Raw genomic sequence first — 57,671 nt, forward strand, 5'->3', positions numbered from 1 at the left:
CAGATGTGCAAATTCTAAAATAATTATAAAAAAGAGGTGCCTCAAAAAAATCGTCTATTAACGACCTTTTGAGTCAACCTCTTTATCATGGAAGCGGAAGACTTTCTGAAAAGTTATAGTGGAAATACTTTATCTTCTGTACCTTTTTTTTGTTATGATAGTTACGAACGATCACGTTCAGTTTATAACAAGAAAAAAAAGAACTCCATTTTATAAAGGGTATTATACATAAACATAGAATAAAGTAATTGAATTCGTTCATTTTAAGGAGGACATAAGATGGAATGGCAATCGATTTATAAAAAATGGAATACATATGATAAGCTAGACGCTGAATTAAGGCAACAATTAACGGAACTTGAACAAGACCAAACAGTTCTTGAAGATTCGTTTTACAAAAACTTAGAGTTTGGTACAGGTGGAATGCGCGGTGAAATCGGCGTAGGAACAAATAAAATGAATGTATATACAGTTCGAAAAGCTTCTGAAGGGCTTGCGAGATACATTGAATCTAAAGGCGAGGAGGCAAAGCGAAAAGGTGTAGCAATTGCTTATGATTCTAGACATAAATCGCCTGAATTCGCGATGGAAGCTGCGAAAACGTTAGCTAGTCATGGGATTCAAACGTATGTATTTGAGTCGCTACGTGCAACACCTGAGCTGTCCTTTGCCGTACGTTCTTTAGGGGCATTTTCAGGTATTGTTATTACGGCAAGTCACAATCCCCCTGAATATAACGGCTACAAAGTGTACGGTGAAGACGGTGCTCAATTAATTCCAGACCAAGCGGATCAAGTTATTGCCAAGGTAAATGAAGTGGAAAACGAATTAGAAATCGTTGTGCTATCAGAAGATGAATTAAGAGCATCTGGACTTATTAAAACGATTGGGGAAGAGATTGACCAAAATTATTTAGACCACTTACTTTCTATTTCAGAGAAGCCACAAATTGCGACAGAAGTGGATCTATCCATTGTGTTTACTCCATTACACGGTACAGCTAATAGTATGGTCACTAGAGGATTGCAAGCACTAGGATACAAAGACGTTCATGTGGTGAAAGAGCAAGAAATGCCAGACCCAAATTTTTCAACGGTGTCTTCACCAAATCCGGAAGAACGTTCAGCCTTTAAATACGCTATATCTTATGGAACACGTTTGAATGCAGATATTTTAGCAGCTACGGATCCAGATGCAGATCGCGTGGGAATTGCCGTAAAGGATACGAACGGGGAGTATGTTCTTTTAACAGGAAACCAAACAGGTGCCGTTCTTTTAGAGTATATTTTAAGCATGAGAGCAGAAAAAGGTCATATTCCTGAAAATGGTCGAGTTTTTAAAACTATTGTCACTTCTGAGTTAGGTCGTAAAGTGGCTGAACATTACGGGGCTTCTGTTGAAAATGTTTTAACAGSCTTTAAATTTATCGGTGAGAAGATTAAGCATTATGAAGAGAGTGGAGAGCATAGCTTTTTATTTGGCTATGAAGAAAGCTACGGGTATTTAATTGGTGACTTTGCACGTGATAAGGATGCTATTCAAGCTGTATTAATGGCTGTTGAAGCGGCTGCTTATTACAAAAAGCAAGGAAAAACCCTGTATGAAGTATTATTAGACTTGTATGATAGGTTTGGATATTATCGCGAAGGTTTACAATCACTAACTCTTAAAGGGAAGACCGGAGCAGATCAAATTCAATCTATTCTTACTACATTTAGAGCAGAGCCTTTTGAACAGCTTAACAATGTTAAAGTGACAGCCGTTGAAGATTATAAATCTTCTGTACGTACAAATTTAGTGGAGAATACGAAAGAAACCATCGAACTACCTAAGTCTAATGTGTTGAAGTACTATTTAGAAGATGGGACATGGTTCTGTGTGCGTCCATCTGGAACTGAACCAAAAGTGAAATTTTATTTTAGTACGATTGGAACATCATTGGATGATAGTGAACAGAAGCTAAAAGCATATGAAGAAGCGGTTATGGCGAGAGTAAACGAGCTTGTTACAGCATAAAATAAAAGAGGATGACCATTGTCATCCTCTTTATGTTTATCTTTTAATGATAATAGGCTTCGTCTAGAGTATCTGGAAATTGACCATTTGCATGCTCAATGTACCTCATTAAATTATACATGTTCGATTCCACTTCCAGATAATCTTTAGAAAAGTTATAGGCATGAAGAAAATGTTCAATTTTCTTTGAAAGAAATTGATCTTTCGTTCTAACCATTAATAACAAAAGATTATCCCATTCTGAACGATGTGTATAGTATAGAGCTCGATCATAATCCATTTTGTTCAATCACTTTCCCTCCTTCTTGAAGGGTTGCTATTAGTGTATGCGATTCAAACTGGATTTGTCTCAGTAAAAACTGCCTATTGGATAAAGTCGGTATTTCTTAATATTGGATGGATAATATCTTGTCCTACATGTTCAGCTTTATGAATTAATTAAAAAAAATAGAGTAGGTAACACTACAAATGTGGAGGGATTGTTATGGCATTAGAACAGATAGTTATTCAAGACAAAAATCTGAAATATGAAATGAAGCTAAATCGGATGGTATCCTCTGGATTATGTAAGGTCTTGGAATACACACCGACTAGGGATAATCCTTTTAAAAATGCATATTGCCTCTATTTTCGAAACGACCTTATCCTAACCAAATTAGGGAGAATTCAAGAAGGCTCCATGTTAGAGTCACTCTTTCATAACGGCTATACAGTGAACTATCCTCATCCCTTTATTTCAGTCCGTTCCATCATTACCTTTAACCAACATGTCACAMCCAATCAGTACAGKGGTACGAAAATTGCRGAATACTTACTCTCCTCAAGAACTAGTGTATTTACTTTCATTCCTTGATTCATTTGCTCCTAGAGAAAAATTAATGAAACTGATGCGCAGCTATTATTATGATTATCGAAGAAACGGGAAGTTCAAAAAAGCATTTCAGATACTAATGGGAATCCAGTGGTACGATTCTAATGATAAATGGTCACATGAACTTGCAAATGGGATGGATTATTTAAAATATACCCTACAGTATGAAAAGGCAGGTGTACATTTGATTGAGTTGGATCCATTCTTAGGAGAATTGCTCCTGTTTAAACAGCTTGAAAATCCAGCAGCGATAGAAGAACTTATGCGCTTATACAATAAAAGAAATCTTCAAAAGGAATTAGTTTGGATCTTTTTACAAGGTGAAACAATTCTTGATCAAAAGGAATGCTTACATTTACTTTCTACTTATTTTACTCTTGAAGAAAAGTGGGAAATTCTGAAGGAAATAGTAAACAAAGAGCCATCTTCTTTATTCATTGATGCTTTCATAACGTCCTCTAAAACATTGAAAAAATATGAGGAGTGTTTTACATTGTTAGTTCGTTTTGGAAAGTCAAAAGAACTGGATATGGAGACACTTTTACAAGAAGATCTGGATGTGACAAAATTAGACCGCAAAGCCTTATTTGAAAATGCTATTCAATTCCTGTCCACAGAACATCTAGAAACCTTTCTTCAAACCCTATTACCTTCTGTATTACAAGTGGAATCTTTGAGTACTGTATTTGAATGGTTAGAGCCACTAAATGAACATAACGATACTCCACCCGCATATACCACTATTAAAAAAATGGTTACCCTACAAAATGACTTAGAACAGCAGTTTTCATTAGGAACTATGTATCAAGAGATGAAAATGCACAAAGAAGCCATAGAATGCTTTGAATGGGAGATGGAAATGCATCCTCAAGACCCATTGCCAGTCAAATGGTTGACAAAGCTCTATTCTGAAATGGGTAAGAAGGAAGAAGCCAAAACTACTTAAATTTACTCCATTCCATGCAGAAAACATCGAATTTATAATACAACTTGCTAAAATGCTCTTGTCATTAAACAAAGAGAAGCGCAGCTTACCATTCGAGATGCGTTTCTCTACAGTTAGTTTAGCACTTTTTTACATTCTTCCAAGCACTTCATACTAGCGTCTGCACAGGCTTGACAATGATCATGATCGTGTTTTTTACATTCCTCCGCACAGGCATAACATATCTCCATACAGGCGCGGCGTTTGTTGGGAAAGTGAGTTATATGCGGTCGATTGATTCTACTGGAAAAATTGACCGATTAGTGATGAAACACAGGCTCACTTGTAGAAAGCATGGCATCTTTACAACATGGATTGACCAAGCGTATAAACAAAGCGCGTTTGCGTAAATCTCCTGTCCAAAACGCACAAAGAGGAGAACGCCCCGTTATTTTTGTTTAAATAATAGAGTTAAATAGTGCAGTAAGGAGGGAGTATCAATATGAAAAACTATATTTATACGGAGCAAGATTTAGCGAGGTTATGCGAAGTTGCCGTAATACTTTCACAATACGAAACGTACTGTTTATGTAAAATTATAGACACTCAGGACATCCATGCAATATGTTGGTTGTGGCACCACCATTCGCACTTGTATAAGTAGGGGCAACAAAATTAAACACAGTAGTTAAGATTGCAACAGCAAATAATGCTTTTACTTTTGTCATTTGGTTCACCTCCTAAACTATAAGTATGGTATTATTATACATAAATATATAAATAAGGTAAACGTTAAACTGTTATTAATTTACAGAAAAATTAGTAAAAAGGAGGGTTTCTACTGTACTCGCTGTTTATACGTGTCATTCCAGTAATCATTACGATTCTAGTGCTTTTTATAATCCCAGCTCTATCTTATTTAAAGACCGGCCGTCCTTTTATAGAATGGTCTTTCTTGATAGGTGTTATATCTACTTTGACGTTTTTCTTTATACACGGTCCAGGATACATGTCTTATAAAAATAAGACTAAAGAAGAAATGAAAAACAATTTTTATAAATCTGTGTCTTTCTGGATTTCGCTTTTATATACCGTGGTCTCATTCTATCTTGTGGTTCATTATTATTCTGAGTAATTTTTACTCCATTACAAATAAGGCTCTATTTAACAAGCCGGGGTGGACTCATTGCAGGGTGCATGTCGTCAAAGGCAACTCAGGTGCTTTCCAGAAAATGCGGACCTCTTTCCGAGCGCAGAAGGTTAGAAAGATTTGATCGAGGAAATAGCAATGAGCTGCTATCTCCTTTTTTCCACTTAGCAGATTGGCTTTGCACGCCGTATATGGAGTTTGAAATCTACTATTTATTAAAATAAGTATTTATGTATCTAGAAAGGAATGAATAAATAATGAACTATTCTACACCGGATATAACTACTTTATTGCAAAGCAGGGCTTTCACTTCTGCTATTAGTTATTTTATGTTCATAGTTTTTTAAAAATTTTTCTTAGATTTTAGAGACCGCTCATAATAATCAAAAACGTAACGTTTAAAAAAATAAAAATAGAATAGATCTGTCAATGCGTGTGTCTATTAGTTGGTTTTATAACTTACTTATCACATTTGTTCATAAATTATAGATGAACTTTCCTAATTCGATATTCGAGAAGATGGATAATGAACATTTAGCGAACCTCCCTACTCAAAGGGGTTTGCTTTTTTATTGATCAATCGGTCGCGACGATGTCCGTAAGAACATATATCAAGATTCCTGTATTTAAGACCATATTGACTTCAAGGCCTGTTAATTTGTTAATTCCTTCTGCAATCATAGGGATTCCTAATGCCAAAGTCGTTCCAGCACCTCCTATAAGCCCAAATATAAATAATATATCAATGAGCGTTCCTACTGGTACATCTGCCAATTTTCCAATGACTGGTCTTGTAGCTTCACTTATCTTAAGGACAGGTTTCTTACGAACAGTAGAAATAAGCGATGGGGAGTGCAGGTAGGGTATAAATAGCCCATGCAATAAGTCCCCAATGGAATATTCCATATGTACTTGCCCAAACAATGGATTCTTTCGATTGCGGAAGAAGTCCAAAAGGAGGTCCTTGATAATAATAGGCCCACTCGATTGTACCCCAGTATAGAATACTTGAGCCTATACCTGCGCAAAAAAGCATCCCAGCCCACGAAAAGCTGTTAAATTCAGGTTTCTCATGCACATCGCCTAATTTAATTTTTCCACTATCGCTAAATGCAACATAGATTAAAAAAATGAACACAGCTAGTCCCATGATTAAATAGAGCACGCCTAATTTAGTGGTAATAAATTCGTTTAATTGGTTAACAAAAACTTGTCCTTTATCAGGGAAAAGGATGAGGGGAATGGTTACCCCAAGAAGTAGTATCAGTGCTCCAAAAAAAGTGGTCCAATCGATTACGGAATTTTTCATCGAAGTCTCCAATCTAGTAGTATTTATTGTATTGCTACTAATGAATGTGTTTATTTCATTTTTTGTTATAGTAGGAAAAGGTATACGGAATTCTTTTAAAATAAAAACTCATACAACACGAGACATAATTTTTGTATAATGTACTCTAGAATGGAGGTAAATGTAATGCTCAAATCTTATATAAAGTGGTTGATTCCCTTAGTGATTATCCTATTGGTTAGAGTCGAAGTAACATATGCTCATACTCAATTAGTCGAATCTTCTCCTTCCGCAAATGAGGTGGTACAAAATGAATTAACGGAAATTGAATTGATGTTTGGAACCGTGATTGAAGAGGCAAGTTCATTCAAAATTTTAAATAGTACGGGAGAAGAACAACGAGTATCTACTATTAACATTGAAGAGGATAAAATGACGGGAGAGATTGAGGGGCTATCAAATGGTTCTTATATTATCTATTGGGAAATTGTTGGAGCAGATGGGCATATCATAACTGGGGAAATTCCTTTTACACTAGATGTTATGGAGAGAATCAAAAAGAATGAACCAGAGTCTGCTAGTGATTTAGAGGAAGAGAATCCTCCATATGAGGAAAATGATACGCTAGAAGAAAATAATCAACAAGATGGAAGTATGGGAGATACAAATCAACAAGGTTCCAGTCTATTTTTAGGAGTAGGTGCCATTGTCTTACTATTCATCACTTTCTTATTTGTTAGGAAAAAATAAAGATGGCATTTCTTATGGAAGCTATATTATATATAGCCTGTAGCATGTCAATGGGTATCCTAGTGCTAAGCGTGGTAAATGTGAATTCTATACCATTGCTAAAGATTCCTAGTTATCTTTTTCCTTGTCCTTGGTGATGATTATGATTACTGCATATTATCCCGTCATTGATTTAGCATCTAGATTATCGACTGACACATCTTTTCTATTGAACCTATTAAACATAACCATGCACTATCAAATTGGGAAGAGTTGGTTGGTAACAGCCTTACTTGTTATTTTCATGATGATATTCACTAAGGTTAAAAAGGATTCAAAACGATCTTCTATCATAAAAATTATCGCTTTAATAGCCGTATTAATAAGTATAGGAGCAGCTTCTCATTCCAGTACGATAACAAAATGGTCTGGAATGTTTGGTCACTCTGTGCACCTAATCTCTGTTACCATTTGGGCTGGAACCCTGATCATCGTCAGCTGGTTTTCTGTAAATAAGCATAATTGGATATTGTTTTTAACTTGGTATACCCCTTTAGCGCGTACATGCTTTTTTATCGTAATGGCTGCGGGACTTTATTTAATGAGCCTTACCGTTTCTTATCAAGATTACCCCGACTCCTGGATATTACCCTATGGACAAAGCCTACTTATAAAACATGTTATGCTAGTCCCATTACTCTATTTTATATTCATAAACAGTAGGTGGGTGAAAAAAAGATTAATCTATAATCCTACATTTGATCCTAGGAGACTTGCGAGGGTTGAAACTATTTTTATACTGTTCATCTTTATAGTAACAGGAACACTTGGACAAAATTCCCCTCCACATAACATAAAAGAAACATGGAATGGGGAAGGCTATTCCGTGTTATTTCAATTGTTTTTTCAGGTAGAAGAATTTTATTCTATCGGTTTAACTTTTACTACACAGGGCATACTTTTCCTTTTATTAACCGGGTGCTTTACAACCCTTATTTTCGCTGAGTTAAAAAGAGAGGGAAGAGCAGGTATAGCATTGGTGTGCGGGATTTTTACTTTCATTTGTCTTTATTTAGGAATAATGGAAAGCGTTACTCTACATTAAAAATAGGGTGCTCCAAGCTTTGGAGCACCCTATTATCGTCTTTATTTGTTTAAATGTTCCTCTGGATGTCCTAACTGATATCCTTGTGCGTAATGAATCCCTAACGCCCTAGCTTTATCCACATCCTCTTGTGCTTCTAGACCTTCCAATATGATCTCTTTGTCTTCTAACCAGATAAGTAAACTAATTAAAAATGTTTGCTTTTTTGTGATACTTGCTAAATCTTTGCTGAAATAATGATCAAGCTTTACCATATCAGGTGAAAGTTCAATTAATGATACAACGGACGAAGTACTTTTACCTAGTTCATCAATGGCTATCTTTATTCCAAATGATTGAAATAAACTAATCTGTTCTTTCAGTTGTTCTAGTGTGGTTAAGTCAACTAATACGTTCATCTCTAATACGAGACGAGACGGTTCAAAGTCTAACTCAGTAATCAATTGAGTTAGAAACGATATAAACTGAGCATCACCTAATGTGGAAGGGAAGATGTTAACAGATAGAAACACATGATCTTCCCAGTACGTATGCTTAAATTGAGCCAAGCTGTTTTTAATAGAAGCGGTATCAAGTTCATATAGGAATTCCTGTTCATGAGCCAACTGAAACAATTCTTTAATGTCTTTATACATCGTAGTGCGCATTAAAGATTCATATCCTACAATTTCCATTTCTTTTAGGTTATATATAGGTTGAAATATATTAGTAAATGGGTGGATGTTGCTATGTACAAATTTTTCCATATTAGATCTTCCTTTAACATATATTCGTCTTTCATCTATTTACGTAATATTGTCGTGGAACATTAAGAAAAGTTAAAGGTAATGGGGACTTATGGAGTAGTAATTGCAGCTGTCTGGCAGATCTATGAGTAAGCCCCTATAGCTTTGCATACCAATATATCAATTGGATTGCCCTTATATATTCCATTAACTCACACCATCCTACTATATATATGTAGATTTTTCTATATTTTTGTTGAAATTTGTTGAAACTGAATCATAAGACCCATTACAAAAGCATTAAACAATAGGTCAAAGGTTAAAATCATCTAGTCCTCATGAATAGAAAGGTCTCCTCATATAATGAAGTAAGTAAAAGGGGGGAGTGTCTACATGATGGATCAGGAGCATAAAGAACTCCAAACTGCAATTGGAGAGATTACAGAGATTGCTAAAGGTTTTGGCCTTGATTTTTACACCATGAGATATGAGGTGTGTCCAGCAGAAATTATTTACACATTTGGGGCATATGGAATGCCAACGAGATTTTCTCATTGGAGCTTTGGTAAGCAGTTTTTCAAGATGAAGCTTCAATATGATTTAGGATTAAGTAAAATCTATGAACTAGTGATTAATTCAGACCCATGTTATGCTTTCTTGCTTGATTCCAACTCATTGATTCAGAATAAATTAATTGTTGCCCATGTTCTAGCTCATTGTGATTTCTTCAAAAATAACGTCAGATTTCAGAATACAAAACGTGATATGGTAGAGAGTATGGCTGCGACAGCCGATCGAATTAGACAATATGAAATAAAATACGGAAGAGAAGAGGTCGAAGACTTTTTGAGTGCTGTTCTCGCAGTAGAAGAGCATATTGATCCATCTCTTCTACGTCCTAAGTTAAACTGGACGCTAGATGATGCAGAGTGGGAAGAGGAGGAAGTGGTTAAGGCATCAGAATATGATGATTTGTGGTCATTAGATGAAGAAAAAAAGAATCCCAAACCTAAAGAAAAAAAAGACGACGTCAATTTCCACCTCAACCGGAAAAAGATTTGTTGTTATTCATTGAACAATACAGTCGAGAATTAACAGACTGGCAGCGAGATATTTTAACAATGATGAGAGAAGAAATGCTATATTTCTGGCCACAGCTTGAAACGAAGATCATGAATGAAGGTTGGGCATCCTATTGGCATCAACGTATACTAAGAGAAATGGATTTAACTAGCTCTGAATCGATTGAGTTTGCTAAGTTAAATGCAGGAGTCGTACAGCCATCTAGAACTCAAATTAACCCATACTACTTAGGATTGAAGATTTTTGAAGACATTGAAGAACGGTATAATAATCCAACAGAAGAAATGAAGGAAAGAGGGGTTAAATCTGGATCTGGTAGAGAAAAGATATTTGAGGTTAGAGAAATTGAATCAGATATTTCTTTCTTACGGAACTATTTAACGAAGGATCTTGTTCAAAGGGAAGATATGTACTTATTTCAAAAACAGGGAAGAGATTACAAGATTGTTGATAAATCATGGACTGAGGTACGTGATCAATTAGTCTCTATGAGAGTAAACGGCGGCTTCCCGTATATCACAGTAAATGATGGGGACTATCTAAAAAATGGCGAGCTATATTTAAAGCATTGGTATGAGGATGTTGAACTTGATATCAAATATTTAGAAAAAGTTCTTCCATATGTTCACCATTTATGGGGGAGAACATGTCACATTGAAACGATTGTTGAAGGAAGGAATATGTTATTCACCTATGACGGTAGAAAGGTGCAAAGAAAATATCTATAATGAATTTACACTATATGTATAGAAGGAGGCTGACTCAAAAGGTCGTAAAAAACGATTATTGAGCGACGACTTTACATGGATCTCGAAAAAGAGGGTGTTCCGCCGAAAGGTATAATTTAGGAACATCCTCTTTTTCCTGTTTTAGATCTGGTCTAATAATAAGATTCCTGTTTATTATTATGTCTAATCCAGTAAACAAGCCTTCATGAACAGTCCGTAAGGCAGAGGTTTCTTAGTGGTATAAAAGTGATTCATGCAAACTGAGAGGTAACCTCTATCTCATTAAAGGAGTATCAACACATTAATAATTTTCATGCTGATGGAGTGATCCCCAGCGATGCATTTCCTGCAATAGAGGGAGTAGAGTTAACCCAATTTTAGAAATAGAATATTCTACTCTAGGTGGAATTTCATCGAAAAACATGCTTTTCAATTGAAATAGGAGCAATGAAAAAAGCTAGTTAAAAAAATACAGAAGGTCTGATTTTTTAACAGCTTCATTCTATTTAAGAATGGTATCAAGTATATTTAAATTTTTCTCCATTAGCGTAAAGAAGTCTTCATTATTTTGAATATCTTCTTCTGTTAAAACAGATAAATTGTGCAAATAGGCAGCTTCCGCACCAATTTCATTTTGAATAATCTCACCAATTTTTGCTGATACGTTCTGTTCGAATACTACATACTGGATGTCGTGTTCTTGAGCCAATTTGATGATATCGGCCAATTGTTTTTGAGAAGGTTCTTCGGTTGAAGAGATACCTGATATGGCAATTTGCTCAATACCATATCGACTTTCCCAATACCCAAATGCAGCATGAGAAACTAATAGCTCTTTAGACTCCTTTGATTCTAGTAAAGTAGTAAACTCTTGATCCAAATCTACTAGACGAGTTTTAAGTGTTTCAAAGTTTTCCTCAAACTCTCCTGACATTTCCGGTTTCATAGTTACCAACTGATTTTTTATCGTTTCAGCAAGCTGTAAAGAATAGTTAGGGTCAATCCAAATGTGTGAATCTACATCCCCATGATGATGTCCTTCATGTTCATCTTCATGTTGTGTGTCTTCTTCATGATCACTATGCTCATCTTCAGTAGCATGATCTTCATGATCACTATGCTCATCTTCAGCGGCATGCTCTTCATCTATGATGCCAGTCAATTCATCAATATCTAGATCCTTTGTTGCTTCTAGGAGAACAATTTCCTCAGATTGAAGTGATTCGCTCATTTTATCAGCATACGGCTCCATGCCGTACCCGTTATAAATAAACAGATCGCTCTCAGCGACTTCTATCATTTGTTTGGTGGTTGGCTCGAAAGTATGTGAATCCGTTCCTGGTGCCATAATAGTTTCAACCTCAACATGCTTTCCTCCAATTTGAGATGCAAAGAAGGCAAGGGGGTATAAGGTTGTATAAATTTGAATCGTATCATTGTCATGGTTGATTTCAGGTGGTGCGGATGTGGTTGATTGGCACCCAGCTGCCATGACCAATAAAGATAGAATAGATGGTACTAGTGCTTTCTTTATCATATAATTCCCTCCTTGTAGGGATTGATAAATCCTACATAATATCGCTAATCGATTATATCGTAATCGTTACGGATTGTAAACAAGAATATTTCCGATTTAATATTTTTCCAGTTGATATAGTATGAGAGTAGTATCGTTAAAAAGTTCTGATTACTTTGTTATTTGCTAACTGGGTAAAAATGTGTAGAGTCAAAAGACTATTCATTGTATGATAATTAAATCTTGTTTAGAAGATAGGAAAATTGGGAATAAATTTCTATCCAACTCTCCCCTAAAAAGATAGAGAGTGATAGAAGGGTATAGTAAAGGAATCTTTAGGAGGCAACATGACATCACGTAATCCATATTTTGATAACGGAAAAGCGATTCTCATTTTTTTCGTTTATTCTTGGGCATACTTTATCTGGAATGCTTGGAGAAAATCAATTAATAGATAGTATTTATCTCTTTATCTATTTGTTTCACATGCCTGCATTTATTTTTATCTCTGGCTTCTTTGCTAGAAAAATACAAACATGGGAACAGTTTTTCAAAAATAATAAAAAAAATATTAGTACCATATATCATTTTTCAACTCTTGTATACCTATTATTATAGGGGTGTTTATGGAGATGCCATAGAATTTACCCTTCTTTCTCCTAGATGGGCATTATGGTTTTTATTGAGCTTATTTTGTTGGCAGCTGCTGCTTGTACCATTTTCAAGGTTGAAAAAGGGGGTAGTCTTTGCCGTTCTTCTTTCACTCGTTATAGGGTATATTGATGGGATTGGAGAAACGTTGACTTTATCTCGAACCTTCTTCTTTTTCCCATTTTATCTTATCGGATATAAGTTAGATTGGGACACTCTAGACAGAGTGTTCAATCGTTTAGATAAAAAGATTACGATAGTAAGTGGAGCTTTCGTATTTTTACTAATCTATCTAGTAGGAGATATTGGGGTAAGAGAATGGCTTTACGGGAGAGTCCCCTATGAAGATGTTCTAAACCAAAGTGCACTATTGGGAAGTGTTTATAGGATGATCGTCTATATTGCCATGGGAATTGTGACATTTTTGTTCTTACGTCTAATTCCAAGAAAAACATTATCTATTACACCTGTTGGCTCGATCACTTTGTTTATGTATCTATTTCACATGTTTATCTTAAAGTTTGTGAAAGAATCGACGGTGTATGAATGGATTCATGAACATCACCAATATTATCTGTTGGTCGTTATTTCTTTGATTGTCTATTTTATATTAACAAGAAAATTAGTTATCCGTTTAGGAGAGATTTTGACCTTTTCACCACTTCATACTAACAAAGTGAAATCCGCGAGATAAATCGCGGATTTTCTTTATATTATTAATGGAATTAGTTGACATATTCTGTGTCTGTGTAAGGAGTTGCTACCCATCCTTCCATTTCTACAAATAAGCGGACGGCGATAACCTGTTTGTCCTCTTGTAAAGTAAAGAAGTGAGGGTTACCTTCAGGAACGCTAATTACATCTCCAGGTTCTAGATTCACATCAAAATAACCTGTTGCTTCGTCTCCTTTAATAATGAAGATTCCATGTCCAGAAAGGATGGCGCGTACTTCATCTTCTGAGTGAGTGTGAATCTCTTCAAATTTCCTTACTAACTCTAGAATATTAGGTGTTGATTCTGACAATGCGACAATATCCCAAATTTTATAGCCTCTCCTAGCAGATAGTTCATTTATTTCACTCTTAAAAAGGGCTAATAATTCCTCTTTTTCTTCTGGAGTTAGATTGAACTTATTCTGGAATGAAGTAGGAATTTTTTCAACATTCCAATGCTCATATAGTACGCCTTGCGTTTGTAAAAATTGTTTCACCTCTACTTGGTTGACAATTTTTTCTTTTGTTTGGCGAAGGGTAATCGTTGCCATACGTTTTTCCTCCTATACTAGTAATCTTCTTTTAACATGGAGTTGAAATAAAAATTCCCATGCCTCTAACTGTTTTTTTGCTTCAAACGCAGTAGTTGCCCATACCGTAATCCCGTGATTATGAATGAGTACAGCTCCTTGATCACCTAGTACATGCTTTGACAGTTCAGCCGCGAGTTGAGGGATGTGGGCGAAATTGTGAATGATGGGAATGGTTACTTCAGCATCTTCTTCCCAAAAACCTAATGCTTTAATGAGCTCATTATGCTTAAATGTGATGAATCCTTCTTTATGAAATATGTCAGAAAGGACGTTATTCTCCACGGTATGAACATGTAAGCAACAACCTGCATTTGTTTTTTTATATATTTCTTGATGTAATAGTGTTTCAGCAGATGGTTTTAAACCATTATCTTCAAGAGGAATTCCCTCTCGGTCTACTAGTAAAAAATCATCATCCGTTCGCTGACGTTTATCCCTACCACTTGCAGAGACCAAAAACGTTAATGGGGAATCTGACACTTTAATAGAAAGATTTCCACTTGTTCCATAGAACCAATCTCGGTCTGCTAATTCATCTTTAATATCTGCTAGTATCCTCCATTCTGTACTGTAGCTCATATTGGGATCCATTCCTTTTCTAAAATGTGTATGACTTCATGGAAAGAGTGAAAATCTTTATACGGTAACCCTAGGCTTTGACATTCATCTGACAATACTTTTCCACATGAAAGCGTCAAATCTGCTAGTTTTGCTGCTTCAATATCAGTGACGGAGTCTCCTATCATTATGACCTTTTCATATGATTGTCCAATTTTTCGAATGATGGAAGGTTTACAGCAGCCACACTCATTTTGACAAGCTGAGTCACACGTATAGGGCCAAATGATGCGGATTTTTTCATGTGAAAAATCGGCTTCATTACAATAAATGTCATCTATCGAAACGAAACCAGCTAAAATGGGATAAATAAAGAAATCGATCCCTCCACTAACAATCGTTAATGGAATCTCTTCTGTTTGACAATACCCAATCAATTCTTCAAATCCTGGCCGAATTGTGGCTGTAGATACTAAATGCTGACGAAATTCCTTTTGTCTAGAAGAGGGGAGAAAGGAGAATAATCTGCCTACACCGTCTTGAATGGGTACATCCTTCGTAAGAATTTGTTGAATAATAGTCTTTGCTTCCTTCGGAGCATAGGTGTTCATTAATTCAATAATGTTATCATTCATCGTAATAGTTCCATCAAAATCACAGTAAATATGGAGTGGTCGTCTTCTAGTCATTATTGCCATGTTTGTAGTGCTACCTTTAGCTCATTTTGGTGTTTTGAAGGATGGAACAGAGATCTTCCAAATGAAACGTTATCAATGGCTTGTCTAAAAGCTATTACTCCTTTTGTTGGTCCTTCAGGGTGACCAAATACGCCTCCCCCCGCCATTGATGATGGAGTCCTTACCAAAATCGTTCATAATTTTTTCTGTTAAGCCAGGATGGATACCGGCTGATGGAACAGAAAAGCACTTCTTAAAATATGGATCTTCCCCAATCAACTCTTGATGGAGCTTTAATGCGTCACTTCTGTCCATTGCAACGCTACCATATGGAGAAGCAAATAAAACAAAATCGGCGCCAGCTATTCGTAACAGCTTTCCGAGTAAAAGAGAAGGTGAAATACCGTATTCATTTGAACTTGTCATGGCTCCACTTACTGCAGGGTGGACCATAATGGGTACACGGACAAAAGGGTCTTCCCGTAGTGTTTGAACTAGATCTATCCCATATGAGAATGCGTTGAGTAATATGATATCTGCCCCTAAATCCGAGGCAAGTCTTGCTCTTTCTATCACTTCATTCGTCTTGCCAGAAATGTTCACACTATATAATGTTCGATGTCCCGTCTGTTCGTAGGCTTCTTGAAGTGTTCGTTTCATCACTGTTATTCGTTGCTCAAATGGAGTGAATGAATTTTCAAAAAGAATCTCATCATCTTTGACAATGTCAACGCCACCAAGTGCCAGATTTCTTAATTGATTGGATAGAAAGGTCAAATCTCTACCAATAACCCCTTTAAAGATCGCCATTAATAATGGGCGGTCATGAACATTCAGTTTTTGTCGTATATTTTCTAATCCAAATTGAGGGCCTGAAAAATGTTTTTTTAAATCGTTAGGAAATTCTAGATCTAGTAATCTAATTTTTCCATCTAACGAAAGTTTTCCAAATACCGTTGTTAGAATCGCAGGAATATCGGGACTGAAATTCAGTAAAGGGTAGGCAATCTTTATGATGCCTTTGTTCTCTGCTTTCTTATCAGATTTTTCAACAGAAATGACTTCTCCTCTATGTTTAGACAGTTAGTTTTTTTTCTAAATGTGGTAAATCGGTCCAAGATCCAACGGTGAGTCCTAATGCGATACTTTCTGCTTTTTTTTCGAGATTTTGATATGGGCCATGAACTAAATACGTGGCTATAAGGTAGGACATATCGATAACTCCCTCCTTTGCTGTAGGTAAGTATAGTAGTAGTCAAAAAAATAACGTCTCTTTTCCTGACAGAAAAGAGACGCTAAAGGATATAGACGAAACTCTTATCTCTCAGCATACTTGCTGCAAGAATTAGCACCGTGCCTAATACATTAGGTCGGTTGCCGGGCTTCAAAGGGCTAGTCCCTCCACCTGCTCTTGATAAGAACTGTATAAAATTGTTTGATACTGGATTGATTTGGATTATGACACCATTTACACTTTGTGTCAACTATTTATTTAGAAAAATTAGAAAATATTTAACGCTTTAATACGATGAACAGCTTCTAGTAGCCTATCTTCAGTCGCTAGAAGTCCAACCCGAACATAGCCTTCTCCATAACTTCCAAATCCTATTCCTGGTGCTACGACTACATGAGCCTCCTTCAGCAAAAATTCAGAAAAGCTTTCAGACGTATATCCTTTAGGAATTCTAAGCCAAGCAAAGAATGAGCCAGAAGGAGAGGTAACATCCCAACCAATATCACGAAGTCCATTCACCAAAACATTTCTTCTGGATTCGTACGTTCTGACAAGCTCGGAAACACAAACTTGTGAGCCTAGTAATGCAGTAGTTGCAGCCTCTTGAATAGCACCAAATAGACTAACATGAAGGTGATCTTGTAAAAGTTCAATACTGGATATAATATCACTGTTACCTACAGCAAAAGCAACTCTCCAGCCTGCCATATTATACGTTTTAGATAAAGTATATATTTCGATGCCGCATTCTTTAGCTCCCTCGGTTTGCAAGAAACTTCGGTGTTTTTGATTATCAAAGGAGATGGCTCCATATGCGAAGTCATGAATTACGCATAGTTCATGCCTTTTAGCAAAATCTGCGGTCTCTATGTAGAAATCCTCAGAAGCAACAGCGCCAGTTGGATTGTTGGGGTAGTTCAAGAACATAACTTTTGCATGTTTAAGAGTCTCTTCGTCTATTTCGTTGTAATTTGGTAAGAAATTGTTGTGTTCAAGTAAAGGCATTTCTTTCATCCTTGCACCAGCAAGAGCCAACCCTGATAAGTAATCGGGGTATCCAGGGTCTGGAACTAACGCGATTTCACCAGGATTTAATATACATTGACTTACCTCAACTAGACCAGCTTTTCCACCAAAAAGAATTGCGACTTCATTGTTAGGATCTACAAGCACGTCATACTCTCTCTTATAGAATTCAGCAATCGCCTGTTTGAGATAGGTATGTCCTCTAAAGGGGGAATACTTATGGTTTTCTGGTCGAGCTACAGCTTCTTGCATAGATTTCACGATATGGGGCGGAGTAGGTAAGTCTGGATTGCCTTGTCCCAAATTAATCACATCATAACCCAGTGCAGTAATTTGTTGTACATTAGAAACAAGTCGAGCAAAAAATTGTGTAGGAAGATCTTGAATGGTTTTAGATGGTTTAAATGAATTCATACTATCTCCTCATTCGTAACAATTTTCTTGAAATTCTAGTGATTTATGTTATATCGTTAATCCAAACTTGTAAAGAAAAATTTTGAAAGGAAATGACACTATGACAAAAGTAGCTTGTATACAAATGGATATCAGCTTTGGTGATCCGGTTAAAAATAGAGAAACCGTCACAAAAGCTTTTCAAAAACTATTCAGAGAAGAAAAAGTCGACGTAGTTGTATTACCTGAGCTTTGGACCACTGGGTATGATTTAAGCAGAATACATGAAATAGGAGACAAAGACGGGAGAGAAGTAGATTCCTTTTTATCGACTTTAGCTAAAACGTATAGTACGAACATTGTAGGAGGATCTTTTGCAAACATAACAGATGACGGAGTATTAAACACATTACGAGTGTATGATTCTAAAGGCACTATAATCCATGAATATAGTAAAGTACACCTATTTCAGTTAATGAATGAACATCAGTACTTAACTCCTGGAAGTGAAGGAGGGAATTTCTCGTTATCGAATTTCAAAAGTGCAGTAAGTATTTGCTATGATATACGATTTCCTGAATGGATACGAAAGTCGGTTCTAAACGGTGCTGAAGTTGTATATGTTGTAGCAGAATGGCCCGATGAAAGATTACACCACTGGAAAACTATTTTAACTGCAAGGGCAATTGAGAATCAGTGCTATATTGTTGCTTGTAATAGGGTAGGCAGTGATCCAGCGACATTATTTGGAGGTCACAGCATGGTTATCGATCCATGGGGGAAAATTGTAGCAGAGGCTTCTCAACAAGAAGAAGTGTTACTTGCTAAAATATATCCAGAAAAAGTAAAAGAAATCCGAAGCCGTATCCCAATCTTTCAAGATAGACGAGAAAATTTATATTAAAAATGGTTGACAAATGTTAGACTGCGCTGATATTGTTATCATCATATTGAAATTAACTGAATAGTTTGGTCTCTTATCAAGAGCAGGCGGAGGGATTTGGCCCGATGATGCCCAGCAACCGACCGTAATACCATTGTAAAATGGGGCGATGTTCATCGCCAAATGTAAGGCACGGTGCTACTTCCAACAGAATGTAATTGTTCTGGCAGATAAGAGGGGAGAAACAATAGTGTGTATTCGAACCTCTTTCTGTTGAAAGAGGTTTTTTCTTTTAATAGGAGAGTCCAACAAGAGAGGGGAAAAGAATGAATACACAATTTGTACCGATTTATCAAATGTTGACTGAGGAGACAGCTATAAAATACGTCAAAGACAAGGGGTATCTTGTTCAAAGTGAAAACGTACTTTGTGAAGAAATTGGAGATGGAAATTTAAATCTAGTGTTTAGAATTGTGAACGAAAAAGATCAATCCGTTATCGTAAAACAAGCACTTCCCTACGCTAAGGTTGTTGGTGAGAGCTGGCCATTAACCATTAAACGAGCTGAAATTGAGGGTAAAGCCCTTCAGTATTTCAGTGAACACACACCACAATTTGTTCCTAAACTTTATGGAACAGATACGCCGCTAGCGATAAATGTTATGGAGGATCTATCAGACTATAAGATTTTAAGAACTGGGTTAATGGAAGAAGGCAATTATCCAGATTTACCGGAGCATATTGGAGAATTCTTGGCTCATACACTTTTTTACAGCTCTGATTTTGGATTACATCAAGGTAAGAAAAAAGAAAGAGTGGCGGAGTTTGTTAATCCAGAACTTTGTAAAATAACAGAAGACCTAGTGTTTACGGATCCTTTTTATCCAAGTGAATCGAATAATTTTGAGCTTGAATTACAAAAAGATGTAGAGACCATTTGGCACGATCCTATTTTAAAGCTAGAAGTTGCGAAATTAAAAAGAAAATTTTTAACTGAAGCAGATTGTTTAGTACACGGGGATCTTCACACTGGGAGTATATTCGTAACAGGGAATAGTACAAAGGTGATTGATCCTGAATTTGCATTTTACGGACCGATCGGTTTTGACATCGGGCAATTTTTCGCCAATATTCTATTAAATGCTCTAAGTGTGGAGGAAGAATTACAGTCAAAGAGGCTTCAAATCATATCCAAAACATGGGACGTATTCTCTCAAACCTTTTCATCACTTTGGACATATAGTGAAGTGGAACCCTTTGTAGAAGTGGATGCTTTTTTAGAGGACGTATTAAAGCATACTTGGCGGGATAGTCTTGGATTTGCCGGTTGTGAAATCATCCGTAGAACTATTGGCTTAGCTCATGTTGCAGATCTAGATTCTATTCAGGATCAAAAAACAAGAATAAAAGTAAAGAAACAAGCATTAGCTCTAGGTAGAAGGCTGATTACTCAACGAACCATTATTCCATCTCCTAACCAGTTAAGTTTGTATTAGGAGAGGATATCATGACGATAAAGACCGAATTTTTGAGATCAGTAGAGTGGGTAGGCCGTTCTATCAAACTATTGGACCAAACGAAATTACCACTAACAGTTGAGTATATATATTTATTGACCATTGAAGATGTTTGGGAAAGTATTCATTCATTAAAAGTAAGAGGTGCACCAGCTATAGGTATCACAGCTGCCTTTGGTTTAGCACTTTGGGCAAAGTCATACGATGGGTTGAATATGGAGGAGTTTCTGAAACGTCTGAAGAAACAAAGGTACTACTTATCAAGTTCTAGACCTACTGCGGTCAATCTCTTTTGGGCATTGGATCGAATGGTAGCAAGTGTAGAAGGTGTGAAAACGGTTATAGAGGCAAAAGGAACTCTATTAAGTGAGGCCTTTTCCATTCAAAAAGAAGATGAAGAGATTTGTAAGAGAATTGGAGAATATGGTATTGAACTCTTTAAAGATGGTGATACCATCCTTACTCATTGTAATGCAGGAGGTATAGCCACTGCAAAATATGGTACTGCATTAGCTCCATTTTATATTGGGAAGGAAAAGGGTGTATCACTATCTGTTTATGCTACGGAAACAAGACCCCTATTACAAGGGGGACGTTTGACTGTTTGGGAGCTACAAAATGCAGGAGTGGATGTTACGCTAATAACAGACAATATGGTGGCACACACAATTCAAACAAAAAACGTTCAAGCCATTATCGTAGGAGCCGATAGAGTAGCCGCCAATGGGGATACGGCAAATAAAATAGGTACGCTAGGGTTAGCGATTCTAGCGAAGGAATATGGTATACCATTTTATGTGGCGGCCCCTTTATCCACTGTCGATCTTGACATACGGACTGGAGAAGACATTCCTATTGAACAGAGGCATGCCAGTGAAGTTACTCATATATATGGACAACAAATTGCACCTGAAGGAATCAAAGTGTTTAACCCAGCATTTGATGTAACTCCAAGTAAATATATTACTGCGATTATTACCGAGTCAGGGGTACTTACAAATAAGTTTGAAGAAGAGTTAAGACGAGTAAAAAAATTCGCTAATTGAGTATACTATTCTAACTGAATGGTTGATTTTTTGGAAATGGTCAAATGGCAGGGTATGAATTTGACCTCGTTTTGTTAGAATTTGCTATGGTTTTAGTATAAATTAAAAAAGCTGTTCCTTCAGTCAATTTGAGAGGAGCAGCTTTTTCTATCAATTCTCTAGTAATTTTTCAATCTTCTCAGGTGGGATTGGTTTTGAAAGTAAGAAGCCTTGCCCACTCTGACAATTTAGCCCTTTTAATAAATGTAATTGCTCTTTGGTTTCAATACCTTCTGCCGTTACATTTAATTGAAGATGCTGTGCAATGCTCAATATAGCTTTAACGATTTCTTTGCTTTTAGAGTTTTCCACAATACCATCAATAAATGAGCGATCAATCTTAATATGCTTAATACCAAGAAGCTGAAGGTAACTTAAAGAGCTATGACCAGTACCAAAATCGTCAATTGAAACATTCACTCCCATGTCTTGAATGTTCCTCACTACATTTAAAGCTCGCTCAATATTTTTCATGGCTAATGTCTCGGTTACTTCAAGAATCAAAAGATGAGGTGGATAGCTAAATTCTTGCAAAGTTTGGGATAAAAATGAAAGAAAAGCAGGATGCTCAATTTGTTTCATGGACACATTCACAGATAATTTAAGAGTAGGATTATATATTCTATGCCATTCTATCATCTGCTTTATGCTTTGTTTTAACACCCATTCCCCTAACTCTAGAATGATACCAGTCTCTTCTGCGATAGGAATAAATTTGCTTGGAGAGATATATCCTTTCTCCGGGTGGTTCCATCTCAAAAGAGCTTCAAAATTAATAATCTTTTCATCCGATAAGTCATAAAGTGGCTGATAAAAAAACTAGTAAAATGATTGTGTTTCATTGCACTTCGTAAATCTCTCTGAATTTCTAACTTCTCATCACTTTCCGCTAATAAATGTTCTGTAAAAAAGGAGTATTGATTTTTCCCTTTGTCTTTAGAATGGTACATGGCTAAATCAGCTTGAATAATTAGTTTATCACTATTGGTGGTATTAGATGGGAAGTGTGAAACTCCAATACTAGTAGTCACTGAGAAATGATGATCATGAATAGTTGTTGGAATCGTAAGCGTCTCGATTAATATATCCAATTTTGCTCGTACTTCTTCACGATTGTTGGAGTAATAGAGAATGATAAATTCATCTCCACCCATTCTTGAAACAAAACCATCCAATGTGAATAATTCTTGTAAGCTTTTACTTACTTGTTTTAATAGCTCATCACCAAAGCTATGACCATAATAATCATTAACATGTTTAAAGGAATCTAAATCTAAGAATAGTAAATAAAATGGTTCTTTTTTCTCGATGTGTTGGGTTAGTATAGATTCTAAATACAATCTGTTAGGTAGTAGAGTTAACTGGTCATGCTGTGCTAAGAACTCGAGTTGTGTTGAATGTTCCTTTAACTCTTCGTGCTTTTCATTATATTGCTTTTCACTGTAGAGGATGGTTATAAGAATTAAACAGGATAGAGCAATTAAGTTAATAATGGTTATACCGTCAACCAAACTAAATACTTTAAGACCTTCATATAAAATGGCAACACCACTTGTAATCGAAATGGAAGCTATGATGCTAAATAGGAGCTTAAAAAACATAGGAATTTGTTTGTTGTTTAACCGTTCATCAATTCGAATTTGTTTAAATATCCTAAAAATACAAAAAAGAATGTCAGGTTAAAGAAAAATCAGACCTTTAGAAAGTTGAACAGAATCCCAATTTGTTATTTTTAAACTGCTAACTAAAAATCCTATAGGCAACATCGCTGTAATAAGTGAAAAAAAGAGGCTAATAATAAACATATCTATAGAAGGAACATCTTTTTTAATTAATCGAATAAGGGCATAGTTTACTGCGCCATAGCAAATCAATGAACATATTAACATGACAAAGAGTAAAAAGCCTAGAACTGGCATTTTCATATTTTGATTGAATGTAAATAATACGAGAAAAGAAGTAACCCATAATGATACTACGGTTGTGATGGTATGAAACGTGTAGACGGTATACGTATTTTTAGTAAAGCGAGGTAATTCAATATACAAGTAGATGATGAGCATATTTAACAATAGAGCCCATATCAGATAGGAAACTTCCATAGATTCACCTTCAAATAGAATTCTGTACTAGCACTATATTACTATAAAAAATGAGGCAATTCTATAGCGAAACGAGATGTATCACAATGGAAAGAAGACTGAAACTCTTTTACTACACACTAGTAATGAGAGTTTCAGCCTTTTGGTTAAACGGTGAGTACCTTGTTATCTTCTACTAATTTTCCTTTAGATAACCTAACAATCTGGTCAGAAATATTAGCGATTTGCATATCGTGAGTTACCATGATTATACACGCATCTTCCTCATGAGCTAAGCTTTGAAACAGTTGAACGACTTCTTGAGCGGTATGTTCATCTAGGTTTCCAGTCGGTTCATCTGCTAAGATTAACTTTGATTGACATGATAGGGCACGTGCGATAGAAACCCGTTGCTGCTGACCTCCACTTAACGTTAGCACCCGTTGATTTGCTTGATCTAGTGTGAGACCCACTCTATCTAACATTTCAATTGCGTAAGCTTTTTTATTAATGATTTTTGATTTTGTGATCTCCATTGCAGTGACAACATTTTGTAAAGCGGTCATATATGGTAACAAGTTGTATTGCTGGAAAACAATCGCTACATGTTGATTTCGATAGTTGGTTAAACCAATTCTTTTTAAGGTCTCACCCTCAAAAAAGATTTCGCCTTCTGTTGGTTGGTCAAGCCCACATGCTAAAGATAAAAAAGTAGTTTTTCCTGAACCAGATGGTCCCACAACGGTATAAAACGTTCCTTCTTCGAAATCGATAGAAATATTATTAAGTACAGTTTGAGATTTTGCACCGTTCCGGTAAGTATACGATACATTTTTTAATGATAGTATGGCTGTCATATCATACTCCTCCTTAATCTTGTTTAGATAATATAGTTTTTGGTGATAGTCGAAGAACGGTTAAGGAAGGTAATAATGTAGAAATCATGACAATAAGAAATCCAATCCCTCCTAATATTCCTAACTCTTTAGGAGTAACTGATACATCTAACGTATTTATAACATCAACATCTTGTATGGCCGGTAACGTGGCACCACCTTGGAACCCTCCAGCCATTCTATTAAATGATGCAGGTTCTACTATAGCTTCTGATTCTAGGATTTCTTGTGATAGTAATTGTTCTCCAATTACTCCAGAGATATAGGTACCTGACACAGTAGCTATACCAAAAGCTAAGACAGCAATGATCAACACCTCTGTGAAAAATTGACCAACAAGCTTCCATTTCTTTTCCCCTAAAGATAGAAGAACACCCATCTCATATTTTCGATCACGTATATTCATCATAACGATTAAGCCTAGAATAATGGAACCTGCAATAGTAACAAGGTATACAATGTTACTAGAGAACGCAGCAACATTTTCAATAGGACCCATCATTTGTTCGTATAACTGATCATTAGCGGATAGGTTAAACAACTCCCAATCGACGGTGTCGACTGAAGCGGTTAAATTTGTGAAGTCTTCTGTAAAAAGTGGATCTGAAATATAATAGATAGCAGAATCAATGGCATTTGTGTATTGCTCTCCTTTTAAAGTTGAGGCAACTGAATAATGTGTATAAATAGCATTAACAGGATCTAACGCAGGAATGGAAAGTCCTTGCATATTTTCATTGACTTCATTAGTTTGATAGAGACCTATTATAGTTAATTCTTGTATAATCGTTTCGTCAACAGAGGTTACCTCAATTGTATCTCCGACAGTTAGATCATTTTCCTCTGCTAAAGATTGTTCAATTAATGCCCCATTTCCATCCTCTGATAGATGGCTACCTTCTATCAACTCCGCTGTTCCGTCAGTGAATACGTCTACAGAATCCGTGAATTCTACACCCTCAATGGAGACATCAGCAGACATTCCTGATGGTCTAGCGTCAGCACTTGTCGTTTCAGATTCTTCGATTTCCTCTGCAACGGGCTCAAAATTTAAGGCTAAAGCAGAAGTTGTTGAAAAGAAGTTGTAGCCTTTCAGTAAATCCGAGGTGGCTAATTCTTCTGCACCTTCAAGTGGTAGGGGAACAGGTTCAAATCTCACTCGACTTCCTTGACTGTTTTGCTCTAAATTGGCCATAACAGCTTCTCGATCAACAGAAAGAGTAACATCTCCTCCAAGCTTTTGCCTTGCAAGAATACTTGCATTTTCTGCTGCGGATTGAATGGTGATACCTGAAAGAATCAGTACACTAATGACAGTAAAGATTACAAGCAATAGCGCGCTCTTTCCTAATTTTGCCTTTACACTTAATAGTGATCGTTTTAAAAAGTTCATCATGCTCCTCCTATTATTTATCTCATTTTTTTAACCGAACAATTTCGGGATGACCTTAGTTTAGTTGGGGAGTATGACAAACTTATAACGAAACTGGGTGTTTTTTAGGAACTTAGTGAAATCTATTACGTAATGATAGGAAATCATATATAATCGAACAAAAAGAAAAAAGGTGGTTCAAATGAAGATACTTGTCGTAGAAGATAACGAAAGTGTATGCTCAATGATTGAAATGTTCTTTTTAAAAGAAGGCTGGGAAGGGGCATTTGCCACAGATGGAAAAGAAGGATGGGCATTATTTGAATCGAATCCAACAGGCTATGACTTTATCCTATTAGATTGGATGTTGCCAGGAATGGACGGGATTACATTGTGTAGAAAAATTCGAGGGGTAACGAAGAATGTACCTGTTATTATGCTAACGGCAAAAGACTCAGATTCTGATCAAGTACTAGGATTAGAAATGGGAGCAGACGATTATGTTACGAAACCATTTAGTCCACTTACACTAATGGCACGAATTAAAGCGGTACGAAGAAGATATGAAGAAATCCAACCAAAGGGAGCTTCTCTTCATTATAAAGAATCCACTTACTTTAAAATAAGTAAAGAAACAAGAGAAATCTTTTATCAGGATACTGCGATTGACGGATTAACGCCGAAAGAATTTGACTTGTTGTATTATTTTATTCACCATCCAAAGCAAGTATTTACTAGAGAGCAGTTGTTAGATCGTATATGGGGCTATGAATATTACGGTGATGAACGAACCGTTGATGTTCATATTAAAAGGCTCCGAAAGAAAATCCGTACCGCTACCCATCCATTTATTCACACGGTTTGGGGTGTCGGATATAAGTTTGATGAGACGGTAGTAGAAGAATGAAATTGAAGTATTTTCACAAGCAGCTGTTCAGTCATTTTAGTGTACTATTCATTGCTTTCTTTTCAATTAGTATTTTGTTTTCGCAATTAGCAGAGGAGTTTGTTTATCAAGAAAAGGTAGATGACTTAATAGGGTATGGTGAAAAGCTACTACAAGATGTGAGAGATAATAATCAACGACGTGACCTGCTCTTTTTTGCTTATAATTCTTTTTTACAAACAGAAGATGTGAGATTCTATTTCTTTGATACGGGTAGTGAGTTTCTTTACTCAACAGGACCTTACGAAAAACCAGGTCGACTACTTAGTGATGAAGAGTGGGAGAAACTAAAACAGGGGGAGACCATCTCTATACAGCGCGATTTAACAAAATTTGATCAAGGGATGACCATCGTTGCCATTCCAGAGATGTATGATGAACAATTTCAGTATGGGATTCTTTTAGCTGCTCCCTCATCAAGTTCAACAAATGTCATCAATCAGCTAACGGTGTATCTTATTTTCTCAAGTATTTTAGCCTGTTGTCTCGCCTTCTTACTAAGCTGGTTATTATCAAAAAACCATGAAAAACGAATACGAATGCTTCAAGATGCGACATCCAAGATTGCTTTAGGAGATTATACTGTTCAAGTGCCTTTAAAAGGTGAGGATGAAATTGGGAACTTAGGAAAAGACTTCAATTATATGACCAAGGTTCTAAGAGAATCCCAGGAAGAAATCAATAGACTGGAATCAAGACGACGTCGCTTTATGGCTGATGTGTCTCATGAACTTCGAACTCCGTTGACGACCATGAGCGGAATTGTAGAGGGCCTTCAAAATGATCTTATCCCAGAAAGTGAAAAAGAGAAGAGCCTACGTTTAGTGAATAAAGAAACCAAGCGCCTCATCAGGCTTGTGAATGAAAATCTAGATTACGAACGAATTCGGTCTAATCAAATCCCCATCCATAAAGTTTCCATTGATTTAGGGGATTTATTTGAGCTAGTTGTGGACCAGTTAGAATTGATAGCAGAGGAAAAAGACATAACATTACATGTCGATTTGGTGAATGAAGTGAGCGCGTTTGCAGATTATGACCGACTCGTTCAAATTCTCATGAACATAACAAAAAATGCAATCCAGTTTACTGAGCAGGGTTCCGTTACTCTACAAGGGGTGGAAACAAAAAGGGAAACGATTATAAAAATAAAAGATACTGGAATAGGCATGAGTGCGGAAGAAGTTCATTCCATATGGGAACGTTTTTATAAAGCCGATTTATCTCGTACCAATAACCCATATGGTGAGTTTGGATTAGGTCTTAGTATTGTTAAGCAGCTCGTTCTTTTACATGAGGGAACGATAGAGGTAGAAAGTACACCTTTAAAAGGAACACAATTTACTATCACTTTACCAAAACAAAAGAACTCCTCGATGTAAGGGGTTCTTTTGTGTAAAGGCTCCGTTTAATAAAAGTGTGAATATTGACTAATATCCAGCAGTTACGCGGTTAAAAGCAAAGCTATTTTATGTGCATTGGGCAGGGTTATGTAACAGAGCCTTTTCGAAAAGTAAAATCTAGAAAAACATTCGCTCGAACAATACGATTGAAATCATACCAGCTAAAAAGAAGTAATTAAATAATTTATTAGTTTGCTTATGTCCAGTGGAAGGGGGAGCCATTTGATCAAAAGCCTCTTTTCGTAACTCTGTCTCAAAAAGAATCATCTTGAATCTCACCTCTACACTATATAGTAAGCGCTTACAATTGATTTTATACACAGTTGGTTAATTAGTCAAATAATTCTGATGATAATAGAGAGAGGACTTAAACTGATACCATATCATGATGGAGTTATGCTCTTGACCCAAGCTCTAGAAAAAGGAAGAAAGGGCACGCGGTAGTGGGAGCGCGCGTCTCAAGTCCGAGCAAAAAGGAGTAAAGGGCACGCGGTAGTGGGAGCGCGCGGCCCGAGCAAAAAGGAGTAAAAGGCACGCGGTAGTGGGAGCGCGAGTCCCTAGCCCGAGCAAAAAGGAAAAAAGGGCACGCGGTAGTGTAAGCGCGCGTCTCAAGCCCGAGCAAAAAAGGAAAAAAGGGCACGCGGTAGCAAAAGTAAGCCACCCCCGAGGATGCAAATTTACAAAAAATTTACACTACCCTGCTTCCTCCCTTGCCACTAAGATATCAAACTAGTCAAGTCTGTCCCCCTAAAGAGTTGAAGTGGAATCTGAATCATCACCATATGAACTAAGTTTCAGGCATTTTCATTAAAGGTGATGGCAGTGCTTGGCCAAAAAAAGCTATATGGGGAAACAATTACGGTGTAAAACAGCGTCAAACAAAAAACCAGCAGAATATTCTGCTGGTAAAAGAGGTAAAGTATTAATGATTCGCCATCTTAGCATCTGGCTTATGATATACCCCAATTTTATTCACTAATTCTGTGCTTTCAGAGTTTAAGCCGACAACTTCTACCGATTTGCCTGCCTCTTTGAATTTCAAGACAATCTTATCAATAGCTCCAACGGCTGAATCATCCCAAAGGTGAGCATGGGTTAAGTCTAAACGGATATAGTCAGATTCCTTTTTAAAATCCATATGCTGAACAAGTTCAGATACAGAGGCAAAGAAGATTTGTCCATAGATAGAATACGTTGTTGTGTTCGTTAACGTATCCATTTTCTCATCTACACGAACCTTTGAAATCTTGGCTGCAAAGAAGATCGCACTGAGAAGAACTCCTGCTAATACACCTTTTGATAAATCGTGTGTTATAAGAACAATTCCTACCGTTACAATCATTACAGCTGCGTCTGTTTTGGGCATAATATGAAGCTTGGTTAAAGAGGACCAATCAAATGTTCCAATAGACACCATAATCATGACCCCAACTAGTGCGGCCATTGGTATTTGAACAAGAAGGTCGTTTAACACAATAATGAGCATTAATAAGAATACACCCGCGACTAAAGTAGAGAGACGACCACGTCCACCTGATTTTACGTTGATGACAGATTGACCAATCATGGCACATCCGGCCATGCCTCCAAAGAATCCAGCGATAATGTTCGCTATACCTTGTCCTCGAGCTTCGCGGTTTTTATCACTTGCTGTATCCGTCATGTCATCAACAATCTGGGCGGTTAATAAGGATTCTAATAGTCCGACAAGAGCTAATGCTAATGAATAAAGGAAAAATAATACGCAATGTTTCAAATGTTAAAGGAATGTCAGGAAGTAAAAATAATGGGAGCTGCTGAGATAAATTCCCCATATCTCCAACAGTCCGTACGCCTGCACCAGTTGAAATTGCCAAAATAGTAATAATGACAATAGCTACTAGAGGGGACGGGACAACTTTGGTGAATCTAGGTAAAATATAGATAATAGCTAATGATCCAGCAACTAACGCATACATGATCCAGCCTTCTCCTACAAAGTGTGGAAGCTGAGACGTAAAGATTAATATGGCTAGTGCGTTCACAAATCCTACCATTACAGATCGAGGAATAAATTTCATTACTCGCCCTACTTTAAATACACCAAAGATGATTTGGATGATTCCAGTTAAAATGGTAGCTGCTAATAAATATTGTAAACCATAATCTTTAACTAACGTTACCATGACTAGTGCCATGGCTCCAGTTGCAGCTGAAATCATACCTGGACGTCCACCGACAAAGGCTATGACTACAGCGATACAAAATGAAGCGTAAAGACCAACCATGGGGTCCACACCAGCAATGATGGAAAATGCAATGGCTTCTGGAATTAAGGCAAGTGCCACAACAATTCCAGATAAAATGTCACCACGTACATTTCCAAACCATTGTTCTTTTAATGTTTGAGTATTCAAACGAACACCTCTTTCTATTCATAATATCATTGATTCTTATCTTTTAAGAATCGGTCCGATGACAACGGATAGAATTATAACATCCTTTCTTTTTTATCTCTAATCTCATGTAAGCGCATTAAATTCTAATATCCTCTTTAAATCATCATTTTTCTTCTATTTTCATAGAAATATAAACTATTAGCAAGTTCATATGCATGAATGTTTTGCCAATTCGTCATGATTTCTCTTAGTATTACTTGAAAGAACTGATACAATTAAGTAGAGGTGAACCATATGTTTAATAAAATTTTATTGGCATCAGATGGATCAGAACATGCAATTGAAGCGGCTAGAAAAGCGGGTGAACTTGCTCAAAAAGGAAATAGACCATTTGTAACGATTGTGTATGTAGTAGACATTGAAACGAGCAAATCAGATGTTATTTCCTCTCACTCCTTAACAGAAGTACATATGATACGGAATCAAAGAATGAAAGAAACGCAAGAAGTCCTAGAGAAAATGGATGTGTTATCAGAAATAATCGTGTTAAAGGGCAATCCAGGTGCAGAAATTGTCAAGAAAGCAAATAAAGAAGAATATGAAGTTGTTGTTATAGGGAGCAGAGGATTAAATGCTCTACAAGAAATGGTTCTAGGCAGTGTTAGCCACAGGGTGGCAAAAGGAGCGAACTGTCCTGTATTAATAGTGAAGTAATATAGAAATAGGAGGTAAAGAAAAGACCTGAAGGGCATTCTGGTCTCTTCATTATTAAATTTTCGTTAAATCTTGTCTCGCTTTTGCCACAAAGTAGGATTATCTACTATAATCTCCATATGCTTAGTAAAAGGAGACGAAAATGAATCGTTATGTAGAAATATTTTTAGTGGCACTTCGTCTTGGATTCACATCATTTGGTGGGCCAGTTGCTCATCTTGGGTATTTCCGAGAAGAATACATTAACAGAAGAAAGTGGTTGGATGAAAAAAGCTATGCCGATTTAATTGCTTTGTGTCAATTTCTACCAGGTCCTGCAAGTAGCCAGGTCGGAATTTCAATTGGGATGGTACGAGGTGGTATTTTAGGCGGATTCCTGGCTTGGTTAGGCTTTACAATGCCATCAGTCATTGCGCTTGTTGTTTTTGCACTTGTCGTAACAAATGTTGGTGGAGTTGATGCAGGGTGGATTCATGGCCTGAAGCTTGTAGCTGTAGCTGTTGTGACTCAAGCAATTTTAGGAATGGGGAAGAAATTAACTCCAGACCGCGAAAGAATCACGATCGCTATTGTCGGAGCCGTTGCAACGTTAGCCTTTCCTACTGCATGGGGCCAAATCGGAATTATTTTGGCGGCTGCCATAATTGGTTATATTTTATACAGAAATGAAGAAAAAGAAGAAATGATTGTGTTACCCATTACATTTAGTAAGAAATTAGGAATTGCAGCATGGGTACTATTTTTTGGACTATTATTCTCTTTACCCCTATTACGTAATGTATTTGATTCTGTAGCATTTGCCATTTTTGATATTTTTTATCGTGTAGGATCCCTTGTGTTTGGAGGAGGTCATGTTGTGCTTCCAATGCTAGAGCGTGAGCTTGTTCCCGCTGGATTCCTTTCGGAGGAAAGCTTTTTAGCTGGATATGGTGCAGCACAAGCTGTCCCAGGTCCGTTATTTACGTTATCAGGGTATATCGGTGCAGCAATTGGTAGTTGGCCACTTGCTCTTATTGCAGTAGCGGCCATTTTCTTGCCGTCTTTCTTGCTACTGATTGGTACTTTACCATTTTGGAATAGTATTAGGGAAATGAGCTTTGCCCAAGGTGCGTTAAAGGGAGTTAATGCAGTAGTAGTTGGGATCTTACTAGCCGCTTTGTATGATCCTGTTTTTACGAGTGCAGTTCAAACACCTGCTGACTTTGCTGTCGTCGTTATAGCATTCGGTTTAGCACAATTTTGGAAGGTTCCTGCTTGGTTAATCGTAATAGGTACAGCAGTAGCTGGTGCTATTATATCCATTATATAATACAAAAAGGGCAGCTTATCCTACAGCTGCTCCTTTTTGTATATGGTTCCATGCTTCATTTACAAAGTCTTCAATGCGTTTTTCATCGCTCTCATTTGGTGATAATTCTATTTTTAAAGACTTAGCTGCTAACACGCCACCACGGTTTTCGATTAATTCTTCTAGCATGTCAACTGCCCCGCAAAAATGTGGATAAGAATGATCACCAGAACCAAACAGAGCAAAAGCCTTGGAGGATAAGTTTAACTCCTCAAGTTCTTCAACTAAATCTAAGCTCTCATCAGGATATTCGCCATCTCCCCATGTGTATAGTCCGAGGAATACCATATCATATTCCTGTAATTCAGTCGCTGAATCCAAATCTACTATTTCTAACAAATCTGCTTGAATGGGATGACTCTTTAATTTTTCTAAAATGATATCAGCAATTGCCTCTGTATTTCCACTCATGCTTGCATATACGATTGCTACTGGTTTCATAATAAATCACTCCTATATTTAATGTAGTACAGTTGGGGTAGTAAGAGAGATTTTTTTTATTTCTCTTAGACCTGCTATATAAAGGCTATCTTTGTTTCCTGTCCCCCTAAAGCTATGACCTTTGACAAATTCAATTGGAACCATTTGATTAGGTTCTAATAGATAGATTCTTGAATAACCTTGTTGATCCTGTGCCGAGGTAAGATATAGAGAGGACCCCACATGAAAACAATCTAATAAAGCCCTTTCTTTTATTGGGGGAAGAATCGTTTTTCTTTGGTTCGTCAAAAGATCAACCACTTCTACTGAACCAAGATTTTCTTCAAATCCTCCCGTTGTGAAATATAAAACCCCATCCTGATGAAAAATGGAGGATATCATTCTATAAGGGAGTGAAGTTATTTTCTCCATTCGCTTAGAGAGCAAGTGATATCGCCAAACCCCACTCTCTTCGTGCATTTGTGTCCCAATGTAAATCCATTCACCGACAAGTGATAGTGATCTGATGATAGGAGGGTGTTTGAATTTCTTGAAGGGAGAAATATAGTCCCAAGATGAACCATAGTTGTAAGAAACAACGAGCTTACTTCCATTATGAGAAACAAGAATTCCATCGTCACTTCCATCAATGTCCCATAACCGCTGAGGGGAAGGAAATGTTGTCTTGGTCCATAACTGGTTTCGTAAATCTAAGCGAACGATTGTCCCTGCTTCACCCACACCATACAAATACGCGCCTTTTTGAATGAATTTATAAATATCAACCGAAAGAGAAAGACTTTGTTTGAGTTCATTGCCTTCCATTACATAAATCCCTTTCTTCTTACATGAAACGAAGAGAGATTGCCCATGTTGAATAATGCTTGTAGCAGCATTAAGATGCATGGCGATTCTCCGAGCGCCATTGCAAAATCGATTCAATATACTCCGTGCATTCTTGCTCTTGATTTTCATCCATAGGGTTTCCTTCGATTTTTAACAGAGTAGGAAACACTTCAGCTTTTTGAGCAGCGAATTTATTGGCCAGTAGGTCAACTGCAGCACAAAATTTAGGGTACGAACGATCACCTGATCCGAAGCAGCCAACAATCTTTCCTTCATACATTACATCCTGTAATTCCTCATAGAAATCCTCTACTTCATAAGGAAGATCACCGTCACCCCATGTGTAGGCACCAATGAAAATTAAGTCATATTCTAACAAACTAACCGCATCTACTGTATCTAGTTCTTCCTTATGTACTTCATACCCATTTCTTTCTAAGGATTTATATAAAATAGAGGCAATATCTTCTGTATTCCCAGACATACTTGCATAACCGATAAATGCTTTCACTCATATCCCTCACTTTAGTTGAGAATTACTTTCAATAACAATATAATTGAAAATGATTATCATTGTCAACATAAAGCTGGTACTATCAAAATTTTGGAGATGAATGGTGTTTAATCCTTATTAATTTTGAAAGGAGCTAGAGGCACAAGGCTACAAGAGAAGCCAACTTTTAGAGATCATTTGAATTAATTAGTAGAGCCAAAAAAAAGAAGCACCCAGTTATACTAAGTAGTTCCGTTCAGAGGTAGAACAATGGAAATAGCAAGCCTTTTAGCAAGCGAATTCACATATAAATCGTGTGTATATTTATTGATATCACAAGGGTTTTAATGGTTTAACGTTGAAAATAGCAACGGTTTTGGTATAGGAATTAGCAACTGGACAACAGCTATTGTTCGCAAGCTAAAATGATGGTGAAACCATGGTCAAAACCAATGTTATTTTGTATAGTTAATTGTAAGATTTTTGTAGGAGTAAAAGGCTTAATGCTAAACTATATATGTAGAGTTTGTGAAGGGATGTACTTAAACTAACGGGGCAGTTATCTTTAATAAGGATTATGGATTTATATAGTAAAATTTATATAAAGGAGTGGGTTATATGAGTGAGATAGATATAGCGATGACTATATATATTATATTTATGATTGTAGCGACTTTAATAAGTTTTAAATATGGTTCTACTATGATTAAAAAAACGGGATTGTTTCTACCGCAAGCCTTAATTGCAGGAACTATAAACTTGGCATTAGGTGTATTTGCAATAATAGGATGGTTCTTCTTCGCTTGGGGTGTAAATGAATTTCTATTCTTTGGAGGATTAGTTTTAGGTATAGGATTATTAGTTGTAGGCGAAGCCGTTTTGCTTTCAACGTTATTTTTGAAACGAAAGATATGGATACAAATTTACAATGAAACCTTTAATTAAAAGAACAGTGATACTTCACTAACGGGTGCTTTAGTTGAACAGTAAGTCAATAAAACATTAAAAACGCAAAGGAACATAAACCTCTGCGTTTTCTTGTGCGATTTTGATGTCCAAAGTTATGCGATTTACCTTGTTATTTCGGTTGTGAATAGGCGTTTTCTACTTCACAACCGAAATACTTACAGTTATACTAGATCCTCTAAAAATAAAGAAAGTAGGTTTATGGTACCTCATGCCCCATGCTAGCATGTAAAATTTCAAACCACTGATCATGATTTAAAGAAAGGTCTAATGAACGAATGGCTGATTGAATTCTATTTGTTTTACCTGATCCAACGATTGGCATAATGTTTGCAGGATGTTGAAGTAGCCAAGCATACATCACTTCATCAATTCCCTTTGCCCCAATTTCTGCTCCTACTTTTTCAAGCGCAGAACGTAGACGAACAGATTTCTCGTCATCTCCAGTGAATATATTCCCTCCTGAAAGCGGGCTCCAAGCCATTGTTCCTAAACGTTTTTCAAGGTTTAGATTCAATGTTCCGTCTTCAAAGTTTTCTAAGTGATAAGCAGAAAGTTCAATTTGGTTCAAAATTAATGGAACATCTAAATAGGATTCGAGCATTCTATATTGATGATCCTTGAAGTTAGAAACACCAAAATGACGCACTTTACCAGAAGCATGTAATTCATTAAATGCTTCTGCTACATCCACTGGATTCATAAACGGATCAGGGCGATGAATGAGTAATACATCAATATACTCGATTCCTAAACTCTTTAAAGAATTTTCAACTGATCGTAGAATGTGTTCTTTCGTTGTATTGTAATGATGCGTTTTGTGAGTTGGACGCTCATCAGAAGGGATGACAATTCCACATTTTGTTACGATTTCCATCTTTTCACGAAGTTCTGGTTTTAGCTTTAAAGCTTCTCCAAAAAGTCCTTCGCATGTGTAACCACCATATAAATCTGCGTGATCAAATGTTGTGATTCCGTTTTCAAGACAGAATTCAATTAATTCTACTGTTTGTTCTGATGAGTAATTCCAGTCAGCTAGTCTCCATAATCCGTGTACAATTCTTGAAAAGGATAGATCTTCAGTTAGTTGGATGCGTTGCATTGTATAGCCTCCTTAGTATGTATCGCACACTATTATACTCTTTTTTTCAACCCAAGAAAAAACATTCGCCCAAACTTTTTTGTTGAAACTTTCAGAGGTTTCTGTCATAGTTAATCAATGAAAGCGCAATCGAATAGTTTAAAATGTAGGGGAACCGGTGTTGCCGGGTGAGAAGATAGACGGAATCTATTAACCCTTGAACCTGATCTGGCTTATACCAGCGTAGGAAACATTGACGAGTAATGATGAATGATGTTATCACGCCTAGGTATGTAGCCTAGGCGTTTTTGTTTTATATACAGTCATTTAGGGGGGAATACTACACATGAAGAAATTAGTAATCAGCATGTTCTTACTAGGTCTATTAGTGGGATGTAGCGGAGAAAAAGAAGAGTCTGCTAACAAGGATGTAACACAAGATGTGACAGTAGTTTTAGACTGGACACCGAATACAAATCATACAGGATTATATGTTGCTAAAGAGAAAGGGTTTTTGAAGAAGAGGGACTTAATGTTGACATTATAATGCCTGGGGAATCTGGAGCCGACCAGTTAGTAGCTTCAGGAAAGGCTGACTTTGGTGTAAGTTATCAAGAAAGTGTTACACAGGCAAGAGTACAGGAAGTTCCGATCGTATCCATTGCTGCTGTCATACAACACAATACATCAGGTTTTGCCTCTCCAGTGGATAAAAATATCCAATCACCAAAAGACTTTGAAGGAAAAGTGTATGGAGGGTGGGGAGCTCCTGTTGAGAAAGAAGTTATTACATCGTTAATGAATACTGAAGACGGAGATGTTGAACAAGTAGGATTTGTTAATATGGGAGACAGTGATTTCTTTACCGCTGTAGCTCGCGATATTGACTTTGCCTGGATTTATTATGGGTGGACTGGAGTAGAAGCTGAGCTAAGAGGGGAAGAGTTAAATATGATTTATTTAACAGATTACTCAGAGAAGCTAGATTACTACACTCCAGTATTAACAACAAATGAGGATCATATTGAAAATGATTCAGAGCTTGTCAAAGCTTTTTTAGCTGCCGTTACTAAAGGATATGAATTTTCAATTGAAAATCCAAGTGAAGCAGCAGATATTTTAATAGAAGCTGAGCCAGACCTTGATGCTGAACTCGTTAAAGCATCACAAGAATGGTTAAAAGATAAATACAAGGATGATGCACAGCGTTGGGGAGAGCAAAAAGAATCAGTTTGGACGAATTATTCTGAGTGGATGGCCGAAAATGGATTATTAGAAGGCGATTTTAACGCAACTGAAGCATTTACCAATGACTATTTGCCAAACTAAAGGAGATCAAATGATGAGTACAGCATTATTAAGCATTCAAATTCTACCAAAAACAAAAGATGGAGAAGATGTCATTCCTTATGTTGATGAAGCCATTGCAATCATTCATGAAAGTGGATTAAAATATGAGGTTCATCCTCTTGATACTACTGTTGAAGGAAATATGTCTGAGCTTTTACAATTAGTAGAAAAAATGAATGAGCGAATGATTGAAATAGGTAGTAAGAATGTCATTTCACAAATGAAATTATTATACCAACCGTCTGGTATTCAACTCGAAACGTTAACGGAGAAGTATAGATGAAACATGTAGCTAAAAAAAGTTGGAGACCTACTGTGGTTCTCCTTCTTTTATTCATTTTCTGGGAAATATCTACGGTCATCTGGGATATACCTGCTTGGATGCTCCCTGCTCCGTCTAGTATTATTCAAGAATTTTTTTCCATATGGGATAGCTTTAAAGAGGATGTATGGTCGACTTCCTACTTAACGTTTATGGGATTTATTATTGGTTGTTCAATTGGCATTGTAACAAGTATTCTTCTTCACTTAGTTCCTTCATTGAGAGAAGCATTTTATCCTTTGTTAATACTATCTCAAAACATACCGATTATCGTTTTAGCTCCACTTCTTGTCATTTGGTTTGGATTTGGCCTACTTCCAAAAATAATTGTCATTACGTTAGTCTGTTTCTTTCCAGTTGCTGTTGCCACTCTAGACGGGCTTAGACAGACTCCGGATGAATATTTGCATTACATGAAAATGGCCGGGGCGACTAAACGACAAATATTTTGGAAAGTAGAAGTTCCTTCGTCTTTGCCGTCTTTATTCTCTGGTTTAAAGATTTCTGCAACATACAGCGTGATGGGAGCCGTCATATCTGAATGGCTAGGAGCGAAAGCGGGAATCGGTGTATTTATGACTCTTGCCTCTTCTTCTTTTAGGACCGACCGGGTATTTGTCGCTATTTTTCTAATTATGATACTGAGTATGGTATTTTTTAGCATCATCCTTTTTTTAGAGAAGCTATTTATAAAAGGGAAGGGGGAGCCCGTTTGAATCACATCAAGATAGAAGAGATCAGCAAATCGTTCGGAGAAACGGAGGTGCTACAAAATATTACGTTTGACATAAAAGACGGAGAGTTTGTCGTATTGCTGGGACCATCTGGAAGTGGGAAAAGTACATTATTTCAACTCATTGGCGGGTTGTTACAGCCTGATAGTGGAAGGATATTATTGAATGATCAAGACATCACAGGAACGAAAGGAAATATTTCGTATATGCCTCAATCACCGTCCCTGTTACCTTGGAGAACCATTATGGAGAATGTTCTACTAGGTCAAGAGATAAAAGGAAAGAAAGATACGCAAGTAGCAAAAGATATGCTGGATAAGGCTGGACTAGAAGAGTTTAAAACATCCTATCCAAGTCAGTTATCAGGTGGTATGAAGCAGCGTGCGGCCTTTATTCGTGCTTTACTTTCACCACAGCCTTTCATATGCTTAGACGAGCCCTTTTCTGCTCTAGATGAATTGACTCGTTATGAAATGCAAAGCTGGCTTCTTTCGATTTGGGAAGAAAATAAGCAATCCGTTTTGTTTGTCACTCATAATATTGAGGAAGCCATTTTTTTAGCGGATCGTATCATTATACTTAGTGAACGACCAGCAACCGTCCAAAAAGAATTTGATATTCCTTTTAAAAGACCAAAGAAAAAAAAGAAATGGATCCTTTCAGACGAGTTTTTATTTTGGAAAAGAAAAATCTATAAAGAGCTTGAAGGAGAGGAAGTCATCTAAATGAACAAAATCATAGATGCTCACATCCATTTAGATTTGTACAAAGAAAGTGACCAACAGAAGCTTCTCGATAAAGCTTCTGTTTTCGGTATCGATTATTTTATTGCTGTTTCTATGAACGAATCCTCCTGTTACCAAGTCAAAGAATTAAGTAAAAATAACAGAGTTTTACCTGCATATGGTTTTCATCCGGAACAAACCATTCCCTCTTATACCGATCAAGAAAGATTACTCTCATTTTTAAAACAGGAAGGAAACTCTATGATCGCCATAGGTGAAATCGGATTACCCCATTATTCAAAATTAGAGAATCCCACTCTACCATATGAACCCTATATAGAATTAGCAGAAGAACAAATCAAAATAGCAAAGAAATTCGATTTACCTGTCATCATTCATGGAGTATACGAGGATAGTGATACAATGTGTGAGCTATTAGAAAGGCATTCTATAACACACGCCCATTTTCACTGGTACAAGGGAGAAATAAAACAAGTAGAAAGATTAATTCGAAATGGATTTTATGTGTCTTTTACACCCAATTTGGTATATGAGGAAGAGATACAAGAGATAGCCAAGGTCTTTCCTCGTGAGCAGGTGATGCTTGAAACAGATGGTCCATGGCCCTTTGAAGGCCCATTTAAAGGGAAGATGACTCACTCAAACATGATACATGAGTCCATTCAACATTTAGGTTTCATTTGGAAAGAGCCAACAGACTATGTTTACGAACATATTTATACAAATACTATGAAATTCTTCAAAATTTGAAAGGTGAGTTCCATAAATTTCCTTCCTAAAATAAGCCTTAATGGGAAAGCTTTAACTATCTACAATAGATAGGAGGAAGCTAGATGTCTGATTTTGTTTACAATCAATCGTATCAAGCTGGTGATATCGTTTACGTTATGTATCGAAATCCTCACACTCAAGATGTGGCAAACGTGCAAGAAGCGGCTGTTGTACATAATCCAGAGGATCCTAACTCGTTAGCTTTGTTTATGTATGATGAGTATTATCCTTTAACAGAGGACTTAGCTGTGTATACGTCTGCTGGAGAGGCAGAGCAAGCGTACGAGTATTATTTTGGTGTAACGGACGGTGACGTATTTGGTTAAGCCATTTGTTCCTCAGCTTGTCTACTTTGAGCCGAAGGCCCTAGATTATCCTTTAGGAAAAGAATTAATGGAGAAATTTACGAAGCTCGGCGTTGAGATAAGAGAAACAACTTCTCATAATCAAGTTCGTAACCTACCTGGAAAAAATGACTTTCAAAAATATCGAATTGCAAAATCTACCCTTGTTGTAGGCTTAAGAAAAACGTTAAAATTCGATACGTCAAAGCCTTCAGCTGAATATGCCATTCCGTTTGCTACGGGCTGTATGGGGCATTGTCATTATTGTTATCTACAAACAACGATGGGAAGTAAGCCGTATATTAGAACGTATGTTAACACGGATGATATTTTCGAGGCAGCAGAAAAATATATGAAGGAAAGAGCTCCAGAAACGACTCGATTTGAAGCGTCTTGTACGTCAGATATTGTTGGAATCGATCATTTAACTCATACGTTGAAGCGTGCAATTGAATTTTTTGGGGAATCAAAGCATGGAGTATTACGATTTGTCACGAAGTTTAATCATGTCGATCATCTTTTAGATGCTAAGCATAATGAACGAACACGTTTCAGGTTTAGTATGAATGCGGACTATGTGATTAAAAATTTTGAGCCTGGTACCTCGAGCTTTGCAGATAGAATCGAGGCTGCTGGTAAAGTAGCAAGAGCAGGCTATCCATTAGGCTTTATTATTGCACCCATCTATGTACATGATGGATGGGAAGAAGGGTACAAGGATTTATTTGAACGGCTCGAGTCTGAGTTACCACAAGAAGCTAAAAAGGATTTAACTTTTGAACTTATTCAGCACCGTTTTACCAAGCCAGCTAAACGAGTCATTGAAAAGAACTATCCAATGACTAAGCTAGAATTAGATGAGGAAAAGCGCCGGTACAAATGGGGCAAGTATGGAATTGGAAAGTATATTTATGAGAAGGACCAGGAAGCATCGTTAAAAGACACACTTTCAGATTATATTGAGAAATATTTTCCGAATGCAAAGCTAGAATACTTCACTTAATTCATAATTCAAAAAACACCTCACGACAACTAAGGTTGGGTGAGGTGTTTTAGTGCGGCAGTAAATAGTGGGATAACTCTAATACTTTCAGGGCAATATCATCACATATTTCTTGATAGAGCGCATGCTGTTCTTCGTATGATGTATCTTCAAAGGAAGGATTCTTAATATCCCAAGAAATTACGTTCGAAGCTTTTCTAACAGAGGAGGGAGTGTTTCTCCTGCTTCTTTGTCTCGTATCCAAATGACATGGTGTGCCTCTTGAACAGTTACATCATGGATGGAGGGAATTTCTTCTGGAATTGGTAAATTTACTTCGTACATAGCTCGCTTAGGTAACTCATCTAATATTCCTGTGCTAGCTCCTCCGGATTGAAACGTCCATTTAGTAGAAGGTAATTTGGACGCCCAACCTTTTGCTATTAAACATCTAGTAGGGTCTTTTGAAATAAAGAATATGGATTTTCTCATCTAGGTTGATCCTTTCTAAGTAATCTTACCTATTCTTTACCCAATCTTTTCACTTTTACCCATCAGAATAAGGTGTAATATTTGGTAACCTCTACTTTATTTTCTCATATCTTTCTAACGCCCTTTGTCTAGCTTCCTTATGTTCGACAATTGGGTAAGGATAGTTCTTCCCTAATTCTACCCCTGCAGTATTAAGTACAGATGATGGTGCTTCTGTCATATCGTGGATGTATTCTTTAGGGACTCCTCTTAACTCAGGTACCCACCTTTTAATATACTCACCATCTGGATCGAACTTTTTACCTTGAGTGATTGGATTAAAAATGCGGAAAAAAGGGGATGAACCTGTTCCCGTTCCAGCAATCCACTGCCACCCTAGCGCATTATTCGCTTCATCAGCATCGACCAATGTATTTAAAAACCAATCAGCCCCTTTTTGCCAGGGCTGTAATAAATGCTTCACGAGAAAAGACGCTACAATCATGCGTACGCGGTTATGCATATAGCCGGTCTCCCATAATTCTCTCATCCCTGCATCGACCATAGGATATCCTGTTAACCCTCTCGTCCATTTTGAAAAGGGGTCAGGGTCCTTTTCCCATTCTAATTTCGAAAAATTTTCCTTGAGCGATTTTTTTGCAAACGTTGGGTGATAGAATAGCACAGAATAAGCAAAGTCACGCCAAACTAATTGTCTAATAAAGGGTTCAAATTTATCTTTCTCTTCCGCACGAATGGTATGAACATACTCCGAACAGAAATCTGGCCGCTTGCTAGATAGGGCGAGAGTAAGCTAGTGCCATCTTGAAAGGGATAATCTCTATCTTGGTCGTATTGATTTATTTTGGAATCGAAAAATTTTTTAAAGTGTGCTATTCCAGCTTGTTCTGTTGGTGTTTCCCACTTTTTATAAAAGCCTTGATCCCATGATATGGATGGTAACAGCTGTAGGTCATCTATTCTCTTTGAGGGTTCGTCCGTTTCCATGGCTTTTATTGTTCGAACGGTAGGGAGGACCTTTGGAACATGGGTTTTTAGAAAGCTTTTGTAATATGGTGTGAAAACCTTATAGGGTTCTCCTTTGCCATTCTTAATCGCCCAAGGGGATTGGAGTAAGAAACTTTCAAAGGATTCTACATGTATATTTTGTTGTTGAAGTGCTTTCCCTACATGCTGAAGTGTTTGGTAAAGTTTAGGGGAATATACGCGATTCCAATAGACCGCAGTCGCTCTGACGTTCTTTACGATGGTTGTTAATTCGTCAGTAATGGATCCTTCTTTAATTATGAGGGGGCATCCTATTTCTCGTAAACTGTTCTGGAAATCCATTAATGCATGGTGCAACCACCACTGTTTTGCTTCTCCAACCCGAAACGGGGAAACTTCTTTATCGTAAATAAAAACAGGAAGTACTTGTCCTTCTTTGGAAGCACGCCACAAAGCTGGGTTGTCATGAAGTCTAAAGTCTTGCTGGACTAATACTATAATTCGTTTCATTAAATCTCATCCTTTTAGGTCTAATCCATATCATTATAATTAAGTTGCTCATATGATGAAAATAAGGGTGTGTTTTAGTTTTTCCTATATCGAGTTTTAGATGTTCGTATATAAATCATATGGTTATCTTGATCGTAAGCTGAATACAATGATTGAGGTAAATAGCTTTCATGAAAAAAGACAGCTCGAGAAGCTGTCTACTTAACATTATTTAACGATTAATACAGAAGTTTTTGCATGCTGAGCAATTTTTTCACTATGACTTCCTAAAAACAACTTTTTTATTCCTTGGAGATGGGTGTTTCCGACTAAGATTAAATCCGCATTGGCTTCTTCGGCATAAGATGCAATTCGTTCAGCAATGCTTGGATCCTTACCAACTACTTCAAAATTAGCATGTAATCCTCTTGATAGAAATTGGTCTCTAACACCTGAAAAAACATCCTTCTCTCTCTCCCTAATTTCATTCTTATATGAATCTGTTCTTATTTCATCATTTGGTGTAGCTGCACTAAGTGGAGGTAAAACGCCTTGGCCATGAATTCCAGGATCTACAATTGGTGTTTGATTAGCTCCTAAATAACCTGAATCAAGTCTTCCTTCTGTAGTGGATTGCCCATTATCAACATGAACGACCGTTATTTTAGTTGAAGGATTCTCTTTTTGAAAAGAGGTGGCCATTTCTACCGCTTTTTCACTAATATGATCTAAATCAATCGCTAATAAAATGTGGTTAAACATGTGAATCACTCCTTAGGGGATTTTTATGTATATACCCAAATAAATATATTCAAAGCCTAAACACCCACTAAGATAGTAAACAAAGTTTGATAGGGATATATATGGGGAATAATGATTTTATTACTTATAGAAGAAGGAGAGAGAGGAATGCTCAAGGTATGGAATAGAGCTCGTTCCATTTGGAATATGCTTCATGTTCATCAATTTTTTTTACTTGGAGTTCTAGTTGCATTCTTAATTGGCCTCGTCTATTTTACTCAATATGAAGTCAAATGGGATTCCACCTCATTAGAAAATGCAAAAATTCATCCCACGTATATGTATAATCAACGTGGTGAAGAAGTAGTGAAAATTACAAGCTCAGGGATGGAATATGTAAAAATTGATCAGATGCCAGATCATTTATTAAAAGCAGTAATTGCAATGGAGGATGAAAGGTTTTATCAACATCCTGGCTTTGACATAGAAGGGATTACCAGAGCAGCCGTTTCAAATATTAAAGCCCAGAAAATTGTAGCTGGAGGAAGTACCATTACTCAGCAATTAACCAAAAACGTCGTGTTAACCTCTGAACGTACATTTGAACGTAAATTTGATGAACTATTAATCTCATTAGAAATTGAGAAAATGTACACAAAAGATGAGATATTAGAAATGTATTTAAATCAAATATTTTTTGGTGCAGGTGCACATGGCGTACAAGAAGCAAGTCTAGTTTTCTTTGGTAAAGACGTAAAAGAGATTACCCTGTCTGAATCTGCCGTTCTTGCTGCTAGCATTAATGCTCCCTCACTATTAAATCCACTTACAAATTTTGAAGGAAATAAAATGCGGAAAGAAACGGTTCTTTATAAGATGCACGAGCTAGGGTTTATAGATCAATCTCTTTATGAATCATCGTTAAAAGAAGAGATCGTACTCGCTCCGTCCAATTCTAATAAACTACAAAATAATCCCTATCCCTATTATGTAGATGCTGTGATTTTTGAATTAGAAAAAACGTATGGAATTAGCCAAGATGAGTTGTTGGCTGGTGGATACCATGTGTATACTGAACTAGATTCTGATATGCAAAGAGAGCTAGAATCATTATACCTTCAAGAGGATTTATTTCCAAAAGGTGCAGGCGATACCCCTATTCAAAGTAGTGCCGTGATTATGGATGCCAATACAGGAGGGGTAAAAGCCATTGTAGGTAGGCGAGGGCCTCATACATTTAGAGAGTTTAGCTATGCAACTCAAATGAAATCTTCACCAGGCTCTACCATAAAACCGATTGTTGCTTATACTCCAGCCATAGAAGCAGGCTTAACACCACTTACATACGTTGAAGATAAGGAATTGTCTTACGGACAGGATCAACCGTATGAGCCTAAAAATTACAATGATGAATACTTAGGCAGTATTCCTATGTATTATGCATTAGAAAAATCAGTGAATAGTTCAGCCGTTTGGTTAGTAAATGAATTAGGGATTCAACAGGCATTACACGCTTTAGATCGATTTGGTTTACCTTATGATCCTGTAGAAGACCGAAAGCTTGGTATCGCACTTGGTGGATTTGATCAAGGAGTATCACCATTTGATATGGCCGAGGCCTATACGGCTTTTGCAAACGAAGGAATTCGCTCAACTGGTCATCTGATTACAAAAATTACGGATCGAAATGGAACTATTATTGTAGAGCATAACCCTGATCAAGTGAAAGTGACAGAACCTGAGGTCGCTCATCAGTTAACTAGCATGATGTTAAATGTACTAGAAACAGGTACAGCGGCAAGTGGTGCCATTGAGGGATATGAAATTGCAGGGAAGACCGGAACCAATCAAACAGTTAGTGAACAAGTTGATGGAAGCAAAGATCAATGGTTTGTAGGCTATACACCAAATCTAGTAGCGTCCGTATGGTTGGGGTATGAAAAAAATCTAGAAAATCACTACTTAACAACCACCAGCTCTTCAGGAGTTGTCCCCGTATTTAAGCGAATAATGGAAGGCGTATTACCCTATTCAAAAAAGGAAATGTTTCCTGTTCATTCTGTAAATGACTACTTGGCAAATGGAGCAAAAAGCTATTATAAAAATAATTCATCTACAACAGTTACTAGAGCTGAAGAAAGCCAGTAGCCTCAAAAAGAAACTCTCGGGTCAGGAGAGTTTCTTTTTTTATGGAATTCTATAGCCAAAATCTCTTTTGATTTTCATATTGGATGTACTTTTCAGTTCGGCGTTATCTGCACGTGTTTGTTGTAATCGTGTCGTTTCACTAAACGTTCCTTTTCACTTTACCAAAATTCAATTTAAAAAACCTTTAAAGAAATTAGCTGCCGCTAATTCTTAAAGGTCAAGGCAGATGAACGAAAAAATAGAATAAAGCTTAATGCATAATAGCAGATGATAAATAGCAGATGACTATCTATATAAAAAAAGACGTCTTTTTTACCCCGGTTGCTAATTCTTTACCCAGAAATAGTCTGAAAAAAACGTAAAATTAAATTGTAATTTTCTTGTAATTTTAGTATAGTGTAGGAAGGTTTTGAAAAAATAGAAAATTCAACCAAAGGGTGGGATTCAGGGATAGGGGTAATGTATGAAAGAAATAATCGAAATATTTAAAAATCGTTCCTTTTCTAAACTATTTTTTGCGAACTTCTCATCTCAGATGGGAAGTATGATAGGAATGATAGCATTAACATTTTATTTGTTGGACCGCTTTTCTTCTCAGCCGGTATTTGCAACACTTGCTGAACTAATGTATTCCCTACCTACATTATTAATATTTTTCTTGGTAGGAGTTGTAGCGGACCGATTAGACAGACAAAAGATCGCCTATTATTGTGATGTGATCTGCTTTATGATGTCACTATTATTAATTGGAGCTGTGTATATTGGCTGGATGCCGCTTGGTTTTTTTCTTTTTATTCTTACAAAGTGGCGTTCAAAAATTTTTCTTTCCTGCAGAGCACGGACTTTTACAGGGAACATTATCGAAAGAAGAGTACGGAACGGCGGCAGGCTTGAATCAGATGGTGTTTAGTTTGTTTAATTTATTTGGCGCAGGAATGGCAGTCATTATTTATAAGTTTTTTGGAATATATGGCGCATTGGTTGTAGATTCTATCTCATTTGCTATTTCGGCCATATTGATACGGAGCGGAACCTTTTCTGAGTCAGCTAGAATGCCCAATGGAGAAAATTCAATTCGTGATATAAATGTCACGAATGTGTTGAAAGACTTTAAAGAAGGATTTCAGTATATAATCAATTTTCGCTTGCTATTAGCTCTTGTAGCAGGATTTTTTATGTTAGGCATAGTAAATGGTGGGTTTTCCGTTATGCCATTTTATTTACTAAAATATAAATTAGTACCCAATACTTATGAGGAAGTATCAGCTGTCTTTGCTGCTGTCTTTGGACTTGGTATGCTTGCTGGGGCTGCCTTTGCCTCGTTACTTGTTAAAAAGTTAAAATATTATCAAATGCTATCTGGGGGTATGTTAATTTCAGGAGCTATTGTTGTAGTGGCCTCCTTTTCTGAAACGGTTTGGGTATTCATCCTGTTTATGACCTTACTTGGCTTTGTGCTCCCTTCAGTTAATGTTGCCATTGGTGGATGGCTTCCATCTATTGTTGATCGAAAGATGATGGGAAGAGTACAAGGATGGATTTCTCCTTTAATGATGCTATCTCAATCTATTACATTAGGAATAATTGCCGTAGGGTTTCCTAATTTCCTGTCAATTGAATCACTTTTTGGTTAGTAGGGTTTATTCTCTCTGTTGTTAGCATATTTTATGCTGTGTTTCTTCCTCGTCTATACAAACGTGTTGAACTTGATAAGAAAGAGCTTTTATCAGGAGCTTAAGGGGAATCCTTAGGTCTTTTTTTTTATTGCTATTTTTTTTTATTCTTTTTACATATACTAGCGTAATGAAATAAATGAGAAGTATTAACTTCTTGTAAATTATTTCGAAAATACGTAAAAAAAGTTTTGACTTAAATTTCCTGTAGTGATAATCTTAAGAAGAATTAAAATACACTAATAATTTAGAGAGGAGGCTTCACAATGAAAAAGAGAGTAATGATTTCAAACAAATCAATTGAATTATGTAGAAGCCTTCTCTATTTATATTAAATCGACAGCTACGTAAATAATTGTACGATTTAAGTATGAGCACAGGCTTCAACGAAGCCTGTGCTCTTTTTTTGACATACTGTCATGCGCAGTATGTCTTTTTTATGCTGAAAATAGGTGGTTTCACCTTTTTCTATAAATAACCAATCATATTAGGAGGAATGGAAAATGCGTAGTCCAGTAGAAAGTGGAAAAAGTATGTGGTTGAGATGGACGACGGTTAGTGAAACAGTAATGGAACAAACAGAAGGGTCGTGGAAATGTGTTTAGTTTATTTAAGAAGTTAGGCTGGTTTTTTAAAGAAAATTGGAAAAGGTATTCAGTGTCGATCATTTTATTAGTGATTGTAGGGGTATTGGATGTACTTCCGCCAAGACTTGTAGGGTTAGCTATAGACGAAATTTATGTTGGTTCCCTCAACTGGGATAGCTTAACGAAATATATCGTCTATCTAATTGGAATTATGGTGATCTCGTACGGGTTAACTTACGTATGGATGTATCAATTGTTTGGAGGAGCTCATCTAATTGAGAGGAACTTACGAACAAAATTAATGAATCATTTAACAAGAATGACGCCATCATTTTTTGAAAAGAACCGTACAGGAGATTTGATGGCTAGAGCCACGAATGACCTGCAAGCTATTTCAGTTACAGCCGGCTTTGGAATATTAACATTGGTGGATTCAAGTATTTTTATGCTAACTATTTTGGCTACAATGTGTTTACTAGTTAGTTGGAAGCTGACATTAGCAGCCATTCTACCTCTCCCTATTATGGCAATCTTAATGCAGATTTACGGTAAGAAAATTCATACAAAGTTCATGAAAGCACAAGATGCTTTTGGAGATTTAAATGATAAAGTGCTTGAATCTGTTGCAGGAGTGCGGGTAATACGTGCATATGTTCAAGAACGGGCAGATGAAAACAATTTTGCCGAGATGACAGAAGATGTGTATAAGAAGAATCTTGAAGTAGCTGTCATTGACTCTTTATTTGAGCCAACAATAAAGGTGTTAGTTGGAATCAGTTATCTAATAGGATTAGGATATGGAGCATATTTAGTATTTAACCAGAGTATTACCTTAGGGGACCTGGTCGCATTTAACGTATATTTAGGAATGTTGATTTGGCCAATGTTTGCAATTGGGGAATTAATCAATGTGTTACAACGTGGGAATGCGTCATTAGATCGAATTCAAGAAACACTAGATTATAAAGAAGATGTTGTGGATCCTATTGAGCCGATAGCTGTGGATGATCCTGCTAGAATTACATTTTCAAATGTTCAGTTTCAATATCCCTCTTCTACTGTGCCGAACTTAGATCAAGTAAAAGTGGATTTGATGAAGGGGCACACTTTAGGATTAGTAGGAAAAACCGGTAGTGGAAAAACGACATTTATTAAACAATTACTACGTGAATATCCAGTGGGAGACGGAGAACTGTCTATCGGAGGAACTTTAATTCAACACCAAACGAAAGATCAGGTAAGAAATTGGATTGGATATGTTCCACAAGATCATATATTATTCTCTAGAACTGTCAGAGAAAATATTTTATTTGGTCACTTGGAGGCTTCAGAAGAAGAGCTACAAAGGGCTATAGAACTTGCTGATTTTAGTAAAGATGTTGAACGACTTCCTGAGGGTCTGGAAACACTTGTTGGTGAAAAAGGAGTCGCTTTATCAGGGGGACAAAAACAAAGAATTTCAATCGCTCGTGCAGTTATTAAGAATCCTGAAATTTTAATTTTAGATGACTCACTATCAGCTGTTGATGCGAAAACAGAAGCTCGAATTATAGAGAATATTCGAAGAGAACGCGCTGGTAAAACAACCATTATTTCGACACATAGGCTTTCTGCTGTTCAGCATGCAGAGTGGGTGCTTGTGTTTGATAATGGTCAGGTGATACAAGAAGGCACACATGAAGATTTAATAAACCAACCAGGCTGGTACTTAGAACAATGGGAACGCCAGCAAGTGGAACAAAGTGAAACAGAGGAGGTGGGCGTATGAATGTAGGAAAACGCCTTTACCGCTATGCATTACACTATAAAATCATGATTATTGCAGCTCTAATCATGTTAACGGTATCTGTTGCAGCAGAATTAACAGGACCTTTTATAGCTAAAAAGATTATTGATGATCACATTGTCGGAATTGAAGGAGAATGGTATGAAACAGCTGAAGGAAGTGATGCTGTTTTATATGAAGGTTCTTGGTATAAAAGAGACCAATATTTTAACGAAACAGAAGAGAAGGGACAAGGAGTCAGAATCCTTCAGGTAGGAAGAGATTTTTATTTTATTCCTACTGATATCCCATCATCAGAAGGTGAACGTACGTTTGAAAAAGGTGAAATTTTCATTACAAAGAATAATGAAACGGCTAGCTATCGAGCAACCAAATTAACAACGGATGAACTGGTGTCATTTTACTCACCTGAGATCCCAAGGATTATTAAGTTAATTCTCATGTATTTTGGACTTTTAGTTTTTGCGAGCTTTTTCCAATACGGGCAAAACTATTACCTGAAAAATGCTGCGAACCGTATTATTCAAAAAATGAGAAACGATGTATTTCAGCATACTCAAAAATTACCCATTAAGTACTTTGACAATTTGCCAGCAGGTAAAGTCGTCGCGAGAATAACAAATGATACGGAAGCCATTCGCGAACTATATGTAACGGTGCTCTCAAACTTCTTCTCAAGTGGGATTTATATTACAGGGATCTATGTGGCTCTTTATATTCTAAACCCTACATTGGCAACGGTTTGTTTAGTACTTATCCCAATTTTAATTGTTTGGATGATTGTGTATCGCAAATTTGCATCATCCTATAATCATGTTATTCGAAGTAAAATTAGTGATATTAACGCGATGATCAATGAATCTATTCAAGGGATGACGATCATTCAAGCTTTTCGACGGGAAGAAAAAACACGTCAAGATTTTGAAGAAATGAATGATACACATTTAGGTACCAAAACAAGCTACTAAGCTTAAATTCCATCACATCTCATAACTTAGTAGGAGTATTACGTAATCTAGCGTTTGTTGCGTTGATCTGGTACTTTGGCGGAGGATCAATTGGGGTAGGTAGTTTTGTAACCTTAGGAGTTCTGTATGCCTTTGTAGATTATTTAAACCGCTTATTCCAGCCTATCACTGGAATTGTCAATCAATTACCAAACCTTGAAAAAGCGTTGGTAGCAGGAGAGAGAGTATTTGAGCTATTAGAAGAAGAGGGAAGAGAAGTAAGTGATGAACGTATTCCTAGGTACAAAGGTAATGTTTCTTTTGAACATGTGAACTTTGCTTATAAAGAAGGAGAATACGTACTCAAAGATATCAATATTGAAGCAAAGCAGGGTGAAACGGTAGCGCTCGTTGGACATACTGGCTCCGGAAAAAGTTCCATCATGAATCTTCTATTCAGATACTACGATGTAAAAGAAGGAAGAATCACGATTGATGGTACCAATATTAACGACTTAGAGCACCAAACCCTACGCCAGCATATGGCTATTGTCTTACAGGATCCCTATCTATTTACAGGTACCATTGCCAGTAACGTGAGCTTAAATAACCCTGACATTCCTCGAGAAAAGGTCGAAAAGGCATTAAAGGATGTAGGTGCTGATACTGTGCTGCGTAACTTAGAGAACGGGTATGATACAGAGGTGATTGAGAAGGGAAGTACTCTCTCTTCTGGTCAACGTCAATTGATCTCGTTTGCACGTGCCCTAGCATATGATCCAGCTATTTTAATCTTAGATGAGGCTACTTCTAGTATTGATACTGAAACAGAAGCCATCATTCAAGAAGCCATGGATGTTCTAAAAAAAGGACGGACGACGTTCATCATTGCTCATCGATTATCGACTATTAAAAATGCAGATCAAATAGTAGTTCTTGACAAAGGAATGATTGTAGAAAAAGGCAATCACGAAGAGTTAATGCAACAAAAAGGGAAATATTATCAAATGTATGAACTTCAAAAAGGAAAGCAAGCAAGTTAGGGTTAAGACTGTCCAAATGGGCAGTCTTTTCTTTTTTCGTAAATACTTTGATACCCCACCCATAAATTGATAGAATAAATTAACAATGTTGACATTAAAGGAGTAAAAATAGGAAAAAATCATTACGGGTATTAATGGATTAGATGAGATTTTATATAATGGGATACCTGCCGGGTCAGGAGTGTTAGTCGAAGGACCTCCAGGGATTGGCAAAACAACTTTCGCTATGGAGTACCTTGTTAAAGGGGCCTGGTACTACGGAGAACCAGGCTTGTATGTTTCATTTGAAGAGCTTCCAGAACAACTATATAGAGATATGGCAAGATTTGATTGGGGTATTACTGATCTTGAAAAAAGGGGAGACTCAGACTTATTAGTACCTCTCCAGACAGTTTTGTCTCTGAATTACTAAGTGGTGAGGGCCTTCTTCGTTCTTTAATTGTTGAGCTAGGTATAAAAAGAATGGTCATTGATAGCGTTACCCTCTTTCAATATAGGAGAGACGATGAGAAAGAAAAGAGAGAATTATTATACAGTATAAGGAATGCCTTAAATAAGTTAGGATGTACGACATTGTTTATTTCTGAAAGCTTTCAAGAAAACGGCGAAATCCATTATGCTCATTTTATTTTAGATGGTGTCATTACTCTTCATTTAGAAAAAGATCGACATCAACGAATAAAGAAAAATGGAAGTGAAAAAATTAAGAGGATCTGATTTTGTTGATGGATCTTGTGTTTGGGATATAACAGAGAAAGGAATAACCGTCATACTTCCTAAGAAGCTTCCGAAAGCTCTTCCGCCTCATATCCCTTATATTCAAACAGGGATAAAAAAATTAGATGATTACCTTGGCGGAGGAATAGTTTCTGGTAGTAGGTGGCTTGTAAATATCGATGAAATCAGTCGTTATAAAATGCTATTAGGATCTATTTTTATGGAGCGAATCAAAGCAGGAGAAAATTTTCTCTGTAGGCTATCTCCTTCTACCTTAGTAAGGGATATTGAGGATTATTTTTCTAGTCAAGGGTATTCTTTGCTAGAGTTTGCGAGAAATGGAAGGATCTATTTTATTGAACAGTACAAAAGACCAGTCCCAGAAGAGCTAATGCCTTTTATCATTCGAGCATATGATTCAATGGATGTTGACTTGTTTACACTCATTGAAGAAAAAACAAATATCGTTGGACGCATTCAAGCAGGAGAGAAATGGTTTTTAAATTATGACTTAAATGTCGGAATTGCCTATAGAAGCAAACAAAGAGTCCTTGATGTTATTCCAGAGTTGTTTTCTTTAGAAAGACATTTAGGGATTACTTCATTTGTCACGTGTCACTCAGAGAGAACAGACAACGAACTAATGGCTATCATGAAAAAATCTGCAGATGGAATTATCGAGATTTGGACAGACGATTACCAATACGTACAAGTTATGAAATCTCCTAACGGTGTTGTCTCAAAACCAATGATTATGGAAGCAACGGACTACTCAACCGTTGTTACGTTACTTTAACAGAAGGAGTATATTATGAGGGAAATAGAAGAATATTTCTTAAGAAATCATTTTGCTATGGAAACTATACATTCACTAGCTCTTAAGATTGGAAGACTTGAAAACGAAATAGCAGAAGAAATTGAGCAATTAGTTAAGGAAAAGAAAATAGTAAAAACAGAGCATCACGAGCCCGTGTATATGAACATTCATAACTCATTTGTAACACTTGATCAAGGAAGTGATGTTCTTGACTCTTTTGAATTAACTTCAAGGGAACGAGAAATCATTAACTACTTATTATCAGGACATTCCAACATAGAGTTAGCAGAAGCCCTTGAAATAAGTCAGCATACAGTCAAAAATCACGTCTCCAACATATTTAAAAACTTGGTGTGAAAACAAGATTGGAATTATTTAAAAAGCTAGGGCAGCTAAGATAAGGAGATGAGATGTAACCGGGATCAAAGTGAGATAGATCTTACACTAGCAAGATCCAACAGTTTTCCCTTTTAAGGACGGGGCGAAGGCTCATGATTGGTTGGAAAGCCGAAAGAGTACAGGAAACTATTATTAAAACCATAATGCTAACGCAAACAGTGCTTTCTTGCTGTTTGTCGTTTTTTATACGTGTGGATTAATGAAACATAAAATAAGTTGACTTTTCTGAAAAATAAAGGTATCTTTTGGATATGGTATGACACTTAATTTAACACTCGGTAAAATAACGTTATATAAAAATAAGTTATAAAAATATATAGGAGGGGACTATGTGGGAATGATAACAGACTTCGATCAGCTTTCTGAGGATCAAAAGCATGATGTATTTCTAAAAAAAGTTCAATCAGGAGAAAAAATTGAAGCAGATGATTGGATGCCGGAAGAATATCGGCAAACACTGATTAAACTAATTTCTATGCATGGCATAAGTGAAATTATGGGAGCACTTCCTGAAAAAGAATGGGTTCCGAAAGCCCCATCTATTCAAAGAAAAATTAGGCATCATGGCGAAAGTGCAAGATGAAATGGGACATGGACAGCTTTTACTTCGTGTAGCAGAAGATTTGATGAAGCCATACGGGAAGACTCGAGAAGATATTATGGAAGATTTGTTCTCCGGAACATTAAAGTTCCATAACGTGTTTCATATGCCAGCCCCTACTTGGGCAGACGCTGGAGTCATTGGATGGCTAGTTGACGGAGCTGCTATCATTACTCAAACGAACATGCTGCATGCCTCCTATGGTCCCTATGCAAGAGCATTAAAACGAATATGTGCAGAAGAAGTGTTTCATGCTCAGCACGGGGAAGCTATTATTATGGCACTTGCGGAAGGAACAGAGGAGCAGCGTGAATTGATTCAAGATGCAGTTGATCGCTGGTGGCCATCGCTTCTCATGTTCTTTGGTCCAGGAGATGCCTCCACGACTGGTACATCAAAACAGGATATTACGATTAAGTATCACATCCGAACGAAAACAAATGAACAACTACGACAAGTATTTTTTTACAAAGTATATTCCAAGAATGCTATCTCTTGGTTTAACGCTCCCTGATCCTACCATGTACTTTGACGAGGAACAGGAGATGTGGATATACCAACAACCGGATTGGTCGGAATTTAGAGAAATTATTCGAAATAACGGTCCGTTATCAAAAGAACGACTCCGTTTACGTAAGCTTTCTTACGAAACAAATAAATGGGTGAGAGAGAGTTTAGGCGGTGCATAAACATGATGGTGTAAGGAGGGGTGTTGATGAGTTCATTTTATAATGAATATGAAGTATTTAGTCGTAAAAACGATATGTCACCGATGCAATATCAATTCAGTTTACTTGCTCCAAATCATGAAATCGCTCTCATTATGGCCCAAGAGAATTTTATGAGAAGAGAAACAGCTTCAGATATTTGGGTCATTAAGCGGGAGCATATTCGAATGATGAATAGGGAAGAAAAAGAAAGTTTAAAGCGGTTAGATAATAAAGATTACCGGTTAACCAAGGGCTATGGCTATTTAAAGAAAAAATGGCGTGAATATGAACAAGAGATGTTAGATGAAAAAGAAATCATGTCCTGGGGAGAGTTGGTGAATAAACGTGGATAAGTTAGCGACCATAGAACTTCTTTATCAGCTTGCAGATGATGATTTCATTCATGCTTACAGAGGATCTGAATGGCTCGGCCTTTCCCCTCATATTGAGGAGGATGTCGCAAGTGCTTCTATTAATCAAGACACAATGGGTCATGCGTTTATGCTATATGGACTTCTTAGTGATCTTGGAGAAGGAAGTATAGATGAATTGGCACATGGTAGAACAAACAAAGACCAATGGCGAAATGCGATCGTAGTAGAATTACCTAATGGACCAGGTGGATATAAGGAGGAGCCGCGCTATGATTTTGCTTTAGCTGTCGTTAGAAATTATTTTTACATCGTAGCTAAATTAGTGAAAGTACATAGTTTAAAAGAGTCTAGCTATGAGCCTTTAAAAAATATATCCACTAAAATGAGTATGGAACTATTCTATCATCATCTTCATTGGAAGACTTGGTTTGTCCAACTATTCACGGCAGGTGGTGAAGCAAAAACAAGAATGAGTCAAGCTTTGACTATAATCTTACAAGAAGCAGAAGGCTTATTTGATATGGGAGCATTAGAGTCAAACATTGTAGCGGAGGGACTCATCTCATCAAAGCAGGAACTCATTCATAGCTTTCAACAATTTATTGAACCAACGTTAAAAAATGCTTCTATAGAAGCACCATTAAAAATAGATATGAAAATGGGTAATGGAAGAAATAGGAACCACACAAAGCATCTGCAGTCAGCTATCCAGACGTTCAGTGAAGTGTATTCATCTGATCCAACTGCCACATGGTAAGAAAGGAGTGAACCAACTTGGATTCTATTATTCTAGCACTCCAAAATGTGAAAGATCCTGAAATTGATTCCATTAGCATCGTAGAGTTAGGTATGCTTCACCATATTCATTTGGAGAAAGGTGAGCTTACCGTTGAATTACTTCCAACATTTATGGGGTGCCCAGCTCTAGATATTATTGAAAAAAACGTGGTAAATGAACTATCCAATGTAAGTGGAGTCCATACCGTTCATGTACATTTTGTTCATTCTACTCCTTGGACGTCCAATCGAATAACGCTGCTAGGAAGAGAGGGCTTAAAAGAATTTGGAATCGCTCCACCGCCTCATTTTATAGAAGGGGAGACAAAATGGGAAGTAGATTGTCCTTATTGTGAATCACTCTACACAACAATGGAGAATTTGTTTGGACCAACAGCCTGTAGAAGCATCCTCTATTGTAAATCTTGTCGCAATCCGTTTGAAGCCATGAAGCCCATTTCTACACTAATGTAATAGGCCATGCCTGTTCAGATAAAATTATTTTGTTAAAAAGGGAGAGATAACTATGATTAAAATGATCGCATTGTACAAACATCCTGAGAACAAAGAAAAATTTGACGAGCACTATTTCAATACTCATGCCCCGATTACAGCTAAAATACCTGGACTAATAAAAATGGACGTAACGAAAATCGTAGGTTCTCCTATGGGGGGAGGAAGGAAAGTACTATCTTATGTGTGAGATGTACTACGAAAATCATG

Annotated in this window: 57 protein-coding genes, 8 pseudogenes and 4 riboswitches (1 of these 69 running past the window's edge); of the genes and pseudogenes, 37 read left to right on the forward strand and 28 right to left on the reverse strand. The window is 36.9% G+C overall.

Translation table 11 applies throughout. The features are described from left to right. The first annotated feature begins 279 nt into the window (after positions 1 to 279). The gene (locus tag M44_RS04130; protein ID WP_010171166.1) at positions 280 to 2,016 is read left to right on the forward strand and encodes a phospho-sugar mutase; all 1,737 of its coding nucleotides are present in this window, start codon (positions 280 to 282) and stop codon (positions 2,014 to 2,016) included. A 43-nt stretch (positions 2,017 to 2,059) separates the two neighbouring features. Here the strand turns inward: M44_RS04130 and M44_RS04135 are convergent, their stop codons facing one another. Beyond that, on the reverse strand, positions 2,060 to 2,305 hold the full coding sequence (locus M44_RS04135) for a YhdB family protein (protein ID WP_010171167.1): 246 nt from the start codon (positions 2,303 to 2,305) through the stop codon (positions 2,060 to 2,062). 511 nt (positions 2,306 to 2,816) lie between these two features. On the opposite strand from M44_RS04135, the gene M44_RS04145 reads away from it, so the two are divergent. Next, complete coding sequence (locus tag M44_RS04145) at positions 2,817 to 3,833, forward strand: tetratricopeptide repeat protein (protein WP_155814903.1); 1,017 nt, start codon at positions 2,817 to 2,819, stop codon at positions 3,831 to 3,833. A 113-nt stretch (positions 3,834 to 3,946) separates the two neighbouring features. On the opposite strand, the gene M44_RS30185 is transcribed toward M44_RS04145, so the two are convergent. After that, positions 3,947 to 4,063 carry a four-helix bundle copper-binding protein gene (locus tag M44_RS30185; RefSeq protein WP_474371548.1) on the reverse strand — a complete coding sequence of 39 codons (117 nt, stop codon included), beginning with the start codon at positions 4,061 to 4,063 and terminating at the stop codon, positions 3,947 to 3,949. Between M44_RS30185 and M44_RS26790 the strand changes: the two genes are divergently transcribed. Beyond that, positions 4,010 to 4,222, forward strand: coding sequence for a hypothetical protein (locus tag M44_RS26790; protein WP_155814904.1), 213 nt, complete (start codon positions 4,010 to 4,012; stop codon positions 4,220 to 4,222). The two genes, M44_RS30185 and M44_RS26790, sit on opposite strands and share 54 nt — an antisense overlap. A gap of 186 nt (positions 4,223 to 4,408) precedes the next feature. Here the strand turns inward: M44_RS26790 and M44_RS28695 are convergent, their stop codons facing one another. The 3 genes from M44_RS28695 to M44_RS24695 all read right to left on the reverse strand — a co-directional run bounded on the left by M44_RS28695 (position 4,409) and on the right by M44_RS24695 (position 6,271). After that, positions 4,409 to 4,540, reverse strand: coding sequence for a hypothetical protein (locus tag M44_RS28695; protein WP_010171170.1), 132 nt, complete (start codon positions 4,538 to 4,540; stop codon positions 4,409 to 4,411). Positions 4,541 to 5,538: 998 nt separating this feature from the next. Then, entirely contained in the window at positions 5,539 to 5,736 is a 198-nt protein-coding gene (locus tag M44_RS29780; RefSeq protein ID WP_010171171.1) for a BCCT family transporter, read from the reverse strand. A 49-nt stretch (positions 5,737 to 5,785) separates the two neighbouring features. Next, positions 5,786 to 6,271 carry a BCCT family transporter gene (locus M44_RS24695; protein ID WP_010171172.1) on the reverse strand — a complete coding sequence of 162 codons (486 nt, stop codon included), beginning with the start codon at positions 6,269 to 6,271 and terminating at the stop codon, positions 5,786 to 5,788. A 165-nt stretch (positions 6,272 to 6,436) separates the two neighbouring features. Between M44_RS24695 and M44_RS24700 the strand changes: the two genes are divergently transcribed. Continuing rightward, positions 6,437 to 7,000 (forward strand): copper resistance CopC family protein, encoded by a 564-nt coding sequence (locus M44_RS24700; RefSeq protein WP_010171173.1) that lies wholly within the window; start codon positions 6,437 to 6,439, stop codon positions 6,998 to 7,000. A 142-nt stretch (positions 7,001 to 7,142) separates the two neighbouring features. Further along, positions 7,143 to 8,084: a copper resistance D family protein gene (locus tag M44_RS04170; protein ID WP_010171174.1), complete on the forward strand. Its 942-nt coding sequence runs from the start codon at positions 7,143 to 7,145 to the stop codon at positions 8,082 to 8,084. A gap of 41 nt (positions 8,085 to 8,125) precedes the next feature. Here M44_RS04170 and M44_RS04175 read toward each other — a convergent pair whose 3' ends face one another. Beyond that, the gene (locus M44_RS04175) at positions 8,126 to 8,830 is read right to left on the reverse strand and encodes an EAL domain-containing protein (protein ID WP_010171175.1); all 705 of its coding nucleotides are present in this window, start codon (positions 8,828 to 8,830) and stop codon (positions 8,126 to 8,128) included. 101 nt (positions 8,831 to 8,931) lie between these two features. After that, a riboswitch (cyclic di-GMP riboswitch) is annotated at positions 8,932 to 9,013 on the reverse strand. A 189-nt stretch (positions 9,014 to 9,202) separates the two neighbouring features. On the opposite strand from M44_RS04175, the pseudogene M44_RS20200 reads away from it, so the two are divergent. Beyond that, positions 9,203 to 10,620, forward strand: a pseudogene (locus tag M44_RS20200) (SpoVR family protein). Positions 10,621 to 10,921: 301 nt separating this feature from the next. On the opposite strand, the gene M44_RS25880 reads toward M44_RS20200, so the two are convergent. Both M44_RS25880 and M44_RS04190 read right to left on the reverse strand, forming a co-directional pair. Then, positions 10,922 to 11,044 carry a winged helix-turn-helix transcriptional regulator gene (locus M44_RS25880; RefSeq protein ID WP_081447400.1) on the reverse strand — a complete coding sequence of 41 codons (123 nt, stop codon included), beginning with the start codon at positions 11,042 to 11,044 and terminating at the stop codon, positions 10,922 to 10,924. Between the two features lie 78 nt (positions 11,045 to 11,122). Then, a complete protein-coding gene (locus M44_RS04190; RefSeq protein WP_010171180.1) occupies positions 11,123 to 12,157 on the reverse strand; it encodes a metal ABC transporter solute-binding protein, Zn/Mn family in 1,035 nt (344 codons plus the stop codon). A gap of 496 nt (positions 12,158 to 12,653) precedes the next feature. Here M44_RS04190 and M44_RS20205 point away from each other — a divergent pair, with 496 nt between their 5' ends. After that, the gene (locus tag M44_RS20205; RefSeq protein ID WP_237705206.1) at positions 12,654 to 13,481 is read left to right on the forward strand and encodes an acyltransferase family protein; all 828 of its coding nucleotides are present in this window, start codon (positions 12,654 to 12,656) and stop codon (positions 13,479 to 13,481) included. 31 nt (positions 13,482 to 13,512) lie between these two features. On the opposite strand, the gene M44_RS04200 is transcribed toward M44_RS20205, so the two are convergent. The 5 genes and pseudogenes from M44_RS04200 to M44_RS04220 form a co-directional block, all read right to left on the reverse strand. Then, positions 13,513 to 14,052 (reverse strand): cupin domain-containing protein, encoded by a 540-nt coding sequence (locus M44_RS04200; RefSeq protein ID WP_010171184.1) that lies wholly within the window; start codon positions 14,050 to 14,052, stop codon positions 13,513 to 13,515. 12 nt (positions 14,053 to 14,064) lie between these two features. Continuing rightward, a complete protein-coding gene (locus M44_RS26795; protein ID WP_010171187.1) occupies positions 14,065 to 14,673 on the reverse strand; it encodes a methylthioribulose 1-phosphate dehydratase in 609 nt (202 codons plus the stop codon). Beyond that, on the reverse strand, positions 14,670 to 15,350 hold the full coding sequence (locus M44_RS26800; RefSeq protein WP_010171189.1) for a 2-hydroxy-3-keto-5-methylthiopentenyl-1-phosphate phosphatase: 681 nt from the start codon (positions 15,348 to 15,350) through the stop codon (positions 14,670 to 14,672). Before M44_RS26800 ends, M44_RS26795 begins: the two co-directional genes overlap by 4 nt. After that, positions 15,341 to 16,542 (reverse strand): annotated as a pseudogene (locus M44_RS20210) (2,3-diketo-5-methylthiopentyl-1-phosphate enolase). Before M44_RS20210 ends, M44_RS26800 begins: the two are co-directional and overlap by 10 nt. A gap of 101 nt (positions 16,543 to 16,643) precedes the next feature. After that, positions 16,644 to 16,750, reverse strand: a riboswitch (SAM riboswitch). Between the two features lie 80 nt (positions 16,751 to 16,830). Beyond that, positions 16,831 to 18,003 carry a pyridoxal phosphate-dependent aminotransferase gene (locus tag M44_RS04220; protein WP_010171194.1) on the reverse strand — a complete coding sequence of 391 codons (1,173 nt, stop codon included), beginning with the start codon at positions 18,001 to 18,003 and terminating at the stop codon, positions 16,831 to 16,833. Positions 18,004 to 18,103: 100 nt separating this feature from the next. On the opposite strand from M44_RS04220, the gene M44_RS04225 reads away from it, so the two are divergent. The 3 genes from M44_RS04225 (at position 18,104) to mtnA (ending at position 21,428) form a co-directional block, all read left to right on the forward strand. Further along, a complete protein-coding gene (locus tag M44_RS04225; RefSeq protein ID WP_010171196.1) occupies positions 18,104 to 18,886 on the forward strand; it encodes a carbon-nitrogen family hydrolase in 783 nt (260 codons plus the stop codon). A gap of 70 nt (positions 18,887 to 18,956) precedes the next feature. After that, a riboswitch (SAM riboswitch) is annotated at positions 18,957 to 19,102 on the forward strand. 89 nt (positions 19,103 to 19,191) lie between these two features. Continuing rightward, positions 19,192 to 20,361 carry an S-methyl-5-thioribose kinase gene (gene mtnK, locus M44_RS04230; protein ID WP_010171198.1) on the forward strand — a complete coding sequence of 390 codons (1,170 nt, stop codon included), beginning with the start codon at positions 19,192 to 19,194 and terminating at the stop codon, positions 20,359 to 20,361. 11 nt (positions 20,362 to 20,372) lie between these two features. Then, positions 20,373 to 21,428, forward strand: coding sequence for an S-methyl-5-thioribose-1-phosphate isomerase (gene mtnA / locus M44_RS04235; RefSeq protein ID WP_010171200.1), 1,056 nt, complete (start codon positions 20,373 to 20,375; stop codon positions 21,426 to 21,428). Positions 21,429 to 21,578: 150 nt separating this feature from the next. On the opposite strand, the gene M44_RS24710 is transcribed toward mtnA, so the two are convergent. The 5 genes from M44_RS24710 to M44_RS04260 all read right to left on the reverse strand — a co-directional run bounded on the left by M44_RS24710 (position 21,579) and on the right by M44_RS04260 (position 25,837). Further along, the gene (locus M44_RS24710; protein ID WP_010171202.1) at positions 21,579 to 22,226 is read right to left on the reverse strand and encodes a putative bifunctional diguanylate cyclase/phosphodiesterase; all 648 of its coding nucleotides are present in this window, start codon (positions 22,224 to 22,226) and stop codon (positions 21,579 to 21,581) included. Beyond that, complete coding sequence (locus M44_RS24715) at positions 22,223 to 23,068, reverse strand: GGDEF domain-containing protein (protein WP_010171204.1); 846 nt, start codon at positions 23,066 to 23,068, stop codon at positions 22,223 to 22,225. Before M44_RS24715 ends, M44_RS24710 begins: the two co-directional genes overlap by 4 nt. 78 nt (positions 23,069 to 23,146) lie before the next feature. Beyond that, positions 23,147 to 23,569 (reverse strand): hypothetical protein, encoded by a 423-nt coding sequence (locus M44_RS04250; RefSeq protein ID WP_010171205.1) that lies wholly within the window; start codon positions 23,567 to 23,569, stop codon positions 23,147 to 23,149. A gap of 146 nt (positions 23,570 to 23,715) precedes the next feature. Beyond that, on the reverse strand, positions 23,716 to 24,405 hold the full coding sequence (locus M44_RS04255; RefSeq protein ID WP_010171207.1) for an ABC transporter ATP-binding protein: 690 nt from the start codon (positions 24,403 to 24,405) through the stop codon (positions 23,716 to 23,718). A 13-nt stretch (positions 24,406 to 24,418) separates the two neighbouring features. Next, the gene (locus tag M44_RS04260) at positions 24,419 to 25,837 is read right to left on the reverse strand and encodes an ABC transporter permease (protein WP_010171209.1); all 1,419 of its coding nucleotides are present in this window, start codon (positions 25,835 to 25,837) and stop codon (positions 24,419 to 24,421) included. A 181-nt stretch (positions 25,838 to 26,018) separates the two neighbouring features. On the opposite strand from M44_RS04260, the gene M44_RS04265 reads away from it, so the two are divergent. Next, entirely contained in the window at positions 26,019 to 26,723 is a 705-nt protein-coding gene (locus M44_RS04265; RefSeq protein WP_010171212.1) for a response regulator transcription factor, read from the forward strand. Then, positions 26,720 to 28,144 carry a sensor histidine kinase gene (locus M44_RS04270; protein WP_010171213.1) on the forward strand — a complete coding sequence of 475 codons (1,425 nt, stop codon included), beginning with the start codon at positions 26,720 to 26,722 and terminating at the stop codon, positions 28,142 to 28,144. Before M44_RS04265 ends, M44_RS04270 begins: the two co-directional genes overlap by 4 nt. A gap of 138 nt (positions 28,145 to 28,282) precedes the next feature. Here M44_RS04270 and M44_RS26805 read toward each other — a convergent pair whose 3' ends face one another. Both M44_RS26805 and M44_RS20220 read right to left on the reverse strand, forming a co-directional pair. Then, positions 28,283 to 28,432, reverse strand: a complete 150-nt coding sequence (locus M44_RS26805; RefSeq protein WP_010171215.1) for a hypothetical protein — start codon at positions 28,430 to 28,432, stop codon at positions 28,283 to 28,285. Positions 28,433 to 29,087: 655 nt separating this feature from the next. Beyond that, a pseudogene (locus M44_RS20220) lies at positions 29,088 to 30,561 on the reverse strand (SulP family inorganic anion transporter). 276 nt (positions 30,562 to 30,837) lie between these two features. On the opposite strand from M44_RS20220, the gene M44_RS04285 reads away from it, so the two are divergent. Then, positions 30,838 to 31,257: a universal stress protein gene (locus M44_RS04285; protein WP_010171221.1), complete on the forward strand. Its 420-nt coding sequence runs from the start codon at positions 30,838 to 30,840 to the stop codon at positions 31,255 to 31,257. A gap of 142 nt (positions 31,258 to 31,399) precedes the next feature. Further along, positions 31,400 to 32,566 carry a chromate transporter gene (locus M44_RS04290; protein WP_010171223.1) on the forward strand — a complete coding sequence of 389 codons (1,167 nt, stop codon included), beginning with the start codon at positions 31,400 to 31,402 and terminating at the stop codon, positions 32,564 to 32,566. Between the two features lie 15 nt (positions 32,567 to 32,581). On the opposite strand, the gene M44_RS04295 is transcribed toward M44_RS04290, so the two are convergent. From M44_RS04295 to M44_RS04305, 3 genes are read right to left on the reverse strand one after another with little or no spacing between them, the layout of a single operon-like run. Beyond that, the gene (locus M44_RS04295) at positions 32,582 to 33,046 is read right to left on the reverse strand and encodes a flavodoxin (RefSeq protein ID WP_010171224.1); all 465 of its coding nucleotides are present in this window, start codon (positions 33,044 to 33,046) and stop codon (positions 32,582 to 32,584) included. Between the two features lie 18 nt (positions 33,047 to 33,064). Then, positions 33,065 to 33,931 (reverse strand): hypothetical protein, encoded by an 867-nt coding sequence (locus tag M44_RS04300; protein ID WP_010171226.1) that lies wholly within the window; start codon positions 33,929 to 33,931, stop codon positions 33,065 to 33,067. After that, on the reverse strand, positions 33,921 to 34,382 hold the full coding sequence (locus M44_RS04305; RefSeq protein WP_010171227.1) for a flavodoxin: 462 nt from the start codon (positions 34,380 to 34,382) through the stop codon (positions 33,921 to 33,923). Before M44_RS04305 ends, M44_RS04300 begins: the two co-directional genes overlap by 11 nt. A gap of 600 nt (positions 34,383 to 34,982) precedes the next feature. On the opposite strand from M44_RS04305, the gene M44_RS04310 reads away from it, so the two are divergent. Beyond that, on the forward strand, positions 34,983 to 35,309 hold the full coding sequence (locus tag M44_RS04310) for a hypothetical protein (protein ID WP_010171229.1): 327 nt from the start codon (positions 34,983 to 34,985) through the stop codon (positions 35,307 to 35,309). Positions 35,310 to 35,529: 220 nt separating this feature from the next. Here the strand turns inward: M44_RS04310 and M44_RS04315 are convergent, their stop codons facing one another. Next, a complete protein-coding gene (locus M44_RS04315; protein ID WP_010171232.1) occupies positions 35,530 to 36,432 on the reverse strand; it encodes an aldo/keto reductase in 903 nt (300 codons plus the stop codon). Between the two features lie 137 nt (positions 36,433 to 36,569). Then, a riboswitch (TPP riboswitch) is annotated at positions 36,570 to 36,678 on the forward strand. Positions 36,679 to 36,757: 79 nt separating this feature from the next. On the opposite strand from M44_RS04315, the pseudogene M44_RS20225 reads away from it, so the two are divergent. From M44_RS20225 to splB, 7 genes and pseudogenes are all read left to right on the forward strand, one after another. Continuing rightward, a pseudogene (locus tag M44_RS20225) lies at positions 36,758 to 37,740 on the forward strand (ABC transporter substrate-binding protein). Positions 37,741 to 37,753: 13 nt separating this feature from the next. Then, positions 37,754 to 38,044, forward strand: coding sequence for a thiamine-binding protein (locus M44_RS04325; protein WP_010171234.1), 291 nt, complete (start codon positions 37,754 to 37,756; stop codon positions 38,042 to 38,044). Next, positions 38,041 to 38,799 (forward strand): ABC transporter permease, encoded by a 759-nt coding sequence (locus M44_RS04330; RefSeq protein ID WP_010171235.1) that lies wholly within the window; start codon positions 38,041 to 38,043, stop codon positions 38,797 to 38,799. Before M44_RS04325 ends, M44_RS04330 begins: the two co-directional genes overlap by 4 nt. After that, positions 38,796 to 39,542 (forward strand): ABC transporter ATP-binding protein, encoded by a 747-nt coding sequence (locus tag M44_RS04335; protein WP_010171237.1) that lies wholly within the window; start codon positions 38,796 to 38,798, stop codon positions 39,540 to 39,542. Before M44_RS04330 ends, M44_RS04335 begins: the two co-directional genes overlap by 4 nt. Next, entirely contained in the window at positions 39,543 to 40,313 is a 771-nt protein-coding gene (locus M44_RS04340) for a TatD family hydrolase (protein WP_010171239.1), read from the forward strand. 83 nt (positions 40,314 to 40,396) lie between these two features. After that, on the forward strand, positions 40,397 to 40,660 hold the full coding sequence (locus M44_RS04345; RefSeq protein WP_010171242.1) for a transcriptional regulator SplA domain-containing protein: 264 nt from the start codon (positions 40,397 to 40,399) through the stop codon (positions 40,658 to 40,660). Continuing rightward, entirely contained in the window at positions 40,653 to 41,681 is a 1,029-nt protein-coding gene (gene splB / locus M44_RS04350) for a spore photoproduct lyase (protein ID WP_010171244.1), read from the forward strand. Before M44_RS04345 ends, splB begins: the two co-directional genes overlap by 8 nt. Positions 41,682 to 41,861: 180 nt before the next feature. On the opposite strand, the gene M44_RS04355 is transcribed toward splB, so the two are convergent. The 4 genes from M44_RS04355 to M44_RS24730 all read right to left on the reverse strand — a co-directional run bounded on the left by M44_RS04355 (position 41,862) and on the right by M44_RS24730 (position 44,390). Continuing rightward, positions 41,862 to 42,152 carry a hypothetical protein gene (locus M44_RS04355; RefSeq protein ID WP_010171245.1) on the reverse strand — a complete coding sequence of 97 codons (291 nt, stop codon included), beginning with the start codon at positions 42,150 to 42,152 and terminating at the stop codon, positions 41,862 to 41,864. A 91-nt stretch (positions 42,153 to 42,243) separates the two neighbouring features. Next, complete coding sequence (locus tag M44_RS27810) at positions 42,244 to 42,816, reverse strand: FAD-binding domain-containing protein (protein ID WP_050770888.1); 573 nt, start codon at positions 42,814 to 42,816, stop codon at positions 42,244 to 42,246. Between the two features lie 23 nt (positions 42,817 to 42,839). After that, positions 42,840 to 43,649: a deoxyribodipyrimidine photo-lyase gene (locus tag M44_RS27815; RefSeq protein ID WP_050770890.1), complete on the reverse strand. Its 810-nt coding sequence runs from the start codon at positions 43,647 to 43,649 to the stop codon at positions 42,840 to 42,842. Between the two features lie 207 nt (positions 43,650 to 43,856). Then, the gene (locus tag M44_RS24730) at positions 43,857 to 44,390 is read right to left on the reverse strand and encodes a universal stress protein (RefSeq protein ID WP_010171246.1); all 534 of its coding nucleotides are present in this window, start codon (positions 44,388 to 44,390) and stop codon (positions 43,857 to 43,859) included. A gap of 147 nt (positions 44,391 to 44,537) precedes the next feature. Between M44_RS24730 and M44_RS20240 the strand changes: the two genes are divergently transcribed. The 15 genes and pseudogenes from M44_RS20240 to M44_RS20265 all read left to right on the forward strand — a co-directional run. Next, entirely contained in the window at positions 44,538 to 46,517 is a 1,980-nt protein-coding gene (locus tag M44_RS20240) for a transglycosylase domain-containing protein (protein WP_162013643.1), read from the forward strand. 463 nt (positions 46,518 to 46,980) lie between these two features. Then, positions 46,981 to 47,283: pseudogene (locus M44_RS29295) on the forward strand (MFS transporter); the annotation flags it as partial. A gap of 10 nt (positions 47,284 to 47,293) precedes the next feature. After that, positions 47,294 to 48,151, forward strand: a complete 858-nt coding sequence (locus M44_RS20245; protein ID WP_337444031.1) for an MFS transporter — start codon at positions 47,294 to 47,296, stop codon at positions 48,149 to 48,151. A gap of 636 nt (positions 48,152 to 48,787) precedes the next feature. After that, positions 48,788 to 50,545: an ABC transporter ATP-binding protein gene (locus M44_RS04385; protein WP_010171249.1), complete on the forward strand. Its 1,758-nt coding sequence runs from the start codon at positions 48,788 to 48,790 to the stop codon at positions 50,543 to 50,545. Continuing rightward, positions 50,542 to 52,553: pseudogene (locus M44_RS20250) on the forward strand (ABC transporter ATP-binding protein). The gene M44_RS04385 and the pseudogene M44_RS20250 overlap by 4 nt, the downstream one beginning before the upstream one ends. A gap of 130 nt (positions 52,554 to 52,683) precedes the next feature. Next, positions 52,684 to 52,965, forward strand: coding sequence for an ATPase domain-containing protein (locus M44_RS28700; protein ID WP_272941174.1), 282 nt, complete (start codon positions 52,684 to 52,686; stop codon positions 52,963 to 52,965). After that, positions 52,926 to 53,270 carry an RAD55 family ATPase gene (locus M44_RS28705; RefSeq protein WP_337444032.1) on the forward strand — a complete coding sequence of 115 codons (345 nt, stop codon included), beginning with the start codon at positions 52,926 to 52,928 and terminating at the stop codon, positions 53,268 to 53,270. Before M44_RS28700 ends, M44_RS28705 begins: the two co-directional genes overlap by 40 nt. Continuing rightward, positions 53,248 to 54,066 (forward strand): P-loop NTPase family protein, encoded by an 819-nt coding sequence (locus M44_RS04405; protein WP_029326724.1) that lies wholly within the window; start codon positions 53,248 to 53,250, stop codon positions 54,064 to 54,066. Before M44_RS28705 ends, M44_RS04405 begins: the two co-directional genes overlap by 23 nt. 15 nt (positions 54,067 to 54,081) lie before the next feature. Next, on the forward strand, positions 54,082 to 54,444 hold the full coding sequence (locus M44_RS20255) for a response regulator transcription factor (RefSeq protein WP_010171253.1): 363 nt from the start codon (positions 54,082 to 54,084) through the stop codon (positions 54,442 to 54,444). A gap of 517 nt (positions 54,445 to 54,961) precedes the next feature. Next, positions 54,962 to 55,601, forward strand: a pseudogene (gene paaA, locus M44_RS20260) (1,2-phenylacetyl-CoA epoxidase subunit PaaA). Positions 55,602 to 55,632: 31 nt separating this feature from the next. Continuing rightward, positions 55,633 to 55,776 carry a hypothetical protein gene (locus M44_RS27825; protein ID WP_237705207.1) on the forward strand — a complete coding sequence of 48 codons (144 nt, stop codon included), beginning with the start codon at positions 55,633 to 55,635 and terminating at the stop codon, positions 55,774 to 55,776. Between the two features lie 26 nt (positions 55,777 to 55,802). Beyond that, entirely contained in the window at positions 55,803 to 56,150 is a 348-nt protein-coding gene (gene paaB / locus M44_RS04420) for a 1,2-phenylacetyl-CoA epoxidase subunit PaaB (protein ID WP_010171255.1), read from the forward strand. Continuing rightward, complete coding sequence (gene paaC, locus M44_RS04425; RefSeq protein WP_010171257.1) at positions 56,143 to 56,928, forward strand: 1,2-phenylacetyl-CoA epoxidase subunit PaaC; 786 nt, start codon at positions 56,143 to 56,145, stop codon at positions 56,926 to 56,928. The genes paaB and paaC overlap by 8 nt, the downstream gene beginning before the upstream one ends. A gap of 17 nt (positions 56,929 to 56,945) precedes the next feature. Then, positions 56,946 to 57,422, forward strand: a complete 477-nt coding sequence (paaD, locus tag M44_RS04430; RefSeq protein ID WP_010171260.1) for a 1,2-phenylacetyl-CoA epoxidase subunit PaaD — start codon at positions 56,946 to 56,948, stop codon at positions 57,420 to 57,422. 52 nt (positions 57,423 to 57,474) lie between these two features. Beyond that, positions 57,475 to 57,671, forward strand: a pseudogene (locus tag M44_RS20265) (EthD family reductase); it runs 121 nt beyond the window's last position.

It is taken from the genome of Bacillus coahuilensis m4-4 (genome assembly GCF_000171615.1).
GTDB classification, from domain to species: domain Bacteria; phylum Bacillota; class Bacilli; order Bacillales; family Bacillaceae_K; genus Bacillus_T; species Bacillus_T coahuilensis.

Excerpts from the sequence above, each read along its gene's own strand:
- M44_RS26790 (WP_155814904.1), top strand. The coding sequence starts at position 4,010 with ATGATCATGATCGTGTTTTTTACATTCCTCCGCACAGGCATAACATAT.
- M44_RS30185 (WP_474371548.1), bottom strand. The coding sequence starts at position 4,063 with ATGGAGATATGTTATGCCTGTGCGGAGGAATGTAAAAAACACGATCAT.
- M44_RS28695 (WP_010171170.1), bottom strand. The coding sequence starts at position 4,540 with ATGACAAAAGTAAAAGCATTATTTGCTGTTGCAATCTTAACTACTGTG.
- M44_RS24695 (WP_010171172.1), bottom strand. The coding sequence starts at position 6,271 with ATGAAAAATTCCGTAATCGATTGGACCACTTTTTTTGGAGCACTGATA.
- M44_RS24700 (WP_010171173.1), top strand. The coding sequence starts at position 6,437 with ATGCTCAAATCTTATATAAAGTGGTTGATTCCCTTAGTGATTATCCTA.
- M44_RS04170 (WP_010171174.1), top strand. The coding sequence starts at position 7,143 with ATGATTACTGCATATTATCCCGTCATTGATTTAGCATCTAGATTATCG.
- M44_RS04175 (WP_010171175.1), bottom strand. The coding sequence starts at position 8,830 with ATGGAAAAATTTGTACATAGCAACATCCACCCATTTACTAATATATTT.
- M44_RS25880 (WP_081447400.1), bottom strand. The coding sequence starts at position 11,044 with ATGTTTTTCGATGAAATTCCACCTAGAGTAGAATATTCTATTTCTAAA.
- M44_RS04190 (WP_010171180.1), bottom strand. The coding sequence starts at position 12,157 with ATGATAAAGAAAGCACTAGTACCATCTATTCTATCTTTATTGGTCATG.
- M44_RS04200 (WP_010171184.1), bottom strand. The coding sequence starts at position 14,052 with ATGGCAACGATTACCCTTCGCCAAACAAAAGAAAAAATTGTCAACCAA.
- M44_RS26795 (WP_010171187.1), bottom strand. The coding sequence starts at position 14,673 with ATGAGCTACAGTACAGAATGGAGGATACTAGCAGATATTAAAGATGAA.
- M44_RS26800 (WP_010171189.1), bottom strand. The coding sequence starts at position 15,350 with ATGGCAATAATGACTAGAAGACGACCACTCCATATTTACTGTGATTTT.
- M44_RS04220 (WP_010171194.1), bottom strand. The coding sequence starts at position 18,003 with ATGAATTCATTTAAACCATCTAAAACCATTCAAGATCTTCCTACACAA.
- M44_RS04225 (WP_010171196.1), top strand. The coding sequence starts at position 18,104 with ATGACAAAAGTAGCTTGTATACAAATGGATATCAGCTTTGGTGATCCG.
- mtnK (WP_010171198.1), top strand. The coding sequence starts at position 19,192 with ATGAATACACAATTTGTACCGATTTATCAAATGTTGACTGAGGAGACA.
- mtnA (WP_010171200.1), top strand. The coding sequence starts at position 20,373 with ATGACGATAAAGACCGAATTTTTGAGATCAGTAGAGTGGGTAGGCCGT.
- M44_RS24715 (WP_010171204.1), bottom strand. The coding sequence starts at position 23,068 with ATGTTTTTTAAGCTCCTATTTAGCATCATAGCTTCCATTTCGATTACA.
- M44_RS04250 (WP_010171205.1), bottom strand. The coding sequence starts at position 23,569 with ATGGAAGTTTCCTATCTGATATGGGCTCTATTGTTAAATATGCTCATC.
- M44_RS04255 (WP_010171207.1), bottom strand. The coding sequence starts at position 24,405 with ATGACAGCCATACTATCATTAAAAAATGTATCGTATACTTACCGGAAC.
- M44_RS04260 (WP_010171209.1), bottom strand. The coding sequence starts at position 25,837 with ATGAACTTTTTAAAACGATCACTATTAAGTGTAAAGGCAAAATTAGGA.
- M44_RS04265 (WP_010171212.1), top strand. The coding sequence starts at position 26,019 with ATGAAGATACTTGTCGTAGAAGATAACGAAAGTGTATGCTCAATGATT.
- M44_RS04270 (WP_010171213.1), top strand. The coding sequence starts at position 26,720 with ATGAAATTGAAGTATTTTCACAAGCAGCTGTTCAGTCATTTTAGTGTA.
- M44_RS26805 (WP_010171215.1), bottom strand. The coding sequence starts at position 28,432 with ATGATTCTTTTTGAGACAGAGTTACGAAAAGAGGCTTTTGATCAAATG.
- M44_RS04285 (WP_010171221.1), top strand. The coding sequence starts at position 30,838 with ATGTTTAATAAAATTTTATTGGCATCAGATGGATCAGAACATGCAATT.
- M44_RS04290 (WP_010171223.1), top strand. The coding sequence starts at position 31,400 with ATGAATCGTTATGTAGAAATATTTTTAGTGGCACTTCGTCTTGGATTC.
- M44_RS04295 (WP_010171224.1), bottom strand. The coding sequence starts at position 33,046 with ATGAAACCAGTAGCAATCGTATATGCAAGCATGAGTGGAAATACAGAG.
- M44_RS04300 (WP_010171226.1), bottom strand. The coding sequence starts at position 33,931 with ATGCATCTTAATGCTGCTACAAGCATTATTCAACATGGGCAATCTCTC.
- M44_RS04310 (WP_010171229.1), top strand. The coding sequence starts at position 34,983 with ATGAGTGAGATAGATATAGCGATGACTATATATATTATATTTATGATT.
- M44_RS04315 (WP_010171232.1), bottom strand. The coding sequence starts at position 36,432 with ATGCAACGCATCCAACTAACTGAAGATCTATCCTTTTCAAGAATTGTA.
- M44_RS04325 (WP_010171234.1), top strand. The coding sequence starts at position 37,754 with ATGAGTACAGCATTATTAAGCATTCAAATTCTACCAAAAACAAAAGAT.
- M44_RS04330 (WP_010171235.1), top strand. The coding sequence starts at position 38,041 with ATGAAACATGTAGCTAAAAAAAGTTGGAGACCTACTGTGGTTCTCCTT.
- M44_RS04340 (WP_010171239.1), top strand. The coding sequence starts at position 39,543 with ATGAACAAAATCATAGATGCTCACATCCATTTAGATTTGTACAAAGAA.
- M44_RS04345 (WP_010171242.1), top strand. The coding sequence starts at position 40,397 with ATGTCTGATTTTGTTTACAATCAATCGTATCAAGCTGGTGATATCGTT.
- M44_RS04355 (WP_010171245.1), bottom strand. The coding sequence starts at position 42,152 with ATGAGAAAATCCATATTCTTTATTTCAAAAGACCCTACTAGATGTTTA.
- M44_RS27815 (WP_050770890.1), bottom strand. The coding sequence starts at position 43,649 with ATGAAACGAATTATAGTATTAGTCCAGCAAGACTTTAGACTTCATGAC.
- M44_RS24730 (WP_010171246.1), bottom strand. The coding sequence starts at position 44,390 with ATGTTTAACCACATTTTATTAGCGATTGATTTAGATCATATTAGTGAA.
- M44_RS20240 (WP_162013643.1), top strand. The coding sequence starts at position 44,538 with ATGCTCAAGGTATGGAATAGAGCTCGTTCCATTTGGAATATGCTTCAT.
- M44_RS20255 (WP_010171253.1), top strand. The coding sequence starts at position 54,082 with ATGAGGGAAATAGAAGAATATTTCTTAAGAAATCATTTTGCTATGGAA.
- M44_RS27825 (WP_237705207.1), top strand. The coding sequence starts at position 55,633 with ATGTGGATATACCAACAACCGGATTGGTCGGAATTTAGAGAAATTATT.
- paaB (WP_010171255.1), top strand. The coding sequence starts at position 55,803 with ATGAGTTCATTTTATAATGAATATGAAGTATTTAGTCGTAAAAACGAT.